Below are 57,671 nucleotides of genomic sequence, written 5' to 3' on the forward strand. Positions count from 1 at the left end.
TCTTCACGCCCTCACCTCCTCCGTTGCCGCCTCCTGGAGTGCGTACAGTGACGCGTACAAGCCACCCTGTTGAACCAGTTCGTCGTGCGTGCCGCGCTCGACAATGCGCCCTTTGTCCAGCACAAGAAGGACATCTGCATGGCGGACAGCGGACAGCCGATGGGCGACGATGAGCGTTGTCTTCCCACGCCGGATGCGGCGAACGTTTTCTAGAATCTGCTTTTCCGTATTCATGTCCACGGCGGACAGGCTGTCGTCGAGAATGAGAATCGGTGCGTCTTTCAGGAACGCCCGGGCAATCGCCGCGCGCTGCTTCTGGCCGCCGGACAAAGCCACCCCGCGCTCTCCGATGAGCGTATCCAGCCCGTCTGGAAATGACTCGATTTCGTTCCGGAAACAAGCGTTGTCGGCCGCTTCCAGAAGCTCCTCTCTGGAGGCGTCCTCACGAGAGAAACCGATGTTTTCGCCAATCGTCGTAGAGAACAAAAACCCGTCCTGGGGCACGTAGGCAATGCTTTCGCGCAACGTTTTCAACCGCAGGCTGTGAACGTCGTAGCCGTCGACGCGGACCGTGCCTTTCGGCGGATCGAAAATTCGCGGCAACAGGTTGACCAGCGTCGTTTTCCCAGCCCCGGTACGACCGACAATCCCAATGGTCTGACCACTGCGTACGCGGAAATGGATGTCCAGAAGAGCCGGTTGCACTCCGTCCGGGTAGCGAAACTCTGGCAAATCCACTTCGATGTCTCCGGTGATCTGGTCCACATCTACCGGATGTTCCGGGTCTTTGATGTCCGGTTCCTCTCCGAGGAGCACCTCCAGCCGTTTGAGCGAGGCCGATGCGCGCTGGAAGTAGTTAAACACGAACCCCATTTGCTGCAGTGGCGTTATCAACATCGCCAGGTACAAAGTAAAGGCGACAAACGCCCCAAGTGGGATTTGCCCGTCTATCGTCAGGTAACCGCCGTACGACAAGGCAATCGCGAAACTGACCGACCCTGTGAACGGAATCAGCGTCTGAAACAAGCCGCTTTGCCGAAACACGGCCATTTGACGGCGAACAATCAGATCTACCTTGTCCGCGAATCGATTTGCCTCCACATCCTCGTTCGCGGTCGCCTTGATGAGGCGGATGGCCGAGAGGCTTTCTTCCGTGACAGCCGCCATCTCGGAGAGCGCTTCCTGCGCTTCTCGCAAGGCATTGCGAATGCGCGGCCCCCACCAAATGATGAAGATTGGCAGCGCCAGCAGCGGGATCATACTAACCAGTGTGAGTTTGATACTGACGGTTCGGAACGTCATGAACAGCGTGGTGATGAGCAGGAACACCGCGTTTGTCAGCAGGTTCATGCCGCCCGTCAGCGCATCACGGACAGCGCGCACGTCGTTCATCGCGTGATTGAGGAGATCCCCGATGCTGCGCTGCCGAAAGTACGCGGTCGACAAGGACTCCCAGTGTCGGAACAAACGTCGTCGCAACCGGTACTCGAACTCTCTGCCAAGTTGACCATTTCGCAACTGGCCAATGCCGTACAACACGACGTACCCGGTGCCTACAGCCAAGAGCCACCACACGTAATGCAGCAGTTGGCCTCCCGTCAAACGGCCCGCTTTCAACGTATCTGTGAAGCGTCCGAGAATGTTCGGAAACTGCACCATCACGATTTCGGAGGCAACGATGGACAAGATGGAAACGAGATAAGACCATTTTTTTGAGAGCATAAATTGTTTGAGCAAATGCGTTGGGCTCTCCACCGGATGATGCATGAATTCGGTCACCTCCATCATTGCCTGAACCGTTCGGTCGTCGGACAACGGAGCGGCGGGGCGCATTGCGCACACCGCCGCCGACATGTCATTCGCATTCTATTGTACAGGATATCTACACGGGTTCCTATTGCATGTTCTTCAGGCGTGCCTGAATGTCGCGTTGTTGTGCCTCAAATCCTGGCTTCCCAAGCAGTGCAAACATGTTGACCTTGTACGCCTCGACACCCGGTTGGTTGAACGGATTCACACCGAGCAGCAGGCCGCTCATTGCACAGGCCAGCTCAAAGAAGTAGAACAGTTGTCCGAGCGCTCTTTCTGTTTGCTCTGGCACGGTGACCAACAAGTTCGGGACTTGCCCGTCCGCATGTGCAAGTTGCGTAGCAATTCGGGCGGTGTCGTTCACCCACGACAGTGGCTTTCCGGCCAAGTACTCCAACCCGTCGTCGACCTGCGCGTCGGACGGCAACGTGAGTTCAACCGACGGCTGCTGGATCTGAACGACCGTTTCAAACAGGTTGCGGTACCCTTCCTGCACGTATTGCCCCAGCGAATGCAAATCCGTGGTATACGCCACCGAAGACGGATAAATGCCCTTGAGGTCCTTGCCTTCGCTTTCGCCGAACAACTGCTTCCACCACTCCGCAAACATCTTCAGAGATGGTTCGTAGTAAGCCAGCACTTCCGTGGTTTTTCCTTTGCGATACAGGGCATTGCGAACCGCAGCGTAGCGGTACGCCGGGTTATCTGTGAGGGACGACGTGTTGAGCCTTTGCTCTTCCTCTGCGGCCCCCTGAAGCAGTTGTTTAATGTCCACGCCGACGGCTGCAAGCGGCAACAACCCCACAGGCGTCAGCACGGAGTACCGACCACCGACGTCATCCGGAATGACAAACGTCTTGTAACCTTCTTCATCCGCCAACTTTTTCAGCGCGCCCTTGGCCTGGTCTGTCGTGACGTAAATCCGCTTGCGCACTTCCTCGGGGCCGACGCGCTCCTGCAACCATGCGCGCAAAATCCGAAATGCCACCGCTGGTTCCGTCGTCGTTCCAGACTTGGAGATGACGTTCAGGCAAATCCGCTTGCCCTTGAGGATGGTGAGCAACTGGTGCAATGCCACCGGACTGAGGTGATTGCCAGCGAAGTACAGCTCCGGTCCGCCGCGCAATTCTTGCGGCAGCTGGTTGTAGTATTCAGGCTTCGCCCACTCGAACGCTGCGCGAGCCCCTAGGTACGATCCGCCAATGCCAATGACCACGAGGGCGTCCGCTTGTTGGCGAATTTCAGCTGCCGCTTCGAGAATATCGTCGAGGCCCTTTTGCAGCGTTTGGCTCGGCAGGTGAAGCCAACCGAGGAAATCCCCGCCGGGGACGCTTCCTTCATGCAAGCGCCGATGCGCATCATCGACAAACGGCTGCAACTGGAGCCATTCGTCGTCTTTGACGTAGTCCTTGGCAAACTGAACATTGAGATCAATCACAATGACGTCGCTCCTTTCTTTGTCAACAAACATCCCATGTCGGAAGTGCCGGCCATGTCACTGCACCACCGAAAGGTGGCTAGTATCAGTCGTAGCACAAGTTGGCAAACGATACAAATGCCAGCGCCAGTCACGCCAACCTCGGCAAAAACCACCCAGCCAATGCGTACAGTACCGTCGACGCGCCCGCGACGTACAAGGCGGGTTTTAACTTGTACCGGGCGTAGTTCATCACCGGCAGTTTCATAACCGTGGCCATGGCGACGGTACCATCGCTCAGTGGCGACGCAAAGCCGCCGAACGTTCCGCTCGCAAACACAGCTCCCGCAATCAGCGGCACGGACGCACCCGTCCCAGCAGCGAGTGAAAAACCGAGTGGCAGCAGCATGCCCCACGTCCCGAATGAACTGCCGATGACGTACGACAGCACGCACCCGAACGCAAAGAGAACCGGCGCAATCAACGCGGGTGGAACCAAGTGCCCAATCGTTCGTTCGGTGAACTCGGTAAAGCCGAGATCATTCGACACCGCCGAGACGGCCCAGACCAGGCCCAACAGGACAATGACGTTCATCATTTCGTTTCCGCCAGCAATGACGCCAAACAGCGTTCTTTGTATGGGCTGACGCTGCACTGCGTACCAGATGAGACTGGCGAGGAGTGTAACGAGCAGGGCCTGCAACATGGCCCTGGCTGAATCCGCCACCGCCATCGCCTGCCAAAAACCCGTCGCGTGTTGGTGCCCGCTCCACCAGGTGAAAAATAATGTCAGGGTGAGGAGCAGCACAATCGGCACGGCGAGGTTGGACAGCTTCGGAGGCACATGTTCTGACAGGACCTCCACCGGATCGACGTATTCGTCCTCTTTTGGCGCTTTCTTCGACGCCTGGGTCGGCGTTGGACTCAGTTCCGTCGAAGCCTCCATTTGCGCCAACTGGGACGTCAGGCGCAATCTCGTCTCCGTCGACATGGCGGAGGCGTGTCGGTTCGAGACGGCGCGGGTCGATACCTCCTGTTTTCGCGATGGCGCAAATGTGGTGTACAACCCGTACGCCAACATCAGCAGCGCAAAGAAGTTCAGCGGGAGGCTGAGAAGAAACACGTGGAACGCCGACCCCGCCAGTTCATGGTGTCGCGCAGAAGTACTGATGAGCCCGACCATATAGCCGACAAATGCCGTGCCTATGGGCACCAAAGCGCAGAGCGGCGTGGACGTCACATCAATGATGAACGCGACCCGTTCTGGAGAGATGCGCAGTCGAGAAAACACTTCCTTCATGACGGGCGCCACAGTGATAATCCGGAAGTCTGGCGCCATGAACGTGGCCGCAGACGACAGCCAGGTGACCGCAAACGCGCCCTTGGCGGATTGGACACGCTCCGACATCCAGTGTGCAAATCCGCTCACCCCGCCGGTCACGCGCACAAGTCCCACAAACGCGCCAAAACCGTACAGAAATACGACCAACCGCAGGTTGTCGGGGACTGCCAGTTCCTTCAGTATGTAGTTCAGCGTGGCATCCACACCGCCCAGAAGAGACGGATGGAGCATGTACGCACCCACCAACAGCCCTGCCAGTAACCCGGGCAGGACTTGGCGCGTCCAGATGGCAACGGGAATGACAATGAGAAATGGAACAAGCGACCAGACGCTTCCGTACACGGAAAGACTCCTTTCCTGGTGATGCTGCCAAGGACAGTCTTTCCATAACGTGCGTCTGCATCGCGGGATTCATACGGGACAACGCGGAAATCCTCAAGACAGTCTAGGGCCGGGCGAAGAATCCCACAGGGGACGCTCCACTCGACCCGCGCACCGCGCAAACATCGGTTGCCCACCCAATTACCCGTATCTATCAATCAGTCCATCTTTTTGGAAAACATGTTGACACCAAACGCTTGCGGCAGCAAGTAGACACCTGCAATGCCTACCAGCACGTAGACAATCCGGCTCACCAACGCGTCAGATCCGCCACATAACGCTGCCACGACGTCGAACTGAAAGAAGCCGACCAACAACCAGTTGAGAGCCCCTATCAAGACGAGCCACCAGGCCGCTTTCTCGAGCACCGCCAATCCCCTCCTCACCGTCCGGCTTGAGGTGTCAGTGCCACCCCGGCGCCCACATGGTCCTCGGTAGACGCCCCTGATGAGCGGACGCCCCTACTCGTACATATGTGCGAGGGATTTGCAAAATGCCACGGAGTGCGTTGCGATGTTACGAATCGCTGACCCCGGCTTAGACCCGCCGTGCTTGTTCCATTTTGGAAATCGCCGACAGGACGTCTTCGGCCCTGCGGACAGCGACGTGCCCCTGATGGCGGCCTGGAATGGCCGGATCTGGAACGTACCAGAGCGCGTCCATGCCGAACACTCTGGCGCCTTCATAGTCCGCGCGATAATTGTCCCCCACCATCAGCGCCTCTCTGGCGCTGACCTGCAGCGCCTCGCACGCCGCTTGGTACACCATTGGATGGGGTTTGGCCTTTCCGACGTGCTCCGAGATAATGAGCGCAGACTCCGGGATAAACCGGTCAATGCCGGCAATCGTCATCTTTCGCCACTGCAAATCGGGCGATCCGTTCGTGACCACCCCGAGTCTGTACTTCGCCGCCAACGCCTCCAACATCTCCGTCGTCCCGGGGTAGGCAATCACGGTCTCTTCGAGGGTGGACATGTACACGTCGTTAAACCGGTCTGCTTCGCTGTCCGTCTTCTCCACATTGTAGTCCTGCCAGGTGCGCAGAAAGCGAAGCCTGCGCAACTCAGTCATGGTGATTTCCCGTCTGTCGTACAAAGTCCACAAGGCTTCGTGGTGTGTGAGAAACCGAGGGATGAAATCCTCGGGAACCGCCCCGTTGTACATCTGTTTCACAGTCCTCTCGAGGCTGAGCTTGTGTTGAAGGTTGGTATCCACCAGCGTGTGATCCAAGTCGAAAAAGATAACCCTGTACTCTCCCATGTCATCCCCTCCTGTGCTTCCCTCATGGTACAACAGTCTCGAACACTATCGAACCTGTGCACGAAAAGAAAAGAAAGGCCAGAAGATCCCATTCGCAGAGACACCCTAGTGTACAATAGGTAGGTGATATGATATCGGCACTGTCCATGACAAGAGGAGTGACATGCACGCATGTCCCGTCATGCATTTGTGAACGTCGTCGCAGGCATCCAGTGGCTCGGGTTCATGTTTGCCAACACCGTCGTGATTCCGTTGTCTGTCGGTACGGCGTTCCACCAAACGCCCGAAGCCATCGCTGGTGCCATGGCGAGGTCGTTTTTGATCACGGGCCTCGCCTGTTTAATTCAGGTTTTCTTTGGACATCGGTTCCCCCTGATGGAAGGACAATCCGGCATGTGGTGGGGCGTCATTCTCGGACTCGTACAGTTGGGGACGGCGTCCGGTATCCCGATGGTCATGCTCGGCGGAAGTGTCAGTGTCGGAATCTTTCTCGGCGGCCTCGTTGTGATGGTCTGTGGCGCGTTGGGGATGCACCGGGTGTTGAATCGGCTGTTCACACCGGTCGTGATGGCGGTACTGCTGTTCCTGTTAGCAGCCCAATTGATAGACATCTTCTTCAAAGGCATGATGGGGGTGTCGCAGTACGGGCACATCCAAAGCCCAGTTGCCCTCTTGTCCATTGGCTTGGTGGTGCTGGTCAGCGCGTTGACCATTTGGGGAAGAGGTCTGCTCAGCAACTTCTCGATTCTCATCGGCCTGGCCACGGGGTGGATTGCCTACGTTCTGCAATTTGGGGCAGGCACAGCGATGGTGCAGCCCAAGTGGCAAGACATCGCTCAGGCATTCTCCTGGGGAGCCCCTCACTTTCAACGAGGTATCCTCGTCACGTGCATGGTCACAGCCCTTTTGAACACCACCAACACGGTCGCAACGCTGCGCGCGGCCGAGCCGTTGTTCCATCAACCGCTGTCAGCCAGTGATTATCAACGGTCACTCGTCCTATCAGGACTATTTACAGCAGTCTCAGGTCCGCTTACGCTTGTGCCGTACGCGCCGTACACGTCATCCATCGGATTCTTGCGGACAACGCGGCTCTTCTCTCGCACACCGTTTATCATTGGCGCGGCGATGTTCACCCTGTTCGGCTTCATCCCCCCGCTGTCCGGCTTTTTCTCCACGCTGCCCATCAGCGTCGGCGACGCCGTGTTGTTTGTCGCTTACCTTCAGCTGTTTGGATCCGCATTGAACAATCTGGACGGACTGACGTTCGACTTTCGCAGTATCTTTCGGATTGCGTTGCCCATTCTCGTCGGCCTCGCCATTCAGAGCATGCCGTCGGATGATTTTTCCACGTTGCCCGGATACGTGCAACCGCTCCTCGGCAACGGCATGTTAATGGGTATTCTCCTCTCCATCGTCCTCGAGACCTTTCCCTGGGAAAAGATGAAACAGGCCTCCGCGTAACGTAGCGATAGGCCTGCTGTATCCTGTTTCAGAATGGAGTTATCCTGCCATGACGAGCTCAGCTTGCATCCGAGTCCTTGGAGTTCCAGTCCACGTGCCGTTCCACCACGTGCTTGCCCGACGCCGTATTCACAGTCAGGCGCACAGTGTTTGTCTCTTCGTTCAGTACCGCGTCACCGAGTATGGTGTTTTTGCCCGTTCCGGGAATATCGTATTCGGCTGTGAGAATGGTACCTCCATCGAGCTGGTGGTAATGGTTCAACAAGTCGAGCAACTCATTGGCGATTTGGCTGTCCGGAGGCGCCTTGTTCAGGTGGACAACGCAAAAATCTTGCTGCATTCCGGACTCATCGTCCGCAATTTCTGCGTGCCCAATCCTGTGATCCACCACATACTGCGGAAACTCACTGCTGGTGGTCGCCCGAACATTCAGGGCCTGCAACGTGAGATGAGCAAATGTCCCCCCCAGAGCCAATACCACTGCCAATCCTGCGAGGAAGTACAAGCGGTTGCGGCGAACCCGGCGCGCGTCGTCCGTCGCGTGATTGATGGCTTTCTCCATGTCCCACCCCGATATGAAATGCCGTACGTGCTTATCAGCGATTTGCAAAACGCAACCCTCATCTATGTGTGCTCAACCACTCGAGTGGAATTTTGCAAATCGCCCTTATTTCATACATTACCGAATATTCAAAGCTCAATCAATCGTTCGTGACACAAACCTCCAAGCTCACGCATACCGAGATGAGCAAATGTTGCATCTGGTGTGTCACCGTGACACACTGGTATCACGGAGATCACTCTGGGGGGATGAACATGGTCACCATACAATCCGAGGCGCAGTTGGACGAGGTGCTTGGAAGTCACGCGGGAGAAGACCTCGTCATCTTCAAACACAGCACGCAATGTCCCATCAGCGCGGCTGCCTACGACGAGGTTGTCAAGTTTGAAAAGGGGAGTAACGCGCCCGTCTATATGATTCGCGTCATTGAGGAGCGTCCTGTGTCGAACTACTTTGCGTCGACTTACGGCGTCAAACACGAGTCACCACAGGCCATTGTCCTCCGCGACGGCAAGGTGCGCTGGCACGCATCACATTGGAACATCACGGAGCAGGCGTTACAAGGCGCGTTGGCATAACGCGCCTTTGCCACATAACGATTCACCGTCGGTCAACGCGGCTACAAGTCAACCCCCCAGATGCACCTGATGCATCGCGTTCGACGACTTCTGCAGGCGACCAAACACAAAGAAACAGAGAATGGGTAAGATGGTGAGTGCGCAGATCACCATGAGCAATACTGTTATCGAGGTGCGGTCGTATAAGACGCCGCCAAAAACCGGTCCTATCATGCGGCCGAGCGTTGCACAGCTCGCGACCAAACCTTGCAACGTGCCAAGCCGGTGCTCCGGTGCCAGGACGGCCACTGCAGAGGGAATCGCTGGCCACACAAACAGCTCTCCCGCCGTCATTACCACCATGGCGGCCACAAACACCGGATATGCATGCCCGACCAACAGCAACAAGTACGCCAGAGCGTACAACGCGGTCCCTAAGATCATTTGCGTACTCAGGGCTTGTAGCCGCCGAACCACCTTAGATATGAGCGGTTGCGCCACGAAGATGAGCAGTCCGTTCAAGGTCCAGAGCACGCTGTACGAAGCCAGTGGATAACCTAATGATTTCATATAGACCGAGATGGTACTTTGCCACTGTACGTAAATCCCCCAGGCCAAGATGTACCCGACAAACAATACGCCAATCGGAACCCAAGGCACCTTCGGCAACATGCTTGCCGGCACGTCTCCATGGGAGTCGGCCTCAGCCTGCTGATTGCGCCGCGAAGCCACAGCGGCAAACGGCTGTTGCAATACCGTCAGGATAAGTAGGATGAGTATCAAGTACGCCACACTAATTCCGATGAACACCGACAGGAACGATATTTGAGCCAGCACGCCGCCAATCGCAGTCCCGACGGCGACGCCGAGGTTGTTGGCGACGTACAGAAAGTTAAACGTCCTCCGTCCGCCCTCCGGCCAAGCGTGTCCCGCCAGTGCGTTCATGACGGGAAACGGAATCGCGCACGTGGTGCCGAACACAGCCATGACGGCAATGTACAGGTACCAGTCGGGCGAAAAGACGGGAACCAGAATCACCACCGCCGATAACATCAATCCGAGGAGCAGTACTGGTGTCGCACCAAAGCGGTCGTACATGCGCCCACCGATATAACTTCCGATGAACCCAGCCGCGGAATACACCATGAGCACCAAGCTCGCCACCGTCAGTGGCTGATGTAGCACGGAGTGAATATAGATGGCGTTCACCGGCCAGAGCAGAGACAGGCCTCCCACGTTCAGAAAACACCCGAGTCCGAGCATCCAGACGATGAACGGGTAATCCTGTTTTACGTTTCGAACCGCATTCAGAGCCGATTTCACACACCATCACCGCTTCTGCATCAGTCGCAAACATGAGAAAGATACGCACGGTAAAATTGCTGCAAATCTCTGAGGGCAATGTGCGTGGCCTCGCTGGCCGAAGCGCCCTGAAACAGCCCAGGCAGGCATTCACGAAGCGTGGTGGACGTCGAAGCGTCCACGCGGTACGGATTGCCCGCCTCCTCGTAAAAGCGATTGATGAGCCCCGTCGCCCACTCCATGTCCACATCAACGACAATACAGGCGTGGGCCAAGATGTACCCTGGGCGCGCGGACTTCATGCCGGCCAGTCCGCCCCTCCACGCCTGGGCCGTACCAACCAACTTCTGCTCATTGACCAGGACGTTGTACTTGCCGTCACAATAACTGCCAGGCAACTCTCCGGTCGTGGCACGACAGCCGTGCGTGCCCAGCCACTCGATGATAGGGCCGCATAACATCCGATAATAATCATCGGTCGTGACGGTGTACGGCAGCCTCGGGAAGAGATACGATACATGCAAGACCCCTTCTCCCTGGGGAACAGCCGTCCCTCCCGTTTGCCGCACAACCACACTGTATCCGTCCTGTATGAGGGATTGCATCGCACGCTGGCCAGCCTCTGTGGCAACATCCTTGCGACTCACACCGATGCCACGGTGTTTGGCCGCCCGCCACAGTCGAATCAATGGTGGGCGTCGGCCGGAGGCGACGTCTGTGCCGAGCTGCGGATCTAAGTCCATGTTTGCTTGTGGATGTTCCACGTCGTCTATCCACTCGATCTCGAGCCTTGCGGGCCACGGTAGTACCAGCGTCACAGGCGTTCCCTCCTCATCCCCTAAGTCCATAGGACTCATCCGCGTTGTCCATACCCTTGAAACTTCTCCATCACTTCTGCAATCTGCGAAGGCGTGAGCACCTGCGGGCCTCCGAGTCCTTTTGCCAGGTACTGCAACTGTGCGAGATACTCTACCGCCTCTGCGTGATAGTACGCTTCCTCGAGGTCCTTTCCGAGCGCCAGCACACCGTGGTTGGCCAACAGCGCCACCTTCACGGTTTGTAGTGCCTCTGCGGCGGCTTGTGCGAGCGCTTCGGTACCGTAGGTGAAGTAGGGCACCACAGGAATGTGATCTCCCATGGTGGCAATCACGTAATGCACCGCTTCAATCGACTGACCGGCGACAGCAAACGCGGTCGCGTACAGCGAATGTGTATGTACAATGCCGTGGATGTCAGATCTCCTCGCATACACTTCCGTATGCATCGGCGTCTCTGAAGACGGCTTCAAGTGCCCAGAGACGACGCGCCGCGTGTGAATGTCGACCACGACAATATCGTCTTCACACAGACGGTCGTACGGGACGCCGGTTGGCGTGATGGCGATGGTCTTGTCATCCAATCGCGCACTGACGTTTCCCGCAGTTCCAAGCGCTAGCGCTGCATTTGCCATGCGCTGTGCCACTTGGCAAACCAGCTTCCTCACATCAGCCATGACGGATTCCACCTCATTCTACATGTTACAAAAAGTGAGCATAAAAAAGGAACCTCATTCAGAACAAGTCTCTGACTGAGGTTCCAAACTGTGGATGACCAGTAATACACCAACTTACGCCAGTGGGTTAACCGCACCCGTGTACCGCGGCCCCCAGTAGTACGGGTTGTTCAGGTTTTGGATTACCACACCGTGTGACGAAGTAGCTGACAGGAACTGGCCATTGCCCACGTAAATGCCGACGTGAGAATCCGGGCTACCAGTGGTGTTGAAAAACACAAGGTCTCCAGGTTGGAGATTGGATTTGCTCACCGAAGGGCCAGCCTGGGCCTGAGCATAGGAAGTCCGAGGCAGCGACACATTGAAATGGCCGTAAACCTTTTGAACCAAACCCGAGCAGTCAAAGCCCGCCGCGGACGTTCCGCCCCATTGGTACGGCGTACCGATAAACTTTTCTGCGTACGCTACGACTTCAGAGCCGGTAACGGAAGATTGCGCAGGTGCAGCATACGAGCGTACTGCGGGCGCCATCTCAGCCGCAGCATAGACTTTCCGCGCAGAAGATGTAGAGCTCGAGACGACAGGTTTCACAGGTGCGACGTGCGAACGCACTGTATCCTCGACATGAGCCGTACGGGACACGTTCCGCGTGGTAGATGTCTCACTAGGGACGGCATGTTTTACGCCTGTGACGTGCGAACGCACTGCATGCGCGACATGAACCGCGCGAGACACGTTCCGCGTGGTGGATGTCTCACTTGTCACGGTATGTTTCGTGCCTGTGACGTGAGAATGCACTTGAGGCACGACGTGAGCCGCACGAGACACGCTCCGCGCAGTGTACGTTTCGCTTGTACTACTCTCGCTCTCACCGAGCCACAACGTCGTTCCAGCGTAAATCAGATTTGGGTTTGTCAAGTGGTTCCAACGGATGATATCGGCCTCTGATACGTCGTACGTACGGGAAATCTTCCAAACGGAATCTCCTGGCTTTACCCAATATGGTGTTGCCAACTGGAGGATTTGTCCGGGGTACAATAGACTAGACTTCGCGTTGTTGATGGCCTCGAGGACGGCCAGTGGTTGATGCTGTGCACGCGCAATCTTGGAATACGTGTCCCCCGACTTCACCTTGTAGGTGGTGTTGGCAAAGGCAGTTGAGGACATGGCGGCCATAGCAAAGACACTGCTAGCTGTGGCAGCAAGCCACTGTTTTTTGAACATGCACTACAACAATCCCTTCTACGTCCTACGGGGTTAGTTGACGGGTTCGGGTAGAAGGTGCCCTACGCGAAAACATTCGCGATTCACCCCATGATAAATAAGTCCCCCGCTCTTTCGATTCGGACTTCTTTGATTTTCATCTATCACCGCGCTTGGCCAAGCGGTACCTGTTTATCCACGAGTTTATGAAGCAATTTGCACATCCGCAATGCAAAATTGTTTACATGGTGGTAAATCCATTCCATATTCGTCCACATTTTATGAAAAGATCATTCTATTGTAAGATTTTGTCTGCCTTTGATTTGAATCCACCGCCCCCATAACACAGAGCAGCCCACGCCGAACAACACCGCCAGACACGGCATCATGGGGTATCGAAACCTGTCCCAAGCCGGGAAAAAGAAGAACAGCGCTGTATTGTACGCAACGTACAGCAGCGGAAACCACCACACGGGTCGTACCTGTACCTTGCCCCGCGCAACCACCCACAATCCGAAGACAGCGAGCGCCATCCAGACGTAGTACGCCACCGTGTTGCACACTTCCGCGGCGAGAAGCTGCCCAGCAGACCACGCGGGTCGTAATTGACCGAACGTGACACCGACGACGTTGGTGTCCTGCCAATACAAGAAAAACCACTTGGCGAAGCCGTGCACGATGGTAGACATCGGGTGATGCAGGATGTACGACAGCGCGACGTGCATCCCCACCTTGTTCTCCAGGAAATCATCTTGCTGGTACGGAAGCAGCGGATTCACCCTCGGATCCCAAGACCAAAAATACACGCCATCCGCCTTGGTCCCTTGCCAGAGGTCCACGCCGCCATTGGTGGAGACGAGGATGAAGTGATGCATCGTCATCCAGTTGCGCACGGTGGCGGGCAGGATCCCGAGAACCAGTGCAACCGTGAATATTGCCGTCACCAACACGGTTTGCCGCCACGACTGGCGCGCTATCCAGCGTTCGTACACCAGTACGCCAATCGGAAACAACATCGCAATGGGTCGGACCATGCACGCAATGCCGAGGACCGCCCCAGACAACGCCACCAACAGCAACCGCTTGCGCATCGCGTGAAGCGAGAACACCCAAAGGCTCAACATGAGTAGAAAGGTGTATAACTCCTCAGAACCAAGCACTGCATTCCACTCGATATGACTCGGCAACAGGGTGTACCCCAGTGCCGCGACAAACGCCGTGCGGGGCGATTGAACCACGGTATAAGTCAAAGCGTACACAAGCACAGCAACGCCTGTACTGAGCAGCGCGTTTGCGATGAGGCCAATCTCCACGGAAGGGCCGAACAGGCGGAACAAAGCGGCCAGGAAAAACGGATACCCCATCGGCCAGTACGCCGTGTAGTGCCCGTACCAGACGTATCCTTGGCCGTGAAGAATCTGCACCGCGTGCGTGTAATACCACTGAAAATCGTAGAGCTGTGGCGGATGCACAAAGCAGAGCCAAAGCCCTCGAATCACAAGATTTACCGCAATCAACACGGTTAGCCATCGCCCATGCGGCCACTGTTGCGGACTGTTGAACGACGATGAGATGGTAGACGCTTTCGTCACTACTTCGGCCTCCTGTCTTTCGACGCAAACCATTGCCGCAAATACGTGCAAAACTGCGCAGCGCACGCCGGAATAATGCTGTCTTTGCGCATGGCGAGCGTAATCGTTCGCGCTCCGAGTTGAGCATCCTCCAGCTGAATGACGCGTAAGCGCCCCTGCCCCACGTCATCCATTGCGGAGGAGCGAGGTAGACAGGAAATCCCCACACCGTGCTGCACCAGGCGGCTGATGCTCTCCAAGCTGTCCGTTTCCATGGCAATCGTGAGTGGCAAGTCTCGTTCCGCCGTAATGTCCGCCAACATTTTGCGGAGACCAGACCCTTGTTTCATCAAGACAAACGGGTATTGCACAGCTTCCTCCAAGGTGACGCTACCTCGCTCTGCCAGTGGATGTGTCGGAGCCGCCACCAGCAACAGGTCATCTTCGAGAAGCGGCGTGCCTAGCAGTTCTCCTTCTTGGTCTTGGAATGTGGTGACAATGCCGACATCCACCTCCCGTTGCATCAAAGCATCTAATGTTTCTTTGGAGGATCCGGTCCGCACATAAAATGTCACGCCCGGATGCTGTTCTCTGAATAGCGCAAGCAGCGGTGGCAGAAGGTAGATGGAGGGAGTCAGGCCCGCACCCAAATACACGTTGCCCACTTCCGGATCTGTGAAGCTGTTCAATTCGTCTCGCATTTTCTCAGCAAGTGCCAAGTGCCGCTTTGCGTAGCGATACACCAATTCGCCCGCGCGGTTCAGTACCAGTTTCTTGCCAATGCGGTCGAACAGAGGCATACCGCACTGTTGTTCAAGTTGTTGCACGTGGCGGCTGACCGTCGGTTGCGTCAAGTGCATGGTCGCCGCGGCCTTGACCAGCGTCTCTTGCTCAACAATGTGAACGAACGTCTCAAGCAATTGAAACATCCCTACACCCCCAAGGCGAAGATATATACGAAATCCGTATACATCGTATGCGACAAATCAATTTTACACATAGATACGGTCGTCATACACTAATGAATGTGATCAACTTTTCCAGCTCGGTGCTGTTGGGAAATGTGAACGAAATATTGAGATGAGTTTGAATTGAGGAGGGTGCGCATATGGTGCATGCAGTGGTTGGCGCACAGTTCGGCGACGAGGGCAAAGGAAAGATGGTGGATTACTTCGCCGTCGAGGCGGATATGGTCATCCGTTACCAAGGCGGTGGGAACGCTGGACATACCATCGTCAACGACTTCGGCAAGTTTGCCCTACATCTTGTCCCATCCGGGATCTTCAACCCATCGACGGTATGTGTACTCGGCGCTGGTGTTGTCATTCACCCGGCAAATTTGGTGAAAGAGCTCAAGACGCTGCAGGACGCTGGTATCGCCATCGACAATCTGGTGATCTCCGAACGCGCCCATATGGTGCTGCCCTATCATATCTGGCAAGACCAGTACGAAGAGCAAACCCGGTCCAAGAAAGTCGGGACCACCTTACAAGGCATCGGTCCTGCCTACCAAGACAAGACCGGTCGCTTCGGACTGCAGATTGGTGAAATGAAAGATCTGGAACGGTTCCGCGAGCGTCTGAAGGGCGCGTTTGACCTCAAGTTGCGGCGGATGCCCGGGATGGAAGAGGTCAGCGGATCGTTTGAGGAGATGTGGAACGAATTGATGGCAGCGCGCGAAGTACTGCTGCCATACATCAAGGATACGATTCCGTTGGTACGCGACGCGGTACAGGCAGGCAAACACGTACTCCTTGAGGGCCAACTCGGCGTCATGCGCGATCTCGACTGGGGCGTCTACCCGTTTGTCACCTCCTCCAACCCGATTTCCGGAGCAACGTCCGTGGGTGCCGGCATTCCGCCAACGGCCATCAAGCGCGTGACGGGCATCACGAAAGCGTACACCACCGCCGTGGGCGAGGGGCCGTTCCCGACGATGCTCGACAACGAAATCGGCGACTATCTGCGGGAGAAAGGCCATGAATACGGTGCAACCACGGGCCGCAAGCGTACATGCGGTTGGCTGGACCTGCCGACACTCAGATACGGAACGTGGCTCAACGGATACACAGAGCTGGCGCTCATGAAATTGGACGTCTTGAGCGGGCTCAAGGAAGTGGCCGTTTGCACGGGATATGAACTGCACGGCACTGTGCACGACATGCCACTGCTCGCGCACGAAATGGAGCAGGTGAAGCCCGTGTACCAGACCTTGCCTGGTTGGGACGAGGACCTGTCGGATATCACGTCGTACGATGCGCTGCCGGCAAACGCGCAGGCATTCATCGCCTACGTGGAAAAAGCGGTCGGCGTGCCCATCAAGTACGTGTCGGTGGGGCCAGATAGGAAGCAAACGATTGTGCGGTAAATGGAGTCTGCGGCCTAGACCGTAATGCTGTAATCCCACTGTCTAAGAGGCGCAAGATGACAAAGAAGCACCGGGCAAAAGTCCCATTTTGCCGGTGCTTCCCGTCAGCCTCTCCGATTCAAACGGAGTTCGGTGACAAACAGTGTCATGGTTTCCTCGACACTTATGCCGGGTTTTCAATTGCTTCAATCACTTTTTCCGCGGTGCTCTTGCTGGACATCGGATTTTGCCCCGTCACCAAGTTTCCATCGCGAACCGAGAAGTCAGCCCATTTTTCGCCGCAAACAAATTCCGCGCCTTGTTCACGCAACTTGGTTTCCAGCAAAAACGGCATGTGCTCTTCCAAACCGGTTTCCTTTTCTTCGGCGTTCGTAAAGCAATTGACCTTTTTGCCCTTCACGAGCGGTGTACCGTCCTGGTATGTCACATTGACCAGACCGGCCGGGCCATGGCAAACCGCTCCAATGACTTTTCCATCCTCGGCAAATTGCTGCAATACGTATTGCAAGGTCTCGTTGTCCGGAAAATCAAACATGGTGCCATGCCCACCGGGGAGGAAAATTGCGTCAAACCCTTTTGCATCATCCTTGCTCAGTGGCACCGTGTGTTTTAACTCCTCTTCCGCAGCTTGCCATTCCGATTTCTTCTCTTCCGGCACACTGTTGGGATCCAGCGCAACCTCCCCACCTTGGATGCTGGTCACTTTCACGTCATACCCTTTGTCTTTAAACACCTGATAAGGTACGGCAAACTCTTCCAACCAAAGTCCGGTTTTGTGATCCTCCGTAATCTTCGTGTGGTTGGTCACGACCATCAGAATGCGCTTTGTCTTGGACATTGCCGATACCTCCTTGTTTTTCGATTGAATCCGTGATGCGGTTGGATTCAATCGGTGATGGTTCATCCGCGTTCCTCGATTATATTTTATACAAGTCGCTTTAGAATTTGAAGCAACCTATATGTTGTTCCATGTTGGTCACAACACTGTCGGTTTATTGTACAGCTGCTCGAGCTCGGATTTCTTGCAGTTCGCCTGTTGTATTGAGTTTGGCTTTCATCGCGAAGTAGTAGATCACAGCTGGCAATATCAAGGCCACCATCCATGCGATGTCCACGTGACCTAACGCTTTGGAGATTGGCCCTTCGTATACACCGTCTACGTGCATGAACGGAATCTGTGCAACGATGGTGACGAGGTACGTACCAATACAGGTCCAATTGAACTTTCCATACTGGCCGTTCACATCGAAAATGTCCTTGACACTGTAGTTTCCGTGGCGGAGCAGGTAGTAGTCAACCAAGTTAATCGCGCTCCACGGCACCATGATGTACTGGAGCAACAACATGAAGTCGTTCATGATGGTAATGAGACTTCCTTGTCCGACAATCCCAATCCATGTTCCAATGGCATCGACGATGGCCAAGATGACAAACCGCATCGTCGGCGTGACCTTGATCTTTGTGAACGGTTCGATGGTCGTGACTGTCGCCATGAACGCGCAGTACAGGTTCAGCACGTTGACGCCGAGGATCCCCAGGACGATGACCATGTAAACCACGGGTTCTAAACCGTGACCCACCATCTGTGCAAGGAATCCAGTCGGATCTTGACCGAATTTAGATGAAGCCGCGACCAAGATTACGCCTAACCCCATCGCCCATCCAGTGCCGAGAACGCCACCAGCGTACGTCCATCCAAACGTCGCCCACGGCGATGTGTTGCGAGGCAAGTATCGCGAGTAGTCTGCGACGTACGGTGCGTACGTGAGCAACCACGTCGCACAAATACTCAGAGCCATCAAGAACGGTCCGAACTTAAACCCGGACGCAGACCAGCTATTTGCCGGCAATGGCAGGCGAAATGCGTCAACAGTGATGAGAACGAACACGATGCCGAACAGGATGGCGAAGTATTTTTCGACGGCGTGAATGAGGTCGTAACCGTACGTTGTGACAATGAGGGTAACGCCGTTGAGAACAATCATCGCCAACCATACTGGAATGTGGGGCATGGCGCTATGAATCGCTTGAGCGCCGAGTAGGCCACTGTAGTAGACGGATCCAATGTACATGACCATGACGAGCATCAGTGGCAAGATGGCGCCAATGACACCGAATTGCGCGCGACTTTGAATCATCTGCGGGATGCCGAGCTTCGGCCCTTGGGCGGAGTGTGTCGCCATGAACACCCCGCCGATTAGATTGCCGAGCACGACGGCGACGAGTGCCCAGAATACGTTGAGGCCGAGTGAGATGGCCACCGCGCCTGTCATGACCGGCGTGAGTTGCATGTTGCTGCTGAACCAGATGTTAAACAGGTCTCGTGCTTTACCGTGACGCTCTGAATCCGGAATATAGTCGATGCTACGCTGTTCAACCTTCATTTACAGTACCCCCTTGTTGCATTCGGTCTATGATTTCAGTGCTCCACGTACGAAGTTGTGGATGTGGCGTAGGCCGTGTTCAATCAGGGAGGCATAAAAGTACACGTAAAAACGACTTTGGCGTACGTCGTTTATCAAGCACTGATTTTTATTGTATTTTCTACCTCTTTATCCCAGTGGACTATGAAACGATTCCACTTGGATATTCCGACGATGAAAGCACAAGGTAAATTCAGGGATATATGACGGAAGCAGATGGAGCTTCGTCGTCAACGACGGACGTGACTCGGCACGAAAACAGTAGACGTTATACCCACGACGTCAAACATATGTTCTCCTGACTGCTGGAGCTGAGCGAATGGAACAGCCGCAATTTGTAGAAGTTGTCTAAGTCCACTCGCGATGACGGGATTGTTGCTTGCAGAACTTATGAGGATTGCTGCAGAGGGGTTTAAACATGTAAAACATCTCCTTCCAATACGCTTACGAGGTTAGCTGTCGGGTTAGGGTAGAAAGGGTACCCCACGATAACGTTTCACCCCAAAATTGGTTCCCCCGCTTCCCGCACGGTCATTCACTTCCGCCCGGGAATTCAGCGCTATTTGATGAAGTTAGTTCCTTTCTTTACCTTACATCAAATATGGCCACAGCGCAAATGTATGACATTTTCAGGTTGTGGACATCGCGAGATTCGGGCTCGTGAAAACTGCCCGTCCAGATTGAGGGCTGTCCACACAAATTGAGCAGAAACTGACTATGATATAGCGGCTCTGTTGAGGGCAATGCGACCTTTCCGCTACATTCCCTTCAACCCGAACGAATCCTGGACAACCTGTCACGGTTGACTTCTATGAGAGCCCAATACATGATGCCTATCAGGAGGATAGAAAATGAAACATTCAAAATCTCACTGCGAAATCGAACCTTAGTCTCCAAAGGAACGCCTGGAAAAAGCCTTTCGTATTCGTGCACAGGCCGCTGAATTTCAAAAGGGGCTACCTCTCCCGGACCATCCTTGTAACGGGGACGAACACTTATTTTCCAATAAAATCGCTAACTATTCTAAGGCTCTCCCACACAATCAACTCGGGGAAGTTCATCTCGACGCCTACAATGCCTTCATTCATGCGTTAACGACAGGCAAACCAGGGGATTTTGAGTCCATCCCTCTTGGCGGAGTCGTCAAGCTCACTGATCCGCAAGCCACCTATGCGTTCGAATTGGCAGGGCCCGATAGTCATCATTTGGGTATCGCTGTACCACCAGCATTCAGTAGTGCCCGAGAAGCAAGCGAGATGGGCAAGCTCTACTGGCGTGCACTCACGCGCGACGTACCTTTCGCAGAATTTGACACCAACCCCCTCTCTCAGGCTGCCGCTTCTGATCTATCCAAATTTTCTGATTTTCGTGGTCCAAAAGTGAATGGTAATGTCACTACGGGTACCTTGTTCCGCGAGAAAATCCCCGGTGACCTCGTGGGTCCTTTCATTTCCCAATTCCTATGGAAGGACATTCCTTTCGGAGCCACTACGATTGTTCAGCGATATCGTACGACAGTGGTCTGGGTGCTTGTTTGATTCTGCTCAGTTTTGGGCCGTCAGCTCTAGATCCAGGAAACCCATATTTCGATTCGATGACTCAAGTCGGTTTTGCCACCTTCGGTGGGCCGCACATTCTGGATATGGTCGCGCGGGCGGCTCGGGTGGCCCTAGAGTCTGCTTGGTTCCAAAAATTTCTGGTCCATCGCCGACTCCGTCCGGAGGAGTTCGGAGGGCGCGTCCACAATCGCTTAATCGGCGCCGCCAACTACCCAATTAACCCAGAATTGCTCAATTCAGAAGCTGTTTCACGAGTCTATAGTAAATATGGCACTTATCTGCTGCCTATGGGCTATCCGGAAGGATGTCCCACCCATCCTGCGTTTCCTGGTGGTCACGCTAGCTTTGTTGGGGCCATGGTGACTATGCTAAAGGCGTTTTTTAATGAATCGTTTGTGATCCCCAATCCGGTAACGGCTAGCTCAGACGGACAACTGTTACTCCCCTATTCTGGCACGTCTTTAACAATCGGCGGTGAACTCAACAAACTTGCCTCCAATATTACGCATGGACGTGACACTGCCGGTCTACACTGGCGCTCTGATGGCGAAGGCTTAAAGCTAGGAGAAGCTGTTGCCATCGGAATTCTTCGGGATTACAGGGCTACTTTCAACGAACGGTTTGGCGGTTTCTCCCTTACCCAATTTGACGGTACAACGATAACAATCTAATAGAATGCTCAGCATTCCTCACAAGCAAAAACCGAGGAGAAAATCTCCTCGGTCCTGCTCTTATTCTCTCATATCCTGGTTCCACGCACCTGTCATCGTGACTACCTCGGCCTCGCCACAATGCCGTTGTGCGCCTTAATGATGCCGTGGCGTAGAATCTCAAAGCCGTTTTCGTACAAGTAGAGCCCCATCTGCTGCACGGTCATCAGTTCACGATACGTATAGTTCATCGCTTCCGCCATGACGTGGTAGAACAACCGAGACTTCCATTGTAAGCGGGGTGTCGTGAGGATGGCGTAGCCGCCAGGCTTGAGGAATCGGCGGTGAAAATCTATCGCTTCTGGTTTGTATTCGTCCGGAAAATGCTCGATGAGTCCGACGCTGAGCACAATGTCAAACTCCTGGCCGAACGGGAGGTTGCGAATATCGTCGACCATAAAGTCGGTGTTCATCTGGTCCTTGTACCAGACACGGTGTCCACCGGTCTCCGGATTCACGCCAAGGAACGGGTAGTACTCGGGAAACTTGCCAAAACGGTCTGTCTTGCAAAACTCGTCGTAGTCCACCAGTACGGCTTCCCCACCGGGATACATGGCGTACAACTGCATCGCTTCATAGCCATCAGCAGCGCCGAGAAACAAGATCTTGGGCCTATGCACCTGCAATCCCTGAAATAGTGCGCGTTTTCCACGCGGATCCCAAATGGCGTCTTGTACCCGGTGTGTCAAATTCCACAGTGCGAGCTGCTGCATTTCTGTGAACAGATCCGGAACCTCGCCCCATTTGAACGTGGATAGCGCTTGTATCATTTGCCGACGTACCCGACTGCGCTCTGTGGGCACATCTTTGATAAACCACTCATGAAACGACCTGTTGAATTTTTGCCAGGATACGGGGACAGGCATGGTGTCACCGTTTTGCTCTTCCCAAACCCGTTTGCCACTCGCGTAGTTCTCCACCCGAAACGGCCGTCCTACGTCTTTCCAAGACACCGTGGCCCAGTCTCGCACAATATGGTCGCGGATAAACTTCTGCGTTTCTGGCGGAGACGGCGTCCTCAGATCAATGCGCAGATTGGACAACGTTTTGGTCATACCGATGTGCTGTTCTTGAAACGGCCTTGAACAGTCGGTCTCTCGTAAGACCTGTTCACGTGCCATGACCATCACGGCATCTCCTCCTCAAGTGGCAAACCCTTTTTGATGCCCAATCCACTCAGATCCGTCGTCCCAGTTCTCCTTTTTCCATATGGGGACAATCTCCTTCAATCTATCAATGGCGTATGCGCTTGCAGCAAATCCGACATCTCGGTGCGGAGCGGCCACTACGGAGACGACGGCAATGTCCCCGATATCGAGCCTGCCAATTCGGTGCGTCATGGCAAGCTGCGTGTGCGGCCAGCGTTCTTTGATTTCCTTCGCAATGTCAGCCATGGTTTGTACAGCCATGGGTTCGTATGCTTCGTATTCCAAGTAGATGGTTCTCTTCCCCTTCGTGAATTCGCGCACCGTTCCAATAAAAGGAACAATCGCACCGATGTCCGGCCCACCAACCTTGGCAATCACCTCCGCAGGATTGATGGGATCTCGAACAATTTCGAAATACTTCATCGCTTACCCTCCACTGACTGGCGGTATAATGGCTATCTCGTCCCCTGGTTCCAATTTTTCTTCTCGCATCACGTACTGGAGATTGCGCGCGACCATGGAACTGTGCAAAATCTCCTTTGCGTCCGGGTATCTCTGCGTGAGCACATGGATGAGATCCGCAACACTGGCTGCCTCTCTTTCTGGAATGCGGACTTCACTCTGGCCTACGACCTCAGCCAACTTCGCAAAAACCTTTACAGTAAGCATATTCTCCTCCGCCCCCAACAGAATCTCCATGAGAACAGATGTCAGGCGCTACCCGCCCATTTGAAACATCTCGAGTTTGGTTCTGTGCAATCCGGACGTGTTGCTCAGGCGGATTTCAGAATAACGGTCTTTCCTTCTATTCCACACGTTGACAATAGCTTCTTTGATTTCCATATCACTTGCACCTTGACGAAGCATCGTCCGCAAATCAGTCCCGTTCGCGGAAAACAAACAGGTATAGAGTGAACCTTCCGCAGAGAGTCGTGCACGCGTGCAGGTTGAACAGAACGCCTGTGTCACCGACGAAATGAAACCGATTTCATCGTTAGATCCCTTGTATCGGTATCGGGCGGCCACTTCCCCAAAATAGTTGGGACTGAGCGGTTCTAGAGGCATTTCTGCGTGAATCAGCTCCACGATGGTTTTACTAGGTACCACGTGATCCAGCCTCCACCCGTTGCTGTTCCCAACATCCAGGTATTCAATAAATCGAAGAATGTGGCCCTTATCACGAAAATAACGCGCCATCGGTAAAATATCCTGGTCGTTGACCCCCTTTTGGACCACCATGTTGACTTTTACTTGTAAACCAACATGAGCAGCTTCCTCAATTCCCTCCAATACATGCTTCACCTGAAATCCTCGCCCGTTGATTTTCCCGAAGCTCTCGTCATCCAGACTGTCAAGACTGACATTGATCCTTTGCAAACCTGCATCTCGTAACGCTTCAGCATGTTTGGCAAGCAGTGACCCATTGGTAGTAAGAGAGAGGTCTCGGACGCCCTCAATTTGGGCAATACTCCGAATGAGCTCAGGGAGGTTTCTCCGCAACAGCGGCTCTCCGCCGGTAATTCGAATTTTTTCAACGCCTAAATCCACAAAAATTTGGGCCAATCGAGTGATTTCCTCAAAACTCAGTAGTTGATCCCTATCAAGAAACTGAAAATTGGGTCCAAAAAGTTCTTCAGGCATACAGTAGCGGCAGCGAAAGTTACATCTATCTGTAACGGAAATCCGCAAGTCACGTAACGGACGGCTTAAACCATCAAGCAATTTTGTACGTTCGTTCCCTGCCATGATGCATCACCCTACCTATTCGGCTTCAAACTGCTGTTCCACTTTTCTGAAGTCTTCAGGCGTGTCGATATCAACGCCCCAAAGCGCTTCTTCAAATGCGATGAATTTGGCGCAGTTCTTGTGACGCTGGATAATGGACCTTCCTCCTTCGTCACCCTCTATTTCCTGGAACTCATGATAGTATTCCGCATCAAATAGGATAGGATGGCCGGGAGCACCTGCGTATACAGGTCGTACGATGCGAATTCCGTTTGAACGATGAGAATGATAGGTGTCCACTATCGTGTCTACCACAAAGTTTGGTACACATGGCTGATCCCCCAAGAATATCAGGACCGCTTCGGTTCGCCCAGTGACAGCCTGAATTCCCATCTTTATAGAGGAAGCCATACCGGTTCTATAATCTGCGTTTCTTCGAATTTCAACATCGGGGATGCCTTGGAGATGAGTTTCCAGCTGATGGATATGTTCTCCCCCGACGACAACGATGGGTTTCAAATGAGTAGACACGGCCGCATCAACCGAGTAGCGAAAGATAGGTTTGTTTTTTAAATTCAATAAAAGCTTCGGTTTCCCCATCCGTTTCGACATACCGGCTGCCAGGATGATTGCTCCGATATCCGACATGGACTTTGATCCTTTCTTTCCTCATAAGGGTACCTTCGTCCTCACTGCGCACACAAGAAGATGGCTTTTTGTACCTTCGGCTGTCGTGCGTCATCGGCAGCTGTACCACAGTCTTCAGTTGAACTTTGCTTCTCGAACTTCCCTTTCTGACTCGGTAAGCTGCGCGTTTTTCTTGTCCCCAACGAACCCCACACGAACTGCACTCCACCACGCACCGATAACCCCACCGGTCATGCCGCCCATGCCACCGCCCATCATCACGTTGACAATGGACATAAAGTCCATCATGCTGGGCGCATGACCTGTAGAAATTATCCATGCAAGGGCAGCCAACAGAGCCCCTACCGTCGATCCGACCACGCCCCCAACCATGGCACCCATCAGAGCCCACATGGCTCCATGTTGCTTGTGGATGCTTGCAACATCCAGAGGCAAATTCGTTCGAGGCACGAAGTGTTCAACCCGTTTCCATCCCATTCTGAATCCAAGCGCACTGCCAAACAGTGAGCCAGCGCCGGCAAGTACAAGGGCAACCAGTCCCGATGTACCTACGAGGAAATCGACAATTCCTCCCAAGAGAGCTCCACACATGCTGCCCCAGGCACAGCCCCAACCAGTTGTCCGACAAAGGATATCCATGGATAATGACCACCTTTCCGGTTATGATGCGTCCAGCGCAAGATTTTGCTAGGAAAATCGATGAAGTGTATTGCGTCTCGGTATCCGTACCACGTCACGGAACGGTCAGGTATGAATGAACACCCATTTGGGTCTATAACATGACTGTATTTTCATTATACATTATATATATAAACATTTATCAAGATTTATATAAAACGGAATATAATCCAACTTGAGCGGTTGAACCCACATCCAGTCAAACCAAGGAGATGACAAACCGTGTCTAGGATTAGTGAAGCACGTGAAGTGTTTACCCGGATTGAACAGGCCTGGTCAGATGGTGAACGCACGGCTCTGCTCACAATTACCCAAGTAGAGGGCTCCGCGTACCGCCTTCCCGGAGCCAAAATGATGATGACAGAAACAGGAAAAATGCTCGGTACACTGAGCGGCGGTTGCCTGGAATCCGACCTGTACGGATGGGCGGAAAAGGCAATGCAAGAAGGCGAACCCCGTATCGTGAATTACGATCTCAGTGAAAACGAGTTGTGGTCCCTCGGAATTGGCTGCAAAGGAATCCTGGAAGTTGCCATTTTCCCCATTCGTCCCGAAGACCGATTTTGGCAATCTGTACGGGAGGCCGTCGCCCAAGACCGTGCCGTCTCGTTGGTTATCGAATTGCCTACCGGTGCTCGTGCCGTCTTCGACGGGACAAGCCCGATTTCCGGTGAGATTGACAATCTGCCAGATGCCGTCGTACAGCGTTTGACCAGCCGTGTCCGGAGTCGTACGAGGGCGGAAGTCGCCGTGGTTGATGGACGCCGCTTTTACATCGACACCATGCGCCCAAGTGAACGGCTGATCCTCTGCGGTGCAGGCCACGACGCCGTACCCGTGGCGGCACTCGCCGCCAAGTGCGGATTTCGGGTCACTGTCCTGGATCCCCGCAAGGAGTTCAACGGACCCAACCGCTTTCCTACCACAGAACACCTGGTCGTCGAACCAGATCAAGCGGATCCTGCACAACTCAAGGAAAGCTGGTGGCTCATCATGAACCACCTGCAAGTGCGCGACGAAGCCGCATTACATCTCGCACTGCAAGCCCAGCCCAAGTTTATTGGTGTGCTCGGTCCTTTGTCGCGAACGCGCGAGATGCTGAACAACATTGGCGCGGACATGGACAGCGGTCCAATTCATGCCCCAGTTGGGCTGGATCTGGGTGCGGAAACCATCGACGAAGTCGCGGTTTCCATCGTGTCTGAATTACTCGCAATACGGTCCGCGCGAACGGGTGCGCCGCTCCATCGGCGAGAAAAAATTCACAGCTGACGGGTCAGGGCGCCGCAGCTCGCAGCGCCCCGCCCAGCACCGCCTTTTTCCATGTTTCTACATCATGAACATCGACAAACGCGTCAATGTAAGGCAACGCCATCGACATGCCCACCGCAGTTGGCTCATATCCGGGTTCGCCGAGCAACGGGTTGAGCCAAACCACTCGGCCTACACGAGCAGCCAAGTCGCGCATGGACGTATGCATACGCTCCGGATGCCCAGCGTCAAACCCATCCGACACAATGATGACGGACGTATGCCGGTGCAATAGACTCGGATACCGGTGCAACAGCTGGTCCAACGCACTGCCAATGCGTGTGCCACCCTTCAATCCCGGCAAATCTGCATACGTCAAACCCGTAACCCCTTTGCGGCCAATCAGAGACGTGACGCGCAACAGGCGCGTTGAAAAGAGGAAGATTTCCGTGCGTGCGCGGGCCCGCGTGAATGACCAGGCGAGTGCTGTGATAAACGGTGCATATGGCTTCATGGATCCTGAAATATCGATGACCAGGACAACGCGCGGCTTGCCAGGACGGTGTCGACGCATTTTCAGTACAAACGGCTCCCCTGCGCGGCGCATGGCGTACCGCATGGTTTGGCGGAGGTCGATTTTCCCCCTGCCTCGTGACCGCCATTTGCGGCCTCGCGGTGCATCCATCGTGCGCACCGCCAAGCGAGTCAGATGAACCACGTCCTTCAAGACCTGTTCGTCTGCCCGCAAAGCGTAACGCTCGCCGTCGTTCGGATGATATCCGGCGAGGAAGCCCTGTACAGACTCCACCGTCTGTCGATCCGCCTGTTCTCCGGCACCGCTGTCACTCCCACCAACCAAATCATCCGGCTGGAAGCGGCGCTTTTCCTCCAATTGCACGCCCCGACCACAAAAGTATCGCTCAAACAAACTCGGAAAGATGCCCCACTCCGCCGGTGTGCGCGAATAGATGGACCGAAAGGCACTGCAGACCTCGTCTATGTGGGTCAAGTCCAGTTCAACCAAGGCGGCAATGGCAGTCAACGTTTCTGGAATCCCGACCTTAAATCCATGTTCTCTCAGCCAAGGCGCAAAGCCGGCCACCTGCCGCACGATGTTCGCCGTCCAGCGGCCAACCTCCTCACCCGTCAGGCGTTCCATAACACGTCGAGTCCCCTCTCCCGAACGAAGTTCAGGTCTTCCTCTGTCTTCAACAAACATCCAAGGGTCAGCCGAATGACCGCTTCGTCTAATTCCTGCGTCCCCAACTCGTGCAGCGCCTTTGCAAAATCGATGGACTCTGCCATTCCGGGAGGCTTGAGCAGCGACAACTTCCGCAGTCGTCGCATGCCACGTGCGATTTGTTTCGCCAGTTCATGCGCAATGTGCGGCACATGCAGGGAGATGATGGCCGCCTCTTGTTCTGGCGACGGGTAATCGACCCAGGCGTACAGACAGCGGCGCCGCAAGGCGTCCGACAAGTCGCGCGTGCGATTGGACGTCAACATCACAATCGGTGGCTCAACAGCGCGAAAGGTTCCTAACTCGGGAATCGTCATTTGGTATTCCGAAAGGAATTCGAGCAGCAACGCCTCGAACTCCTCGTCGGCGCGATCCACTTCATCAATCAACAGCACAGGCGCTGGCGTTTCTCGTAGCGCACGTAGAAGCGGTCGTTCGATGAGAAACGGCTCACTGTACAGCGACGCCTGATTCACGTCCCCATCGGCGAACGCCGTACGTGCCGTCAGCAACTGTTTTGGGTAATCCCAATCGTATAACGCCTGACTTGCATCCAAGCCCTCGTAGCACTGCAAGCGAACGAGGTTCACCGAACGAACGGTGGCAAGCGCTTTCGCCAGTGCCGTTTTTCCCACACCTGCAGGGCCTTCCAACAGCAGCGGACGGGCCAGCCGCTGTGCCAGATGCAGTACAGTAGCCAACCCTTCCTCAACCACGTAGTGAGCACGATGCAGTTCCTTCTGCAATTGGCGCACCTGCTCGTTCATCTGAACATCCTCCACTTCCGTTCGTTCAACCTTCATCCGCAGCTGTTCCGTCCGTGGCGCCGACCGCCGCTTCGTCCGGCAAGTTATCCAAGGCATTCTTCAGGTTGGCAAAGACCTTCTGTGTGATTTTTTGCGCCTCTCTATCTATCAAACGCCCGCCGAGACTTGCGATGGGCCCACTGATCACCGCGTCGCACTTCCATTTCAAAAGGGTTCCATCCGCAGTGTCGGTGAGTTCCATTGCCGCCTTCATATCAACACCGCTCCCCATTCCACCGCCGCGAATCGACAGGGAGGCCGTCGAGCCCGGTTGAGTGACGGTTAATTCACTTGTGAGATCGAACTTGCCGCGAATCGGGCCCACGCCGACCTTCACGAGCGTGCGAAAGCGGGTTTCACTCTCCACGTTCAATTGAATCAAGTCGGGAATACAGGGCCCCATTTTATTTGGATCAATCACGAAATTCCAAATCTTCTCTCGTGGCTGTTCAATGGTGAATTCTCCTTGATACGTTCGCATGATTTTGCCTCCTCTGTTGTTCATGCCAAGTCTGACTAGACGCGCGAAGCAGACGACCATCAACGGGCTGGATACCGCCCCTTATGTCCTCGTGCCAGTACACTTCCACGCACCTACGCCCCCGTGGGGCGCGCCGTCAGGCGTGACTATGCAGATACCTTTCCGGTTCTCGTGCGAAGCGGTCCCGGCAGCCACCACAGCAAAACCCGTAGGTGGTTCCGTCCAGTTCCAGCCGGTGTGGCGTCTTCGCCAAGTCTACAGTCATGCCACACACCGGATCGACCACCTCTTGATGCACTGAGACATTGCTGCAGTGGGTTACTGAAGCCTCAGACACCGAAGTCCAGGCAGCGGACTGTCCCTCCCACAGTGCTTTCGCACCGCGGCGTCTGCGTTCCACAATTTGCGCCAGCACGCTGAGTGCGATTTCTTGCGGCCCGACGGCGCCGATATCGAATCCTGCAGGCGCCGTGACAAAGTCGATAAAGTCGCTGGACGCACCCGCTTCCGCCAAATCGGCGCGCACTCTCGTCCAGCGCTTTGGACTGGTGACGAGGCCAAGATAGCGAAGCGGCAAAGAGGCGACGGCCAGCAGTCCATCGACATCGTACAAACCCATCGTGGCGACGACGCCATACGCCGGCGTATTCGCATGAAAATGAAGTTCACTGCGCAGTGTCGCGACCGGGCCTTCCGCACGAGGGGTTGCCGCCTCTTCAAGCGAGATCCGGCGCGGGTTCAGTGAGAATCTGGGCGCGAGTTCTGCCAACGCAAGCGCGATGGGGGAGTTCCCGACCACCACCAACAGTGGGTCCACATGTTTCGGTTCCAAGAACAGTTCGACCGTCCCTTCCGATGCGCATGTCATCGGCAGGACCGTCACGCCTTCCGCCACGTCGGTCGGCGGCTGCGGCGTCACGAGCACGAGCTTGCTCTCGCCCGTGCGGAGGCACTTCTTCGCCTGGTCGATGACCAGATCCCGCGTGCAATGCCCCCCGACAAACCCTTTCATTTCGCCATCCGCCGTGACAATCGCTTTGTCGCCAACCGTGGCAGAACTTGGGCGCACACGGCGGACGACAGTCACCATGACGTACGGTTCCGCCCGTTCATCCAAGTCCCTTGCAGTGTCCAAGAGATTGTCCATCCGTTGGACCCGACGCCCCGAAGGCCGCCGGGTCATCCCTCCTCCATCCAGGTTGGCTATCGGATTATTCTGAGATACCGTGCTCCCTCAAGATGCTCCACACTTTCCAAGGGAAAATCGGCATATCGATGTGCTCCACACCAAACGGCGACAGTGCATCCACAACCGCGTTGACAAACGCCGCGGGAGAACCGACATTCGGCGACTCTCCAACGCCTTTCGCACCGATTGGGTGGTGCGGCGACGGGGTCACTGTCCGGTCCGTTTCCCAGTGCGGGGTGTCTGCCGACGTGGGAACCAGATAATCCATCCAGTTCGGAGCCAAACAGTTGCCGTCCGCGTCGTATGGAATGTCTTGCATGAACGCAATCGCAAACCCTTCGGTGAGCCCTCCGTGAACCTGTCCGTCGACAATCATGGGATTGATCACGTTGCCGCAATCATCGACTGCCAGGAAACGCCTCACCTTGACGGCGCCCGTTCCCTTGTCGATATCCACCACTGCGATGTACGCCCCATGGGGGAAGGTGAGATTCGGTGGATTATAGTAGTACGTCGCTTCCAAGCCCGGTTCCAGGCCCTCAGGGATGTTTGTGTACGCAGCAAACGCCACGTCCTTCATCGACACAGAGCGACCCGGCAAGCCCTTTACGGAGAAAGCGATGCCATCCCACGTGACGTCGTCTTCACTGACCTCCAAAAGATGGGCGGCGATTTTGCGCGCCTTCTCACGAATCCTGCGCGCGCAAAGTGCTGCTGCACCCCCCGCCGTCGGCGTGGAGCGACTGGCGTACGTGCCCAACCCGTAGGGTGCCGTGTCGGTATCGCCTTCTTCAATCAGTACGTCGTCCGCACTCAGTCCCAGTTCCTCCGCAATGATTTGGGCAAATGTCGTTTCGTGTCCCTGGCCCTGGTGCCGCACACCAAGCCGCGCAATCACCTTTCCAGTTGGATGGAAGCGAATCTGCGCACTGTCGAACATCTTAATGCCGACAATGTCGAACAGGTGCGCAGGACCTGCGCCGACCACCTCTGTGAAGGTCGAGATGCCAATGCCCATCAATTCCCCGCGTGCCCGCTTTTCTGCCTGTTCTTTGCGCAGCTCTTCATATCCAATGCGGTCTAGCGCGAGTTTTAGCGTCTTTTCATAGTCCCCGCTGTCGTAGACCCATCCGGTGGGAGATTTATATGGGAACTGGTCCTTGCGAATGAAGTTGCGAAGACGCAGCTCGGCGGGATCCATTCCCAGTCGCTGGGCCAATACGTCCATCACTCGTTCAATCAGGTACGATGCCTCTGTGACACGGAATGAACAGCGATAGGCCACGCCGCCGGGCGCCTTGTTCGTGTAGACTCCGTCCACCTCGACAAACGCGGCTTTGAAATCGTACGAGCCGGAGACAATGCTGAACAATCCGGCCGGGAACTTGGACGGATCTGCCGCCGCGTCGAAGGCACCGTGGTCGGCTATCGTCTTGACGCGCAGTGCCAACACTTTTCCGTCCTCACGCGCCGCAATCTCAGCGGTCATATGGTAGTCGCGAGCAAAGTGGCTGCTGGCAACGTTTTCGGTACGCGTTTCAATCCACTTCACAGGGGTTCCTAATTTCAAGGAGGCGGCAACGGCAATGACGTAACCTGGATATACGGGAACTTTGTTGCCAAAGCCACCGCCAACATCCGGTGAAATGACTTGAATTTGGTGTTCGGGAAGACCGGACACCATCGCCAGCACCGTCCGGTGGACGTGGGGCGCCTGCGAAGTGACATACAATGTCAACTTGCTCTTGGCTGGATCGTAATCTGCGACGCATCCACAGGGTTCGAGCGGCGAAGGATGGACGCGTGGGAACCGCACCTTCTGACTGACGATGACCGGCGCGTCACGGAACAGCGTCTCGGTTTCCTCTCTGTCCCCCGCCTCCCAGTGGAAGATATGGTTGGACTTTTCCTCTTTATCCTCGCGAAGAACCGGAGCGTCCGGCGCAAGTGCCTTGAAAGGATCCACCACAACCGGTAGAGGTTCGTAATCGACTTCAATCAGTTGCGCCGCGTCTTCTGCTTGCGCACGCGTCTCCGCGACCACCGCAGCCACTTCCTGGTACTGGAACAAGACCTTGCCCGTGGCCATTACCATCTGTTGGTCCCCTGCCAGCGTTGGCATCCAGGCGAGGTTCATGCTGGCCAGGTCCTCTCCCGTGAGTACCAACTTGACCCCTGGTGCGGCGAGTGCCGCAGACGTGTCGATACTGCGAATGCGGGCGTGCGCGTACGGACTGCGCACGATGCAGAGATAGAGCATATTCGGCAACATGACGTCATCTACGTAACGGCCCTTCCCACGAATCAGTCGCGGATCCTCTTTACGACCAATCGGTTTGCCCATCGGCCGCATCTCAGTCTGTCGAAGTGCCATGGGTTGCCGCCACCTCCAATGTTTCTTGAGTTTCACCCGACATCTTGCGAGCAGCCAGTTGAACCGCTTTCACGATGTTCACATACCCCGTGCAGCGACAGATATTCCCTGAAAGCGCCTCGCGAATTTCTTCTTCAGTCGGCGCCGGATTCTCTTGTAACAGCGCATAGGATGCCATCAGCATGCCAGGCGTGCAGTAGCCGCACTGCAGCGCGTGCTCCTCCCAGAATGCGCTTTGCAATGGGTGCAGTTGCCCGTTCTTCTCCAGCCCTTCAACGGTCAGCACCTCGCGACCGTCCGCCTGCACGGCGAGTACGGTGCACGACTTGACGAGTTTCCCGTCCAACAGCACGGTGCAAGCACCGCAACTGGTGGTATCACAGCCGATGTGCGTTCCCGTCAGCTTCAGTTGTTCGCGCAGAAAATAGGCCAACAACGTACGCGGTTCAACGTCCGCTTCGTACGGGCGTCCGTTGACAGTCACCCGGATGTTCATTCCGCCCCCACCCTTTCTTGCAACTCTTCCGCGATTTCCAGGAGTGCGCGTTTTGCAAAAACACGTAGAAGATCCCGCTTGTAATCCGCACTACCGCGCAGGTCATCTGCAGGGTCCGCGTCTTCCGGCACCAGCTTGGATACGGTCGAAATCGTCTCCTCCGTCAGAGGTTGTCCGACGAGCGCCGCCTCCGCCTTCGCAGCTCGCAGTGGAATCGGGCCACACGCGCCAATGCCGATGCCAGCCTCGGAAACGCGCCCATCCTTGCCCATCACCACGTGCACAGCCAGCGCGGCAATGGCGAAATCACCGGCCTTGCGTTCGAGTTTCATGTAACGAGCGGCCACAGGTCCGTTTGGTGTCGGAACATGCACCGCCACGGCAAGTTCATTTTCCTCTAGAGATGTCGCGAACGTATCCACAAAGAACTCATCAATGGGAATGAGTCGGCTTCCCTCCAGCCCCTGTACTTCTACGTCGGCACGAAGAGCAATCATCGCCGCTCCCCAATCCGAGCCCGGATCTGCGTGGACGAGCGAGCCGCAAATGGTTCCGCGGTTGCGAATCGGCGGATCCGCAATCCAACGAGCGGTGCGGGACAGGAGCGGATATCTGTCGCGCAGTTCCGTCGCATGTTCCGCGTCGGCATGTCGTGTCAGCGCACCAATCCGTAATTTTCCATTCTCCTCGCGCCAGCCTTTGAGATCATCGATGCCGTTGACATCAATGAGTACGGCTGGGGCTGCAATGCGAAATTTCATCATCGGCAACAAGCTTTGGCCTCCTGCCAAGATCTTGCTGTCGTAGCCGTACTCAGTCAGAAGGCGGATTGCCTCATCGACTGATGTCGGCGCTTCGTACTGAAAGGCATTGGGAAACAACGTAAAGCCTCCTTTGTCTAGCAGAGTATGGTTTCCATTCGGCTGTCGCTGCACTGTCATCCCAGCGCATGCCCGCCGTGAAGGCGGTTTCAAGATAAAACAAGGGGTAATTCAGTTTCATTTCATTATTAGATGAATTCCGTTTTCTTGAATTATTATAGAATGTAAAATAGACGTGGAATACACCCAATCGGGTGTTTATCAATACCTACTCCTCCCGCAATACCTCTCGAAAGGACGGGAGACGACGTATGCGTGAACCTACGCCATTCACTGAACTCTTTCAAGTTTTGTCTGACGCACTGGAGCGTCTACAACCTTGCATGGACGAGGGGCTTGAACCGCTGTTGCAGGCTGTGATTGACTACGCCCGTGAATTGGTACGCGCATCCTTCGCAGGCATCATCATTTTGGAACCACAGGATCCGTCTACCGTCCGGTACTTTAAAGTGTCCGGATGGCACTCGGAGTTCTCTGAATTTCCGAAAGGGCAAGGGATGTACTTCTTACCCGCGCAAACCGGCCATTCGCTGCGCGTGGATTCGGTTGCCGGACATCCACTGTCTGTCGGTATACCCGCAGGCCATCCACCCATCGAAGCGTTTTTGACCATTCCACTGCAACGCCACGGTCAGACGATGGGTTGCATGTTCTTCGGCAAACCGCCCAAGGCAGGCGCATTCACCAAAAACGACGAAGACATGATGACAGGGTTTGCTTCACTGTGCGCGATGGCCATTTCATGGTGTGAGCAGCGAGAGAAACACCGCTTCCACATCTTGACGGAAGAACGTCGGCGCATTGCGGAGGAATTACACGATTCGCTGTCCCAAACCTTGTTTGCGGTGGCCCGCGAGATTGACCGCTTGGAACGAATGGTGACGACAGCCAAGGAAAAAGGTGAGCTACAGGCACGTATTGCGCGGTTACGTGAATTGACGAACCAGTGCCAGTCGGAGTTGCGTGCCATATTGTTCCGTCTCATAGACGGTGAAACAAAACCCAACCTGTCCGCTTTGACGGACCTCGTACAAGAATTTGAGCGTGTGAGTGGAATTTCCACACAACTCATCACACACGGGAACTTGCATCAACTGAGCGAGCCGGTCCAACAGGCCGTCCTCAAGATGGTCGCGGAGTCGTTGACCAATATATACCGCCATGCAAACAGCCCCGTCGCCGTCGTCCACGTGCTTGTAGACGCGGACAAAGCCACGGTTGTTGTGCAGGATGCCGGCGTTGGCATTTCGGATGAAGCGCTCCGCCTCATGAACCATCCAACGGGCCATTTTGGGTTGTACTCGATGGCGCGGTCGGTCGCCATGCTCAATGGTACGCTGGATATTTTTCGGAATGATGACGGAGGGACGACAGTGCGGTGTACGTTTCCGATTCACTCACATGCTGAACCAAACGGGAGTCCCCTGAAGCCAGGTTCCGTTCCATTCGGCCCGAGTTTAGGCCACACTTCAGAAGATGAGACGCAAGGAGGGAACAATCTTTGACGAAGCGCATCGTTGTCGTTGACGACCATGAGCTGGTTCGAATCGGTTTGCGCGCACTGCTGAGCGACGGCGGGTTGGAGCTGGTGGGCGAGGCAAGCAGTGGATCCGAAGGACACGGACTCATTCAATCCCTGCAACCGGATCTCGCACTCATTGACGTGCGTCTACCAGACATGAGCGGTATCCAGTTGTGCAAGTCGGTGCGAGAAACCAACACGTCAACCCGCCTCGCCATCCTCACCTCGGCGATGGACAAACATGTCATTTACGCTTGTCTCCAGACTGGGGTTCAGGGCTATCTACTGAAGGATATGCCCGGTGAAGAGTTGTTGCGGTCCATATGCCATATTTTAGACGGAAAATCCGTCCTCGACCCGAAAGTGACCGAATACGCCCTACACTGGATTGAATCCCGTAAGGAAGGTGAACCACACAAGGATGTTCTCGACTTACGGGACTTAGAGATCCTCCGCCTCATGGCACAAGGGCGGACCAATCAAGAAATCGGCAAGCACATGTACCTGTCCGAAAATACGGTGAAATCGATTGTCAATGAAATCTATCGTCGCCTTGGCGTCAGAAGCCGCGTGGAAGCCGTGATGGAGGCACACCAACGGGGGCTTCTATGAACCTTATATATAGTGTTGTTTGTCTGACTTAAACGGTGGGCTTGACGGTGCAACCTCGCGCGCTTTGCGATGTGTGTGTTATATAACGATTGTACGTATTCTATAGGTGTTTGTATACAGAAAGTTGTATACTAGATTCGTTCAATTTCAATAAGTTCGTCGAAATTACGGGGGTATATGTCGCATGACGTCTAAACGAACGAGCAGGTACATTGTATGGGGATTCGCGTGCATGACGGCTCTGATGAGCGTGGGGTGTGGTCAGGGCCCCGCTCCATCTTCTGCCACGCCCACCGGGCACGCCCCGCTGTCCGTCCTGTACGCGGGTTCCATGACAAAAGTGATGGAAGGCACCATCGGACCCGCCTACCGGAGGAGCGCAGGCGTGGAACTGGCCGGGGAAAGCGGCGGATCGTCAGCACTTGCACAAATGATAGCATCCGGTATCAAACAGCCGGACGTGTTCATCAGTGCAGATCCGTTGGTGAATGACAACGTCCTACTCGGCCCAAGCCATCACAACATGGAAGACTGGTACGCGACGCTGGCGAGCGATGAAATGGTTATCGTATACAGCCCGAAGAGTCGATTCGGCGCTATGTTGAAGGAAGCTGCAGACACCGGGGACTGGCTTAATGTACTGGAGAAACCCGGATTCTTGTTGGGACGAACGGATCCCAAGCTGGATCCGAAAGGCACCCGCGCCCTCCTCGTGATGGAGCTGGCCGCTCGGTACTACCATCAACCAGACCTGGTGTACCGAATTCTGGGTTCTACCGAAAATCCGAAGCAGGTCTTTCCCGAGGAAACCCTGTTGTCTCGGCTGACCACGGGACAATTGGACGCCGCTTTCGCATACCGGCACGAAGCGGTGGAATGGGGGCTTCCGTACATTGCGTTACCCAAACAGATCAACTTGGGAGATCCCAGCTACGCCAAAACCTATGCAACGGTGTCCGCTCCAGGCGCCGGGGGTAAACAACAGCACGGAGCCCCCATTGTGTTCACCATTTCCGTGCCAAACACGGTCAAGCATCAAGCGGAAGCGACGGCCTTCGTGGAGTATATGCTGAGTGGCGCAGGCCACCGACAACTCTTGAAGGACGGCTTCGGTGCTGTGGACATCACCCTGCTCGGTGACTTGTCCAAGGTGCCAAAGCCGATTCAAACCGTGGCGGCTGCGCATGCATCCTCTGGAGGTGGACAGCACTGAAGCGAGTCGTCCCGTCAGTGCTGATGGTCGCTGCACTTGTCCCTTTTCTCTTCATTTTGGCGCCCATCATTCACCTGGTTTCCACCGCCAATCTGTCTGACGTCTGGACAGTGCTGCACGACGACACGTTTCTCTTGTCGCTAGAGACTTCCATGGTGGCCGCTCTGTTGACAACGGCCTGCGCCATCGTCTTCGGGCTCCCCGCTGCGTTTTTGCTGTCCATCTGGCAATTTCGGGGGCGGCGTTGGGTAGAAGCGGTACTGCTCTTGCCGCTCGTGATGCCGCCCCTCGTGGGCGGCACGGCCGAAATCAGTGTGTACGGGCCGAACGCATGGCTTGGCGCATGGTTTGCCGGTCACGGTGCACCGCTCACCGATAGCCTGATTGGGGTCGTTCTGGCCCAAGCGTTTGTCACCAGCCCGTTCCTCATTCTTGCAGCGCGCGCAGGCTTCGATGAAGTGCCGCGAGACCTGTTGGAGGCGACTCGACTGGCTGGCGGTGGTCTGTGGGCACAGTTTTGGTTCGTCTACCTTCCGTTATCGCGGCAGGCCATTGGTGCAGGCGTGTTGCTCACATTCGCGAGAAGCATCGGTGAGTTTGGCGCCACGCTCATCATGGCCTACCATCCGTACACGGTACCGGTAGACATTTGGACGGCGTTTACGAGCGGTGGTCTGAATGCCATCATTCCCATGGCGGTCGTGCTGTTGTTCGTTTCCATCCTGATTGTGGCCCTCACATCGTGGATCCCGAGATCTTACTCGAGATAGGGGCGTTCTTTCCATCGTCGGTGTCCTGTCGAAAGAAGACAACGCGGCCTAGACCGCGTTGCACAGGATCCGCCGGTGGACGGAAACCTCGAACAGTTCCTCCCATTTCCCCTGCAGAATGCGTTGGAGAGACGTCACGAATCCTTCAAATTCCCCTTCGATAAACGGATTTGGAACGAGGTACGCCTTGTCAGCGCTTACATAAATCAGCTCGCTGTCCCCCGAAAACTCGGTGTCCACCAGCTGAGTCCACAACACGAGAAATTCCCCGTCCAACTGCAATGTCTTCAGAGCCCATTCTGTGAGCGCATGGCAAACCTGATTGACCTCCTCTGGACTGTACCCGCCTTCCCACATGGTGGTGGAATAGTTGCGCTCCTGTAAGAATCTCGCAAACGCGGTGAGTACGGAAAGCGTCATTCGAATCCTCCTCGGCGTGGGTTTCAGTGATTATACTGTGCTTTCCCAGTCTAGTTGCTCACCACTTTGTTCCCCAGACCCAGGTTCGTCTGGTCAGAAGGCAACAACGGGAGTGAGATTCGAAAGCACGCTCCGCCAGACGACGGATTCGACACCGCAATGGAACCTCCGTGTTCGTGAATGATTTGCTGGCAAATGTAGAGGCCTAAGCCTGTTCCAGTTTCTTTCGTGGTGTAGAATGGATGAAATACCTTTTGCAAGCTGTCCGCAGGTATTCCAGGCCCGGTATCCCGAATTTCAATAATACCCTCGTCCCCCTCTGCATACGTTCGAATGGATACAACACCAGGCGTGGTCATCGCCTCAAACGAATTTTTTAGTAGGTTCAAAAGAACTTGTGCCAGTTTCTCCACGTCCACTCGAACAACCAAGTCCGTGTCGTCTTGTTCGATGGTGAAGTGATGCCGAAGGAATATCATTTCTGGTTCCACCAGGGCACATACCTTGGCGACGCACTCCTGCAACCGTTTGATTTCAAATCGAGCGACATGCGGTTTCGAAAACGTGAGAAATTCCTCTGTGAGCGCAGTCACTCTGTCTATTTCGCCCATCATCAAGTCAAACCAGGGTTTGACGTTGTACGCATTTCGTTGAGACACTTGGAGGAACCCTTTCACAGTGGTTAATGGGTTTCGGATTTCATGGGCCATGCTTGCCGCAATTTCGCCTAACACCTTCAGCTTCTCATTTCTGAATAGTTGTGCTTCCTGTGCCCGCCACGCTAATCTCTTTTCCTCAAACAACCTCTCTTCCAAGACGGACACGATGTCATGCTTGCTTTGACGCTCGTACGGAAAAATGGCATAGCTGTATGGACACCGCATCTCCAAGATCTCCGTCAAAGGCCCTTCGACAAATTCGGAAAACCGGGAGATAGCCTGTTCCGCGTCACTCCCATGTAAGGCAATCGCAAATTTATCGCCGCTGTATCGAGAAATCACCAGTGCATCTGGAAAACTAAGCGTCAGGCAGCGCGAAATCTCTTTAAGGATCTCGTTGCCTTTTTGAAACCCGTGCTCGTGATTCATTGCCTTCAGATTCGTGCAATCCACGAGAAACGCAACAAAAGGTCGCCCTTCCGACGCCATCTGATCTAAACGTCGATGAAAGGATTCGTAGTTGACCAGGCCCGTCAAGGCATCCACGACGGAGAGACCACGGTTTTCCGCCCCAAGTGGTTGCTGCTTTGGTAACTGGAGTGCATAGCAGAGTGTCACCACGAGTAGGATGGAGCCTCCAAGATCCGCCCCAGTTCCAAGCAGAGCGTACAGGTTGGCATCGGAGTAAGTGAACCGTACACATTCATACACACCCATCAGGAACACCGTAAGTCCGAGCGACGGAACGAGTCGCCGTGTCTCAAAGAGGTACCGAACAGACAATATCAAATAGAGCGCCTCGCACCAGTTCAGCTGGCTCAGACGATGAAATACAGCCAACAACACGACTTGAAAGATACGAAGCCACGACAGTCTCTTTTCGAAGTAGCAGCTGCAAATGAAAAGCAATGCGCACACAATGAGGAGCGCGTGATGGACCGATTTACCCAACAACAGGGATGACACTACGATGAATACACCGTAAATGACTGAAAACAGGTCAAAGACCATCAGACCACTCCGCCTACGTTTGCTGTTAGGAACATATATTCGGTATTTTCCAAAAACTAAACAATCTATCATAGACAATAGTATACACAATGTCTATCCAAATACCACCATCATGATACTTTTTCCCCGGTTCTTCTCCCCTACGCGTGCTACGAATACGGGTATCGCTCCAACGGGACCTTTGAATCTCAAAAAAGAAAGGGAACCCACCATGGCACGTGTTTGCCGGGTTCCCGTCCGTGCGATTTATTCTACATGTACAAAATCCTATCAGCCTCCTTGTAGAACCAGTTCCTTCTCAGGCGGACCTCCAAGCACGTGATCCAGGATGTATGACTCAATGGCGTGAAACCGTGCGTCCCGACGGCGCGGCCGCTCCAGGTCCACGGGAACGTCCAACGTGATGCTCCCTTGTTCCAGTACCACCACTCTGTCGGCCAGTGTGACCGCCTCACCGATGTCGTGAGTCACCAAAACAGCGGTGAATCCCTGCGCCAGCCAGAGCTGTTCAATCAGGCGTTGCATCTCGAGACGAGTCAGGGCATCCAGTGCCCCAAGCGGTTCATCCAACAGCAGCAAATTGGGGTTCCATACCAGTGCGCGTGCCAGGGCCACGCGTTGCTTTTGTCCACCAGACAGTACGGACGGCCACTCATTCGCCTTTTGCTCCAGACCCACCCATTGCAATGCGTCGTGCGCCACAGGTCGTTTGCTTCTCGGCAGACCCAACTGAACGTTCTGTATCACGCTCTGCCAAGGAAGAAGGCGCGGCTCCTGGAACACAACTCGAGTGTCCGGGCGAATCCCCGTCACCACGCGGTTGTCCACGAGGACACTACCGTGGGACGGAGAATCCAATCCAGCGATGAGGCGGAGCAGCGTGCTCTTTCCTCCTCCACTTTGACCAACCACTGCAATAAACTTCCCTGGTCGAACATCGACACTAACCTTCTGTAACACATGGTGCTTGCCAAACCGTTTCTCAACGGCCTCCAGTTTCAAACGCACCCCGTTTGACATTGTGCCATCCTCCCCTCACGCCGGTTCCGCAGCAGAAACCTGAAACTGCGGGTGCCACCGTAACCATTTCTTTTCCAACGTCCGTGCCATGACATCCGACAACGTTCCAAGCAACGCATAGAGAAGGATGGAGAGCACGACGACATCCATTTGCATGAACTCCCTCGCGTTCATGGCTAGGTAGCCAATGCCTGTGTTGGAAGCGATGGTCTCTGCGACGATGAGCGTAGTCCACATGACGCCAAGACCATACCGAACCCCAACGAGAACGGACGATAACGCACCGGGGAGGATGACCTTCAAGTAGAGAGATAGGGTGTTCAGTCCATACACCTTCCCCATCTCTATCAACCCTGGGTCCACCGACTTGATACCGTGGAACGTGTTCAAGTACACCGGAAACAGCACACCCAACGCCACGAGGATGACTTTTGCCTCCTCCCCGATACCGAACCACAGGATGACGAGTGGGATCAATGCTAAGTGCGGGATGGTCCGCACCATTTGCAGCGTTGCATCGAATACCGTTTCAGCCCATCGAAAGACGCCGTTCAGAAGGCCGAGCACAAAACCAACGCCTCCTCCAATGGCAAATCCAAGAAATGCCCGGCCTGCACTCACCGACAAGGCACTCCACAACGTCCCGGTCACGGCAAGATGAACGCCCGCCTGGACTACCTGAAGCGGGGTGGGCAACACGGAGCTCGCAATGAGACCGAATGCGCCAAGCACCTGCCAGAGTACGATGACGAGCACCGGTATCGCAGCCGACACCAACTTCCGCCCATTACCGGCCTGCCGGCGCAACTTCATCTTCACCTGCTGCCACCTCCCGAACCTGTGATTGAGGTTTGACCTCGGGCGACTTTTCGTTCGCAATCAGCTCTCCGAACGGCCCCACGAAAGCCGTCTCCGGCATATCCTTTCTCTGAGCGACAAGCAAGTGAGGGAACAGCAACTCCGCAACTCGGTAGGCCTCTTCCAAGTGCGGGTACCCAGACAGGATAAACGTGTCAATCCCAATGTCCGCATATTCTTGAATGCGTTCTGCAACCGTGGCGGGATCGCCCACCAGAGCCGTGCCTGCTCCTCCCCGAACCAAGCCAATCCCGGCCCACAGGTTCGGACTGATTTCCAGATTCGATGTATCCCCGCCGTGCAACTCGACCATTCGCTGTTGCCCGACCGAGTCGTACCTGGCAAAGATTTTTTGGGCGGCAGCGATGGTCTCATCGTCCACGTACTGGATGAGATCCTCAGCCGCCTTCCAGGCTTCTTGTTCTGTTTCCCGGACAATCACATGGAGTCGAATCCCGAAACGGAGCATCCGCCCTCGTTCGGCAGCCAACTGACGCATCTGTTGTACCTTCTCTGCCACTTGTTGCACAGGTTCACCCCAAGTCAGGTACAAGTCCACGTGTTCGGCGGCGACAACTTGCCCTGCGGGTGAGGAACCGCCGAAATACAGGGGTGGATAGGGGCGCTGTACCGGCGGATAGAGCAGCTTGGCACCCTCCACGTCCAGGTAGTTCCCGTGGTAGGTCACCGTTTCACCACGCATCAACTGCCTCCAAATTCGAAGAAACTCATCGGTCAATTCATAGCGCGCATCGTGTTCCAAAAAGAGTCCGTCCCCCGCCAACTCCTCGGGATCGCCACCCGTCACCACGTTGATCAGCAGGCGTCCGCCCGACAGCCGGTCGAACGTGGACGCCATTCTCGCGCCGAGGGTGGGGGACATCAATCCCGGTCGGATGGCAACCAGGAACTTCAACCGCTCAGTGACGGAGATCAGGGACGCTGCCGCAATCCACGCGTCTTCGCACGATTTCCCCGTCGGCAACAGCACACCGGAAAAACCCAGGTGATCCACCGCTTGAGCAATCTGCGTCGCGTAGTCCAAATTCACCTGTCTAGCGCCGTACTGGGTCCCTAGATACCTTCCATCTCCATGTGTCGGAATGAACCAGAACAGTTCCATCACTTTGCCCCCTCCGTCAAACGGCTGTCTACGTCGTCAGCGACGCGAATTGGATTCGGAATCAACCCCATGCTTTGGAACGTGTCTGCAATCTGTTGTTGTTCGTTGATGGTCTTGGCATCCATCGGCTGAAATCCGTAGTCCCTTCGATTGGCCGCTATCTCCAACACGCTCGAGTCAATCCCCAGCTGTGGCGCCAACAATTGGGCGACCTCTTTGCGATGATTCTTCGACCAAGCATCTGTCTCTCCGATGGCCTTGATGAGTGCTTGCACGACGTCCTTGTGTGTCTCTTCGAAACGCTTGGATGCAAAGTAGAATTCTTGGTTGGCGACGTGCGCTTGCCCATCCACCAGTACCCGTGCTTTCAAATCCGTTTGTGCCACCGCGTAGTACGGGTCCCAAATCACCCACGCGTCTACGCTTCCTTTTTGAAATGCGGCACGGGCGTCCGCAGGAGCCAAATACACGGGTTGGATATCTTGATACTGGAGTCCAGCGGACTGCAGCAGCTTTACCAGCAAGTAGTGCACGTTGGACCCCTTGTTCAGCGCAATCTTTTTGCCTTTCAAATCCTGCACACTGTGAATGGTGGAATTTTGGGGCACTAACATCGCCTCACTGTGTGGACTTGACGGCTCGTGTCCGAGATAGACAAAGGGGGTGTTTCCCGCCTGTGCGAAGATGGGTGGAGCTTCTCCAGCGTGCCCAATATCGATACTCCCGGCGCGCAGTGCCTCCAGCAATTGCGGTCCGCCGGGGAACTCCGTCCACTCGACCTTGTACCCCAGCTTTTGCATGGTCTTGTCGAACTGGCCCTGTGCCTTGACGATGTTCAGGGTTCCATACTTCTGGTAGCCAATATGAACAATCTTGTCACCAGTCGGCTGCAGCTCAGACGTTTGCGCAGCAGCTCCGCATGCAGCCAATGCAACCATCATCACACCGGCGACGAGCCAAGTGGCGGCCCGCCTGACGATTTGGAATAACCTCCCCATCCACTTCACGACGTTGTTCCCCCTCCCGCGTACACCGTCCGCGACATGTTGTAGACGTCTGCGACCAACTCCACCAGCGCAGCGGACAGTCTCTCTGCAATCTCATTGTCTAGCTCGACCGAGCCATCTGGTTTTTTCACCACATGCCTTTCCAGCGCGAACACGCCGCGCAGGATATGCGTCGCGCCCAGCACAGCCAACAGCGGCTTCAGCGCGTAGTCGAGTGCTAAGAGGTGTGACTGCGTGCCGCCAATCGCAAGCGGGAGAACCACCTTCCCTTCAAAGCTGTGCATCGGTAACAGGTCCAGGTACGTTTTCAACAATCCCGTGTACGAGGCTTTGTACACCGGGGTTCCCACAATCACGGCGTCCGCGTTTCGCACTCGTTCGGTCGCCTGTTGAATCGCAGCGCTGTTTGCGTTACCGCAGACCAGGTCCACAGCCGGCAGTTCCCGTACATTGATCCAGTCCACGGAGAGTCCAGACGCCGCAAGGGACTCGTGAACGAACGCCAGAAGAGCAGCTAACCGAGACGAAGACGATGGACTCCCTGAGATGGTCACGATGTTCAACGCGATATCCCTCCTGGTTTGCAATGGATGTGATACTCTGGCCGAATCGTCCCCACACGTCATGCACCTTGCGTGACGAGCCCCTATCCAAACGCCACGTGCGTGTGAACAGACAAGCGCTCGGATGCAAAAAGGCCCTTCTCACCGGACATGAGTCTCCTGCTCATGTTCCGATGTGAAGGGCCTTCGGTGGTCCGATCAGCCTTCCCTATGAAATGATTACTAATTTTATCGGAATTGTTCGTTTATATCAAGCGCAAATGATGAATTAGAGTTCAGCGATTTGCAAAATAACGACGAACAGCTGGTTCAGCACAATATGTGGTGTTTCTGGCATTAGAGAAACGCTACATCTAGTCGTGCTGAACCGCTCAAGAGGAATTTTGCAAATCGCTCAAAGTTGACCATTCGACCTCTGCACCTTGTCTCGTTTCCGCGTCTGTTCCAGGGAAAACCTGCGCCGCTCAACACGTTCGATTTGAGTGACCTGCGAGTCGTGAACGACAATCTGTATCGTACCGTACTCCAGCCCTTCCAGGGATTGAAGCATATGTTTGAGCCACTGCGGGCCCTCATCCATCATGCGATGATTCAATGATTTTCCCCCCACTTCGCGTAACCACTGCACCGGTGATTAAGTCGTCGAGCGTCGTTTCATCCAAAACCCGCGCCACCGTCTCTCGAACCAAGATCCACAGCGGCTGCAACATACAGGCAGCTTCGAGCGGACATGGTTCATATGCAGTGACACTGGCACAACTCATGGGAGACAGTGGGCCCTCCAGGTTGCGTATCACGTCTCCAATGCAAATGCCCTTGGGAGAGGTTCGCAACATGTAGCCTCCATTCATTCCCCGCTTGCTCCTGACGTAACCCAGGTTCTTCAACTGCAACATGATTTGTTCGAGATAATTGCACGACACAAGTGTCATATCCGCAATTTCTCCAATCGTCAGAACCTCACCGCACGATTGGCCGAGCACAAGCAGCGCACGCAGAGCATACTCGCCGCGGCTAGACACTTTCACGGCCACCACCACCTATTCAACCATCTTGAGCATATTGGTCGTGATTCATGGTTGGTGCGTCGAAGGGCAAATGCCTAGAGCACGGTATGCGCCGTGGAGAGGAATGGTGAAAAGACGAATGTGGGGAAACGTGTTCCTGTTTTGATGTGAAATAAAACACCCGGCCCACTGGAACTTGTCCAGTGCACCGGGTGCTTACACGCGTTGTAACAAAATCATCATCGGCATGAGCGATGCGTAAGAATTTGCGAGCGTAGTTCGTCACTGTTCTTGCAATGCGCTAACAGGTTAGATCTTCCGTAACCGCACACTTTGAACTGCATGCGACGGTCCCTTTTCCAGAATCAAATCCGCGCGGTGCTTTGTCGGCAGGATGTTATCGCGTAAGTTGACACCGTTGACTTCCTTCCAAATGCGGCGCGCAAATGCGTCGGCTTCCTCGGCAGACATATGCGCGTACCGATGGAAATAAGAATTGGGGTTCCGGAAAGCGGTTTCCCTCAATGTGTGGAATCTCTCCAAATACCATCGTTGGATGAGTTCTTCCTCTGCGTCCACGTAGATAGAGAAGTCAAAGAAGTCAGATACAAACAATTGAGGACCGCGCTTTCGACCTGTGCGATTTGTCTGCAGGACGTTTAACCCTTCCAGAATCATAATGTCCGGTTGACGAACCACCTGATATTGGTCCGGAAGTATGTCATACTCAAGATGCGAATAGACCGGGGCCTTGACTTCAGGGGCTCCCGATTTGACAGCGGCTACGAATTCAATCAGCCTGCGCACATCATAGCTTTCCGGAAATCCCTTGCGGTTCATCAGCCCGCGTTGCTCCAGGACGCGGTTTGGGTACAAAAAGCCGTCCGTGGTGATTAAGTCCACCTTGGGATGATTCGGCCAACGCGCGAGCAGCGCCTGGATAATACGAGCCGTGGTGCTCTTTCCGACGGCCACACTGCCCGCAATCCCGATGATGTAGGGGACTTTCTGCGCCGGGTTCCCGAGAAACGTATTGGTCGCGGTAAACAATTTCTGCGTTGCACCCACATAGAGGTTGAGTAACCTGGATAACGGCAGATAGATGTCCGAAACTTCATCGAGCGATATCCGTTCGTTGAGACCACGTAGGCGTTCCAACTCTTCCTCTGTGAGCGACAGCGGCGTGGCCGCTCTCAGGCGGGCCCAATCGTCGCGGGTAAAGTATAAGTAGGGTGAAAAGACTTGATTCTTTTGCGACTTTTTGGTCATAATGGCAAGGCTCCTTCACGAACCATCATAAGGGCATGCACTTGGTACAGCGTACATCAACCCACTCCATCCACGCAACTACACACGCAGCCCGTATTGAGACTCTTGAATCTCACTTCCGCGGGTGGTGGACGGTGCAGCTACCATCCTCACACGCCGATGTACGCCCAAACACCCGCGACAATGCAAACCGATGCCTGGCAACAAAGCCGTACGCTGCGTCTGCCATCCAACGTACCGGTGGCACCGCGTACAGCCACACTATCTTTCGCCACACCGGGTGTAATCGACCAATCCTCACCAACGCGCCAGCCCCTCGATACACGCGGTTCTCATCCACCACGTGCAGAGATGCCTCAAGCGCCTGCTCCGTCAGTTCCGGATGGATCTCCTTGAGGTCCACGGTGCGAAAGTCCACGCCAATGACATTCGCACCGTACCGCTTGCGAATGTTCCCCATGGCCGCTCTGCACAGTCCACAATGACCATCGTACAGCACAGTGATTGGCTTCACAGGCCATTCCCCACGTTTCTCAGCGTCCGAGTAGAAAATTCTAAAACCGACACCGTTGCATATCGTTGTGTTGGAATACTGATCAGATCACTAGTGTACTCCGCAAGGACGCTCGACAAAAGGTCTGTGCGCTGAATCCTTCTCAATCTGTATGACTTGTCATTGCCCAGGAAACGCAGGAAAAGCGTGCTCGTCCGTCAGTCACAATGGTATTCTTTTCATATCCATGAAACGAAAGGAACGATGACCTCATGGTTTTCATCATCATCCTCGTCCTCTTACTGTTGCTACTGTTCATAGGCGGTTTATATCATCTAGCCCTGGCAGTTTGGGAACTCCGGCGTGGAGAAAACCGCACAGAATATGTCAGGCGCGCCATCGTGGGCGGCCTGCTGTTGGTTTTCGCCTTCATCGCTCCCTGGTTGATGTTCATAGTGGCGGGTATGGCGACGGGGATTCAGGCGCCCGTCATTCATTCCGTCGGATAGCCTGAAGCACACAGTCTACTGAGCCTACTTTCAATGTGACTCTATCTTCTCATCGTGCACCAGCTTGCCTGGGTTGAGGATGCCTTTGGGATCCAGCGTGGCCTTGATGGAGCGCATCAAGGCCAGGGCAGGGCCATGTTCGCGTTCCTGGTACTTGCGCTTCCCGAGGCCCACACCGTGTTCCCCAGTGCACGTTCCACCCAGCGACAGCGCATGATTCACCACCTCTTCGTTGAACGCGTTTGCCTTTGCCATGGAATCCGGGCTGTCCGGTTGCACCGCCATGCTCACATGGAAGTTTCCATCGCCCACGTGTCCAATGATGGCGCCGTCAATGCCCATCTTCTCCAACATCGCCTGTGCGTGCTGAATTGCATCGGGCAGTTTGGACAACGGCACGCAGACGTCTGTTGACATGTGCCCAAAACCGGGGTATTGGTGCATGAACGCGTAGACGGCGTTGTGGCGGATCTCCCAAAGCTCACGTCGCTGTGCTTCTTCCACTACAAAGTCAAACGCCGTGCAGCCTTCCTCTGACGCAATCTCCTGTGCGAATTGTACGTCGTACTCAATGCTTTCCGAGTTTCCATGGAACTCCACCAACAGGGTGGGCGCTACAGGGAAGTCCGTTCCTTTGTATTTGTTGAACGCTTGCACGTACGCCGGACTTACGTACTCCAACCGAGCCACCGGTACACCGCTGCCCACCATCGCGGTTGATGCCTGCACACACGCTTCAATGCTCGGGAAAATCACCTTCGCCGCGACAACTTTTTCGGGAAGCCCGTAGACGCGAAGCCAAAGTTCGGTGATCACGCCTAGCGTTCCTTCCGAACCGACGAATATCGGCGTGAGATTGTAGCCGGAGGATGACTTCGCCGCCAAGGTCCCCGTTTCAATCACGGTCCCGTCCGCCAGCACCACTTGCAGCGACCGCACGTTGTCTTTCATGGCGCCGAAGCGCACAGTGGTCGTGCCGCTCGCATTGGTCGCCGCCATGCCGCCAAGAGAGGCGTCGGAGCCTGGATCGACCGGGAAAAACAGGCCGTATGGGCGCAGCGCGTCGTTCAACTGGTTTTTGGTGACGCCCGGTTGCACCTTCACGAGAAAGTCGTTCGGGCGCACCTCGAGTATTTGGTTCATGCGCATCATGTCGAGGCTGATACCCCCGCGGATGGGGATGGCGTGCCCTTCCAGGCTGGTTCCAGTGCCAAATGGAACGACGGGGACTTCATGCTCCGCAGCGTAGCGAACCACCTTCACCACATCGTCCGTCGACTCGGCAAACACAACCACATCCGGCAGTGCTGGGGTGTGATACGACTCATCCCGACTGTGTTGGGCAAGAATGGACGCTCCAGTGGAAACCTGGTCTTTCGACAAGATGGAAACAAGATCTTCGTAGAGGGACATGAATGTGACGCGCCTCCCTGATTCACAACCTCCATGCGAACCCGCAAAATCGTGGTAAGGTTGTGATGATTTAGCGATTTGAAATGCCTCTCGAGTGGTTCGTCTCTATTTTGCAAATCGCTGGATAATGAGAATGACTCGCATGACGAGTTTGCTAGTTTTATTGTACACGATTTCGCGGCACATCTTGGGAGGACGGCAATTCCGCGATTACTCGGCCGCAACAAAGCGGAGCGATGCATCGAGGTGCTGAACGGGCAGTCCAGCGGGGTACGCCTTCGGCGCCTCGACAAACGGATACCAACGCACTTCCCCATGGCAGAGGCCAGCCAGGTGCGCCGTCCATTGTTCCACATGCGCCCTTTCGCCTTGAATGACCCAACACTCGACGCCCAGCGAAGTGGGCCCCACGTAATCCACGGACGCCAGGGCGGTGTTTTCAAACGGCACCGTGTACGGTCCCACCCGGTGCGATGTGTATCTGCGATGCACCACCAAGTAGGCAGGATAACGCACGGGATGCACCGGCTTCACTCGTGTGTGAACACAGCGCGGCTGGTTCGCAGTCGTTGCCAGACGAACCAAATCCTCTACGATGGCACTCGCCGTCGCGAAGGAGCCAGCGCCAGGCCCCGCGTACACGACTTGCCCCACGATGTCAGCATCCACGCACAGCGCGTTGTTCACGCCATCCACCGCGTACAGAGGATGGTGCGCGGGAACGAGAACGGGTCTCACGGACGCGTGAAGTACTTCGCCGTCATCCTCCGCCGTGGCAACCAAACGAATGCGACATCCAAGGCTTTCAGCCACTTCCATGTCCTGCGTGTCCACATCGGGAATGCCGACACACTCGATGTCGTCGGTCGCGACCTCTGTGGCGAAGGCGGACCTGCACAGGATTTGCAGTTTAAACCGGGCGTCCTGCCCCAGTACGTCAAACGATGGATCTGCCTCCGCGTAGCCGGCTTGTTGTGCTTCGGCAAGCGCCTCGGCAAATGTGACCCTGTCTTCGCGCATCCGCGTGAGGATGTAATTGGACGTGCCGTTCGCGATGGCGGTGACCTTCTGAATGCGGTTCGCCGCGAAGTAGTGATCCAGCGCGTGAAGTACGGGCACGCCGCCGAGGGCACTGGCTTCGCAGAGCACGGTCACACCGTTCGCCTGGGCGATGGCGTACAGTTCCCGACCGTAGGTGGCAAGCAATTCCTTATTGGCGGTGATGACGTGTTTACCTCGTTCCAGTGCGGTCTTCACGGCCTCAAACGCGGGGTCCACTCCGCCCATCGCTTCAATGACAATATCAATCTCCGGATGCTCGCACACGTCCCGCCAGTTGTCGCACAGCCACTCTCGTTGAACCGAGTCAACGCGCGAACGCTCCAGGTCCCGCACGGCGATTTTCACGATGTCGAACGACACGCCACAGTGTTGCAACAGATGATCTCGATTCTGCGACAAAGCGCTCACCACTCCGCCGCCAACAACTCCACACCCCAACAATCCGATGTTCCGCACGTTATGCACAGCGAGGCCCCCTTCTGAACATTGCAACTTTTCCATCCCGAGGCCTACTGCACCAAAACAAAACCGCCCCGGCGAGGAGCGGTTGTCTGCAATCGAACATTGCGACAAGGTCACTCCTCTCATCTCTCAGGCCAACCGTCGTTCGCCTGCAGGAATTGGCACCTCTCTGAAGGACATCCTTCAGTGGTTGCCGGGCTTCATCGGGCCAGTCCCTCCGCCGCTCTGGATAAGAGTTGTACCATATTATGTACATTGTAGTTTGGAGATACTATATCACCGCTCGCAAATCACGTCAAACGCCCAGCGATATGTAAAATTAGGACGAACACCTGGTTCAGCACAATTCGAAGTGTTTCAGGCAGTGATGAAACACATCATCGATGTGTGCTGAACCACTCTAGAGAAATTTTGCAAATCGCTCGAGTCATTCCCGTAACAAAGCGTCTTCCCGCTACCGCAAGATCCCTTCACTGTATTCATCTTTTCCTTGACAGCGCGCGGCATGTCCGCGAAACTTTATGAAAATGATTGATTTGCAAAATTTCAGTAGAGTCGTTCAGCAGTGCGCGACGTTGTGCTGAACCGCAATGTATCGTGATTTTGCAAATCGCTGAGGTGAAGGAGGTTTCGGTGGCATGAAACAGGAAGGGCGTCGGCACGGTGCGTGGCCGGGTCTGTTGCAAGCGTACGGAGAGTGGTTGCCACTGACGGACCGCACGCCGCGGCTTTCGCTGAACGAAGGCAATACACCGCTCGTGCTCTCGCACCGACTGAGTGAACGGACCGGTGCGAAGGTATATCTGAAACTGGAAGGGGCAAACCCGACCGGATCTTTTAAAGACCGAGGCATGGTCGTTGCCGTCGCAAAGGCATTGGAATCCGGGAGCAAAACGGTCATTTGCGCATCCACAGGCAATACTTCCGCGTCCGCGGCTGCGTATGCGGCACGGGCAGGAATGAACGCCATCATTCTCATTCCAGACGGCTACGTGGCCCTCGGCAAACTGTCACAGGCCATGGTGTACGGAGCCAAGATTATCGCCGTACGGGGCAACTTCGACGAGGCCTTGGCGATTGTGCACGAATTGGCGAAGACGCTACCGGTGACGGTGGTGAATTCGACCAACCCGTATCGGCTGGAAGGACAACAGACGGCCGCCTTCGAGATCTGCGACGCGCTTGGGGATGCTCCGGACAGGCTTTGTATCCCGGTGGGTAACGCAGGCAATATCAGCGCGTACTGGAAGGGCTTTTGCGCATACAGCGAGGCACAGTTGGTGAGCCACCGACCGAAGATGAACGGCTTTGAGGCCGAAGGCGCTGCCGCCCTGGTGAAGGGGCATCCCATTGAAACGCCCGAGACGTTTGCCACCGCCATTCGGATTGGCAAACCTGCGTCCGGGCATCTCGCGCTGCGCGCAGCTGAGGAGTCCGGCGGCCGCATTGACTTCGTCACCGATGACGAAATCCGCGCGGCATATCGACTGCTGGCCTCCGAAGGCATCTTTGCCGAACCCGCGTCGGCCGCTTCCGTGGCCGGGCTGCTGAAACTGCATCGACAAGGTGAGATCGCCGCTGGCGAGACCATCGTGTGCGTATTGACTGGAAACGGGTTAAAAGACCCGGACAGTGCCATCGCCACCGCAGTACAGCAACCGGAAGTCGTGAACTGCCATCGCCTAGATGTGGAAGCGGCCATTGGCGGCCTATTGAAATGAGCGATGTTACAAATCGCTCAAATCCACGTTGAACGAAACGCTGACAAGTCCAGTGGAAGGAGACGAACGCATCGTGGGCTCTGACCTTCGCACACCTCCTCGCATCCGCTTTCAAGTGCAGGTGCCCGCGACATCGGCAAACCTCGGCCCCGGATTCGATTGCATGGGCATTGCACTGTCCCTGTACAACGACATCGCAGTTGAAGTGGGGGTTCCGTTCGCGGTCGAAGTCTTCGGGGAATCGAGCAATCTGTTGCCCACCGACAGAAGCAACGCGGTGGTATGGGCCATGGACACGTTGTTGAACCGCGTCCAGAGCGACCTCGTGCCTAGAGAGTGGAAAGTGGTGTGCCACAACCGTATCCCTGTCGGGGCTGGACTCGGATCAAGCGCATCGGCGATTGTTGGAGGCTTACTGTTGGCGAATGCCTTGGTTTCCTATTTCGATCCGCCCCGCGCCCTTTCTCGAGCGGACCTTCTGAAAATCGCAACAGAGATGGAAGGACATCCCGACAACGTGACGCCGGCGTTCGAAGGAGGCGGTTGCCTGAGTATTCCAGACGACCAAGGCCACCGTACCATCCCACTGCCGATTCCGATGAACTTGCACTTTGTGGTGGCCGTACCGTATTTCACGCTGTTGACGGAAGAGTCGCGCCGCGTCTTGCCGGAGAACATCTCCCGGCATGACGCCGTGTACAACGTCGCTCAGGCATCGCGCCTGACCCTGGCCCTGGCGACCGGCGATTTGTCGCTGCTCAAAGGCGGCTTTGGCGACCGGCTGCACGAGCCGTACCGAAAAGCGCTCATTCCAGGGTATGCGGACGTGCGCCGATCCGCCTTGCAAGCAGGGGCCATTACCACCACGCTCAGCGGCGCAGGCCCATCGATGTTGGCGTGGTGTGACGACGAAAAGGTGGCATGGCGCGTCGCAGATCAGATGACACTCGCCTGGCGCGAACACAACGTGCCCTGCCGCAGTGAAGTATTCTCCATATCGCGGGAGCCTACTTCTGTGCGACAGTGTGATGGCTGACTTCCCCCTGCACCATTCCATTCGACCAATTGACAAAGGACGCATGCGGGTCTCCCCCACATGCGTCGTTTTTCGAATCGGCAATCTGTGATGCTTTACATCAAGGCTACGCTTGTACGCCAACTGTGCTGTCGTTGTAGTCGACCGGGCGCGTGGAATCCGTTCCTTTCGACACACCCAGTGCGTTGAACACAGCGGACAGAACTACTGTGACCACGAGGTTGACCACGAGCGCCCACACCGCAGCGTATCCTGAGAGGTTCCCCAACCAGGTGATGGTGTAGGTGGAACCTTGGAAGTGCAGTGACGCTTCCATCCAGGTTCCGGTCAGCATCCCTATGGCCCAACCGATGAGCAGTGCCCAGCGATGCAGCCAACGCGTGTACAAGCCGATGATGATGGTCGGCAGTGTTTGCATAATCCAAATACCGCCCAGCAGCTGAAGGTTGATGGCAAATTCGCCTGGCATGGCGACCACAAACAGCAATGCACCAACCTTTACCACGAGCGACACGAACTTTGCCACACTGGATTCGTGCTGCGGCGTGCAGTCTTTCTTGATGTACTCCCGGTAGATGTTGCGCGTAAACAGGTTTGCAGCCGCAATGGACATGATGGCTGCCGGAACCAGTGCGCCAATCCCAATGGCTGCGAAGGCCACGCCCGCGAACCAGTTTGGGAATTCCTTCAGGAACAGGAGCGGCACTGCGCCGTTGTTCGTCTTCGGATGCACGCCCGCTGCAATCGCCATGTAACCGAGCAGCGCGATGATGCCCAGCACAAATGAGTACGCCGGCAGGAGTGCGGCATTCCGCCGAATGACCTTGCCGCTGCTGGCGCTAAAGACACCGGTCAGAGAGTGCGGGTACAGGAACAAGGCGAGGGCGGAGCCCAAGGCCAACGTCGCGTACGCTGTATACGCTTTCGGACCAATCACAAACGCACCAGGCTTGGGACGTGCTGCCAAACCCTGTTGCGCCAGGTGGAAGATATTTGCGAATCCACCCAGTTTGATAGGAATGATGATGACGGCCGCAATGACTGTGATGTAAATCAAGAGATCTTTTACAATGGCAATCATCGCGGGCGCGCGAAGACCGCTCGTGTAGGTGTACACCGCCAAGATGATAAAGGCGACGATAATCGGCCATTCGCCCCCCAGTCCCATCGCCTCGAGGACCGTCTTCATGCCGACCAACTGCAGCGCGATGTAGGGCATCGTAGCCAAAATCCCCGTCACGGCAACGGCCAACGCCAGGCCGTGGCTGCCGTAGCGGCCACGGACGAAGTCGGCAACGGTGACATAGCCGTACTTTTTCGCCACCGCCCATAGGCGAGGCATGACCATGAACACCAACGGATACACGATGATGGTGTACGGCACCGCGAAGAAGCCAGTGGCGCCGGAACCAAACATTGTCGCTGGAACTGCGATGAACGTGTACGCTGTGTACAAGTCGCCCCCCAACAGGAACCACGTCACAATGGTTCCGAAACGGCGGCCGGCCAAGCCCCACTCATCGAGTAATGTGAGATCTCCCCGTCGCCACCGGGCTGCGACAAACCCGAGTACGGTCACCAACAGGAACAAAATGACAAATACGATGAAAGCAGGCCACTGCATGGTGAGCATCCCTTTCCCCAATATGGATTTGTCCAGATTCGTGCAACGCAAGGAAAACTAGTTCGTGGCTTTGTAGACAACGACGGTCAGCGCCGCACTGATCAGAACCCACAAAAATTGATACCAGTAGAAGTAGGGGATGCCCCACAGTTCCGGTTTCACCGACGCGTAAAACGGCGGATATAAGGTGGCGATAAATGGGATGATTAAGAGCACATACCACCCGTACTTCTTACCGTTGCGTCGTGGACTGTCCTCCATTCCGTCAACTCCTTTCTCCGCGGAATCTATCCCTGTGCGTTTAAACTTTTGCACTTATTAAAATATTGCGTGTTGATAGATTCCATGTCAAGGTCGCTGAGGCATCCACCTGTTCCAACGGCAGACCGAGCTGGCTCTTTGCAGACAGGATGTTCTGTTCTACGTGTGTCCGCCCACCCCGCTATTCTTGCCAAATCAACGCGTACACCGTGGCCGGACCGTGAACGCCGATGCTCAAGTCGTTTTCAATGTCGGACGAGCGACTCGGTCCAGAGATAAAGTGAATGGAAGATGGCAGATGACCACCGTGCTGTTGTAGAACCTCCGCCCAGACCTCACCCATCCTCGTCCGAATTTGACTCGATTTGATCAAGACGACGTGAACACTCGGCAACAGACTTACGGATCGCCCTTTGTGAATATCGCTCATCAACACCACGGTTCCTGTGTCGGCAATCGCGAAGTCACAACCTGTGATGCCCACGTCCACCTGCGCCATACGAGCGACCGAATTCGCACCGTCTGTACCCCAATACACGACTTCGCGTCCAGCGAGAACACGGTCTACATCGAACTCCGCCGTAAAGGCGCCGCTCCACATACCAACCGTCCGCGGCTGAAGTGTCTCCAGGAAACCAGATAATCCCTGTAACAGCGACGCCTTGGAATCATATACCACTGCAGAACCACCGAGTTTCTCCAACTCCACACAGAACTTTTCAAGCCGTTCCTCTTCCGGTAACGCATACGATTGCCAAAAGTCCGGTGCGCCCACCACGTCCCGCGCGGGTGCGGTGGTCAATGCGGACGAACGCCCGAGCCGTTTGGCGATTCCGGCGAAGAATTCATCCTCTCTCATACCTGGTCACCCCCATCCTCTCCACGTCTCCACGCCTGTTGCATGGACTGGAACCGCTCACGGAACGATGACTTGGCAAGTGCGGGTGCATGTCTGCTCTCTGTCCAACCCATGAGCGGACCCATGGTGGACTCGACGTATCCCTGGCGCAACAGGGGCTTCTGAGCCTTGCGGGCCAAGCGCATGACGCGTTTGTACCTGCCCGCCTTGGCAAACACCATCCGATAGCCCTGAAAGGCCATACGCTCTGCCCACTTCGTCCGCCCTTGCTCGACGTTTCTGCGGCGCAAAGCGACCAACATGTCGTGCAGCGGGATTTTCACGGGACAAGCCTCGTAGCAGGCGCCGCACAGGCTGGACGCGTACGGTAGATCTTGATAGGCCTCTCCCTGATTCAACAGCGGTGTCAACACCGCGCCAATCGGCCCCGGATAGACACTCCCGTACGCGTGGCCGCCAATGTGGCGGTAGACCGGGCAGACGTTTAAACACGCCCCACAGCGAATGCAATGCAAGACCTCCTGGAACTCGTCGTCACCGAGCTGCGACGAGCGCCCGTTGTCCAAAATGACAATGTGCAACTCGTCCGGACCATCCGCCTCCTCCGCCCTGCGCGGTCCCGTAATGACGCTCATGTACGTGGTGAGCTTTTGTCCCGTCGCACTCCTCGGCAGGAGGTTCGCCATCACTTCGAGATCTGCGAATGTGGGCAGTATACGCTCCATGCCCATGGTCACGATGTGGGTTTTGGGCAGTGTCGAAACCATGCGACCGTTCCCTTCGTTCGTGAACAAAACCACAGAGCCGGACTCCGCAATGGCGAAATTGCAGCCCGTCATC

General features: G+C 55.3%; 57 protein-coding genes and 3 riboswitches (2 of these 60 running past the window's edge). Of the genes, 12 read left to right on the plus strand and 45 right to left on the minus strand.

Annotation, left to right across the window (positions count from 1 at the left end; all coding sequences use genetic code 11):
- The 6 genes from YWK_RS0107745 to YWK_RS0107770 all read right to left on the minus strand — a co-directional run.
- Positions 1-7, minus strand: the beginning of a protein-coding gene (locus tag YWK_RS0107745; protein WP_026964350.1) for an ABC transporter ATP-binding protein. 1,799 nt of this gene lie to the left of the window's left edge; 7 of the gene's 1,806 nt are visible here — the first part of the coding sequence; the start codon lies at positions 5-7; its stop codon lies off the left edge, out of view.
- Positions 4-1,854: an ABC transporter ATP-binding protein gene (locus tag YWK_RS0107750; protein ID WP_245578551.1), complete on the minus strand. Its 1,851-nt coding sequence runs from the start codon at positions 1,852-1,854 to the stop codon at positions 4-6. The genes YWK_RS0107745 and YWK_RS0107750 overlap by 4 nt, the downstream gene beginning before the upstream one ends.
- A gap of 40 nt (positions 1,855-1,894) precedes the next feature.
- Positions 1,895-3,280, minus strand: a complete 1,386-nt coding sequence (locus YWK_RS0107755; protein WP_051375347.1) for a glucose-6-phosphate isomerase — start codon at positions 3,278-3,280, stop codon at positions 1,895-1,897.
- Between the two features lie 97 nt (positions 3,281-3,377).
- Complete coding sequence (locus YWK_RS0107760; RefSeq protein ID WP_026964353.1) at positions 3,378-4,910, minus strand: Na+/H+ antiporter NhaC family protein; 1,533 nt, start codon at positions 4,908-4,910, stop codon at positions 3,378-3,380.
- Positions 4,911-5,107: 197 nt separating this feature from the next.
- Positions 5,108-5,317 (minus strand): DUF378 domain-containing protein, encoded by a 210-nt coding sequence (locus tag YWK_RS0107765; RefSeq protein ID WP_342664235.1) that lies wholly within the window; start codon positions 5,315-5,317, stop codon positions 5,108-5,110.
- Between the two features lie 169 nt (positions 5,318-5,486).
- A complete protein-coding gene (locus YWK_RS0107770) occupies positions 5,487-6,209 on the minus strand; it encodes an HAD family hydrolase (RefSeq protein ID WP_026964355.1) in 723 nt (240 codons plus the stop codon).
- A 171-nt stretch (positions 6,210-6,380) separates the two neighbouring features.
- Between YWK_RS0107770 and YWK_RS0107775 the strand changes: the two genes are divergently transcribed.
- On the plus strand, positions 6,381-7,673 hold the full coding sequence (locus tag YWK_RS0107775) for a uracil/xanthine transporter (protein WP_026964356.1): 1,293 nt from the start codon (positions 6,381-6,383) through the stop codon (positions 7,671-7,673).
- Positions 7,674-7,731: 58 nt separating this feature from the next.
- On the opposite strand, the gene YWK_RS0107780 is transcribed toward YWK_RS0107775, so the two are convergent.
- A complete protein-coding gene (locus YWK_RS0107780; RefSeq protein ID WP_026964357.1) occupies positions 7,732-8,283 on the minus strand; it encodes a hypothetical protein in 552 nt (183 codons plus the stop codon).
- A 206-nt stretch (positions 8,284-8,489) separates the two neighbouring features.
- Between YWK_RS0107780 and ytxJ the strand changes: the two genes are divergently transcribed.
- Positions 8,490-8,813 (plus strand): bacillithiol system redox-active protein YtxJ, encoded by a 324-nt coding sequence (gene ytxJ / locus YWK_RS0107785; RefSeq protein WP_245578553.1) that lies wholly within the window; start codon positions 8,490-8,492, stop codon positions 8,811-8,813.
- 48 nt (positions 8,814-8,861) lie between these two features.
- Here the strand turns inward: ytxJ and YWK_RS0107790 are convergent, their stop codons facing one another.
- From YWK_RS0107790 to YWK_RS18860, 6 genes are all read right to left on the minus strand, one after another.
- Positions 8,862-10,115, minus strand: a complete 1,254-nt coding sequence (locus YWK_RS0107790; protein WP_051375348.1) for an MDR family MFS transporter — start codon at positions 10,113-10,115, stop codon at positions 8,862-8,864.
- Positions 10,116-10,135: 20 nt separating this feature from the next.
- A complete protein-coding gene (locus tag YWK_RS18845) occupies positions 10,136-10,912 on the minus strand; it encodes a lipoate--protein ligase family protein (protein ID WP_051375349.1) in 777 nt (258 codons plus the stop codon).
- A 35-nt stretch (positions 10,913-10,947) separates the two neighbouring features.
- Positions 10,948-11,586 carry a class II aldolase/adducin family protein gene (locus YWK_RS0107800; protein ID WP_035466431.1) on the minus strand — a complete coding sequence of 213 codons (639 nt, stop codon included), beginning with the start codon at positions 11,584-11,586 and terminating at the stop codon, positions 10,948-10,950.
- Positions 11,587-11,700: 114 nt separating this feature from the next.
- A complete protein-coding gene (locus YWK_RS20905; protein WP_026964361.1) occupies positions 11,701-12,810 on the minus strand; it encodes a C40 family peptidase in 1,110 nt (369 codons plus the stop codon).
- Between the two features lie 7 nt (positions 12,811-12,817).
- Positions 12,818-12,945: riboswitch (cyclic di-AMP (ydaO/yuaA leader) on the minus strand.
- Positions 12,946-13,079: 134 nt separating this feature from the next.
- The gene (locus YWK_RS18855; protein WP_051375350.1) at positions 13,080-14,381 is read right to left on the minus strand and encodes an ArnT family glycosyltransferase; all 1,302 of its coding nucleotides are present in this window, start codon (positions 14,379-14,381) and stop codon (positions 13,080-13,082) included.
- Complete coding sequence (locus YWK_RS18860; protein WP_051375351.1) at positions 14,381-15,289, minus strand: LysR family transcriptional regulator; 909 nt, start codon at positions 15,287-15,289, stop codon at positions 14,381-14,383. Before YWK_RS18860 ends, YWK_RS18855 begins: the two co-directional genes overlap by 1 nt.
- A 179-nt stretch (positions 15,290-15,468) precedes the next feature.
- Here YWK_RS18860 and YWK_RS0107820 point away from each other — a divergent pair, with 179 nt between their 5' ends.
- Positions 15,469-16,728, plus strand: a complete 1,260-nt coding sequence (locus YWK_RS0107820; RefSeq protein WP_026964362.1) for an adenylosuccinate synthase — start codon at positions 15,469-15,471, stop codon at positions 16,726-16,728.
- Between the two features lie 163 nt (positions 16,729-16,891).
- On the opposite strand, the gene YWK_RS0107825 is transcribed toward YWK_RS0107820, so the two are convergent.
- Both YWK_RS0107825 and YWK_RS0107830 read right to left on the minus strand, forming a co-directional pair.
- On the minus strand, positions 16,892-17,566 hold the full coding sequence (locus tag YWK_RS0107825; RefSeq protein WP_026964363.1) for a type 1 glutamine amidotransferase domain-containing protein: 675 nt from the start codon (positions 17,564-17,566) through the stop codon (positions 16,892-16,894).
- A gap of 154 nt (positions 17,567-17,720) precedes the next feature.
- Complete coding sequence (locus YWK_RS0107830) at positions 17,721-19,112, minus strand: purine-cytosine permease family protein (RefSeq protein ID WP_026964364.1); 1,392 nt, start codon at positions 19,110-19,112, stop codon at positions 17,721-17,723.
- 466 nt (positions 19,113-19,578) lie between these two features.
- Positions 19,579-19,720: riboswitch (cyclic di-AMP (ydaO/yuaA leader) on the minus strand.
- A gap of 965 nt (positions 19,721-20,685) precedes the next feature.
- Between YWK_RS0107830 and YWK_RS22420 the strand changes: the two genes are divergently transcribed.
- Positions 20,686-21,381: a vanadium-dependent haloperoxidase gene (locus YWK_RS22420; RefSeq protein ID WP_245578554.1), complete on the plus strand. Its 696-nt coding sequence runs from the start codon at positions 20,686-20,688 to the stop codon at positions 21,379-21,381.
- Positions 21,382-21,482: 101 nt separating this feature from the next.
- Here YWK_RS22420 and YWK_RS0107840 read toward each other — a convergent pair whose 3' ends face one another.
- From YWK_RS0107840 to YWK_RS0107865, 6 genes are all read right to left on the minus strand, one after another.
- The gene (locus tag YWK_RS0107840) at positions 21,483-22,547 is read right to left on the minus strand and encodes a class I SAM-dependent methyltransferase (RefSeq protein WP_026964365.1); all 1,065 of its coding nucleotides are present in this window, start codon (positions 22,545-22,547) and stop codon (positions 21,483-21,485) included.
- A 15-nt stretch (positions 22,548-22,562) separates the two neighbouring features.
- Positions 22,563-22,991, minus strand: coding sequence for a molybdenum cofactor biosynthesis protein MoaE (locus YWK_RS22425; protein WP_026964366.1), 429 nt, complete (start codon positions 22,989-22,991; stop codon positions 22,563-22,565).
- A 3-nt stretch (positions 22,992-22,994) separates the two neighbouring features.
- The gene (locus YWK_RS22430; RefSeq protein WP_035466432.1) at positions 22,995-23,237 is read right to left on the minus strand and encodes a MoaD/ThiS family protein; all 243 of its coding nucleotides are present in this window, start codon (positions 23,235-23,237) and stop codon (positions 22,995-22,997) included.
- 48 nt (positions 23,238-23,285) lie between these two features.
- Complete coding sequence (gene moaA, locus YWK_RS0107855) at positions 23,286-24,314, minus strand: GTP 3',8-cyclase MoaA (RefSeq protein ID WP_035466434.1); 1,029 nt, start codon at positions 24,312-24,314, stop codon at positions 23,286-23,288.
- A gap of 15 nt (positions 24,315-24,329) precedes the next feature.
- On the minus strand, positions 24,330-24,941 hold the full coding sequence (locus tag YWK_RS0107860; RefSeq protein ID WP_026964369.1) for a nucleotidyltransferase family protein: 612 nt from the start codon (positions 24,939-24,941) through the stop codon (positions 24,330-24,332).
- Between the two features lie 114 nt (positions 24,942-25,055).
- A complete protein-coding gene (locus YWK_RS0107865; RefSeq protein ID WP_026964370.1) occupies positions 25,056-25,580 on the minus strand; it encodes a hypothetical protein in 525 nt (174 codons plus the stop codon).
- A gap of 261 nt (positions 25,581-25,841) precedes the next feature.
- Between YWK_RS0107865 and YWK_RS0107870 the strand changes: the two genes are divergently transcribed.
- Positions 25,842-26,891 carry an XdhC family protein gene (locus YWK_RS0107870; protein WP_026964371.1) on the plus strand — a complete coding sequence of 350 codons (1,050 nt, stop codon included), beginning with the start codon at positions 25,842-25,844 and terminating at the stop codon, positions 26,889-26,891.
- 4 nt (positions 26,892-26,895) lie between these two features.
- Here YWK_RS0107870 and YWK_RS0107875 read toward each other — a convergent pair whose 3' ends face one another.
- The 7 genes from YWK_RS0107875 to YWK_RS0107905 form a co-directional block, all read right to left on the minus strand.
- Entirely contained in the window at positions 26,896-28,029 is a 1,134-nt protein-coding gene (locus YWK_RS0107875) for a vWA domain-containing protein (protein ID WP_026964372.1), read from the minus strand.
- Positions 28,017-28,877 (minus strand): AAA family ATPase, encoded by an 861-nt coding sequence (locus YWK_RS0107880; RefSeq protein ID WP_026964373.1) that lies wholly within the window; start codon positions 28,875-28,877, stop codon positions 28,017-28,019. The genes YWK_RS0107875 and YWK_RS0107880 overlap by 13 nt, the downstream gene beginning before the upstream one ends.
- A 25-nt stretch (positions 28,878-28,902) precedes the next feature.
- Positions 28,903-29,397 (minus strand): SRPBCC family protein, encoded by a 495-nt coding sequence (locus YWK_RS18870; RefSeq protein WP_051375352.1) that lies wholly within the window; start codon positions 29,395-29,397, stop codon positions 28,903-28,905.
- 136 nt (positions 29,398-29,533) lie between these two features.
- Positions 29,534-30,580: an XdhC family protein gene (locus YWK_RS0107890; RefSeq protein ID WP_245578555.1), complete on the minus strand. Its 1,047-nt coding sequence runs from the start codon at positions 30,578-30,580 to the stop codon at positions 29,534-29,536.
- Between the two features lie 28 nt (positions 30,581-30,608).
- Positions 30,609-32,960 carry an aerobic carbon-monoxide dehydrogenase large subunit gene (locus tag YWK_RS0107895; protein WP_026964375.1) on the minus strand — a complete coding sequence of 784 codons (2,352 nt, stop codon included), beginning with the start codon at positions 32,958-32,960 and terminating at the stop codon, positions 30,609-30,611.
- Entirely contained in the window at positions 32,941-33,456 is a 516-nt protein-coding gene (locus tag YWK_RS0107900) for a (2Fe-2S)-binding protein (RefSeq protein ID WP_026964376.1), read from the minus strand. Before YWK_RS0107900 ends, YWK_RS0107895 begins: the two co-directional genes overlap by 20 nt.
- Positions 33,453-34,337 carry an FAD binding domain-containing protein gene (locus YWK_RS0107905; protein ID WP_026964377.1) on the minus strand — a complete coding sequence of 295 codons (885 nt, stop codon included), beginning with the start codon at positions 34,335-34,337 and terminating at the stop codon, positions 33,453-33,455. Before YWK_RS0107905 ends, YWK_RS0107900 begins: the two co-directional genes overlap by 4 nt.
- Before the next feature lie 251 nt (positions 34,338-34,588).
- On the opposite strand from YWK_RS0107905, the gene YWK_RS0107910 reads away from it, so the two are divergent.
- From YWK_RS0107910 to YWK_RS18880, 4 genes are all read left to right on the plus strand, one after another.
- Positions 34,589-35,842, plus strand: a complete 1,254-nt coding sequence (locus tag YWK_RS0107910; RefSeq protein ID WP_026964378.1) for a GAF domain-containing sensor histidine kinase — start codon at positions 34,589-34,591, stop codon at positions 35,840-35,842.
- Complete coding sequence (locus YWK_RS0107915; RefSeq protein WP_026964379.1) at positions 35,839-36,471, plus strand: response regulator; 633 nt, start codon at positions 35,839-35,841, stop codon at positions 36,469-36,471. Before YWK_RS0107910 ends, YWK_RS0107915 begins: the two co-directional genes overlap by 4 nt.
- 184 nt (positions 36,472-36,655) lie before the next feature.
- A complete protein-coding gene (locus tag YWK_RS18875; protein WP_156909075.1) occupies positions 36,656-37,684 on the plus strand; it encodes an extracellular solute-binding protein in 1,029 nt (342 codons plus the stop codon).
- Positions 37,685-37,707: 23 nt separating this feature from the next.
- Complete coding sequence (locus YWK_RS18880; RefSeq protein WP_245578563.1) at positions 37,708-38,454, plus strand: ABC transporter permease; 747 nt, start codon at positions 37,708-37,710, stop codon at positions 38,452-38,454.
- Between the two features lie 48 nt (positions 38,455-38,502).
- On the opposite strand, the gene YWK_RS0107930 is transcribed toward YWK_RS18880, so the two are convergent.
- The 11 genes from YWK_RS0107930 to YWK_RS20910 all read right to left on the minus strand — a co-directional run bounded on the left by YWK_RS0107930 (position 38,503) and on the right by YWK_RS20910 (position 47,905).
- Positions 38,503-38,874, minus strand: a complete 372-nt coding sequence (locus tag YWK_RS0107930) for a hypothetical protein (protein ID WP_026964380.1) — start codon at positions 38,872-38,874, stop codon at positions 38,503-38,505.
- A 50-nt stretch (positions 38,875-38,924) separates the two neighbouring features.
- Positions 38,925-40,544 carry an ATP-binding protein gene (locus YWK_RS0107935; RefSeq protein WP_026964381.1) on the minus strand — a complete coding sequence of 540 codons (1,620 nt, stop codon included), beginning with the start codon at positions 40,542-40,544 and terminating at the stop codon, positions 38,925-38,927.
- 270 nt (positions 40,545-40,814) lie between these two features.
- Positions 40,815-41,564, minus strand: a complete 750-nt coding sequence (locus YWK_RS0107940) for an ABC transporter ATP-binding protein (protein ID WP_026964382.1) — start codon at positions 41,562-41,564, stop codon at positions 40,815-40,817.
- A gap of 15 nt (positions 41,565-41,579) precedes the next feature.
- Entirely contained in the window at positions 41,580-42,377 is a 798-nt protein-coding gene (locus YWK_RS0107945) for an ABC transporter permease subunit (RefSeq protein ID WP_026964383.1), read from the minus strand.
- Positions 42,352-43,545 carry an FMNH2-dependent alkanesulfonate monooxygenase gene (ssuD, locus tag YWK_RS0107950; protein ID WP_026964384.1) on the minus strand — a complete coding sequence of 398 codons (1,194 nt, stop codon included), beginning with the start codon at positions 43,543-43,545 and terminating at the stop codon, positions 42,352-42,354. The genes YWK_RS0107945 and ssuD overlap by 26 nt, the downstream gene beginning before the upstream one ends.
- A complete protein-coding gene (locus YWK_RS0107955; RefSeq protein WP_026964385.1) occupies positions 43,545-44,543 on the minus strand; it encodes a sulfonate ABC transporter substrate-binding protein in 999 nt (332 codons plus the stop codon). The genes ssuD and YWK_RS0107955 overlap by 1 nt, the downstream gene beginning before the upstream one ends.
- 5 nt (positions 44,544-44,548) lie before the next feature.
- The gene (gene ssuE / locus YWK_RS0107960; protein WP_342664240.1) at positions 44,549-45,106 is read right to left on the minus strand and encodes an NADPH-dependent FMN reductase; all 558 of its coding nucleotides are present in this window, start codon (positions 45,104-45,106) and stop codon (positions 44,549-44,551) included.
- A 403-nt stretch (positions 45,107-45,509) separates the two neighbouring features.
- Positions 45,510-45,710, minus strand: a complete 201-nt coding sequence (locus tag YWK_RS0107965) for a YezD family protein (protein WP_342664236.1) — start codon at positions 45,708-45,710, stop codon at positions 45,510-45,512.
- Complete coding sequence (locus tag YWK_RS0107970; protein WP_026964388.1) at positions 45,688-46,143, minus strand: RrF2 family transcriptional regulator; 456 nt, start codon at positions 46,141-46,143, stop codon at positions 45,688-45,690. The genes YWK_RS0107965 and YWK_RS0107970 overlap by 23 nt, the downstream gene beginning before the upstream one ends.
- 288 nt (positions 46,144-46,431) lie before the next feature.
- Positions 46,432-47,391 (minus strand): type I pantothenate kinase, encoded by a 960-nt coding sequence (gene coaA / locus YWK_RS0107975; RefSeq protein ID WP_026964389.1) that lies wholly within the window; start codon positions 47,389-47,391, stop codon positions 46,432-46,434.
- 112 nt (positions 47,392-47,503) lie between these two features.
- Entirely contained in the window at positions 47,504-47,905 is a 402-nt protein-coding gene (locus YWK_RS20910; protein WP_051375354.1) for a thiol-disulfide oxidoreductase DCC family protein, read from the minus strand.
- Positions 47,906-48,156: 251 nt separating this feature from the next.
- Between YWK_RS20910 and YWK_RS0107985 the strand changes: the two genes are divergently transcribed.
- The gene (locus YWK_RS0107985; protein ID WP_026964390.1) at positions 48,157-48,393 is read left to right on the plus strand and encodes a hypothetical protein; all 237 of its coding nucleotides are present in this window, start codon (positions 48,157-48,159) and stop codon (positions 48,391-48,393) included.
- A gap of 30 nt (positions 48,394-48,423) precedes the next feature.
- Here YWK_RS0107985 and YWK_RS0107990 read toward each other — a convergent pair whose 3' ends face one another.
- Together YWK_RS0107990 and YWK_RS18890 are read right to left on the minus strand one after the other, a co-directional pair.
- Positions 48,424-49,806: an FAD-binding oxidoreductase gene (locus YWK_RS0107990; protein WP_026964391.1), complete on the minus strand. Its 1,383-nt coding sequence runs from the start codon at positions 49,804-49,806 to the stop codon at positions 48,424-48,426.
- 210 nt (positions 49,807-50,016) lie between these two features.
- Positions 50,017-51,333: a homoserine dehydrogenase gene (locus tag YWK_RS18890; protein WP_051375355.1), complete on the minus strand. Its 1,317-nt coding sequence runs from the start codon at positions 51,331-51,333 to the stop codon at positions 50,017-50,019.
- A gap of 116 nt (positions 51,334-51,449) precedes the next feature.
- Positions 51,450-51,566, minus strand: a riboswitch (SAM riboswitch).
- A gap of 402 nt (positions 51,567-51,968) precedes the next feature.
- Between YWK_RS18890 and thrC the strand changes: the two genes are divergently transcribed.
- Complete coding sequence (gene thrC / locus YWK_RS0108000) at positions 51,969-53,051, plus strand: threonine synthase (protein ID WP_026964392.1); 1,083 nt, start codon at positions 51,969-51,971, stop codon at positions 53,049-53,051.
- Positions 53,052-53,124: 73 nt separating this feature from the next.
- On the plus strand, positions 53,125-54,087 hold the full coding sequence (gene thrB, locus YWK_RS18895; RefSeq protein ID WP_051375356.1) for a homoserine kinase: 963 nt from the start codon (positions 53,125-53,127) through the stop codon (positions 54,085-54,087).
- 106 nt (positions 54,088-54,193) lie between these two features.
- On the opposite strand, the gene mctP is transcribed toward thrB, so the two are convergent.
- The 4 genes from mctP to YWK_RS0108025 all read right to left on the minus strand — a co-directional run.
- Positions 54,194-55,711 (minus strand): monocarboxylate uptake permease MctP, encoded by a 1,518-nt coding sequence (gene mctP, locus YWK_RS0108010; RefSeq protein WP_026964393.1) that lies wholly within the window; start codon positions 55,709-55,711, stop codon positions 54,194-54,196.
- A gap of 57 nt (positions 55,712-55,768) precedes the next feature.
- Positions 55,769-55,972 (minus strand): DUF3311 domain-containing protein, encoded by a 204-nt coding sequence (locus YWK_RS0108015; RefSeq protein ID WP_026964394.1) that lies wholly within the window; start codon positions 55,970-55,972, stop codon positions 55,769-55,771.
- 181 nt (positions 55,973-56,153) lie between these two features.
- The gene (locus YWK_RS22650; protein ID WP_026964395.1) at positions 56,154-56,831 is read right to left on the minus strand and encodes a LutC/YkgG family protein; all 678 of its coding nucleotides are present in this window, start codon (positions 56,829-56,831) and stop codon (positions 56,154-56,156) included.
- Positions 56,828-57,671, minus strand: partial view of a LutB/LldF family L-lactate oxidation iron-sulfur protein gene (locus YWK_RS0108025; protein WP_026964396.1) — the 3' portion only. It continues 614 nt past the right edge of the window; only the last 844 of its 1,458 coding nucleotides appear in the window; its start codon lies beyond the right edge, outside the window; it ends in the stop codon at positions 56,828-56,830. The genes YWK_RS22650 and YWK_RS0108025 overlap by 4 nt, the downstream gene beginning before the upstream one ends.

The organism is Alicyclobacillus pomorum DSM 14955, from assembly GCF_000472905.1.
Taxonomy (GTDB): domain Bacteria; phylum Bacillota; class Bacilli; order Alicyclobacillales; family Alicyclobacillaceae; genus Alicyclobacillus_A; species Alicyclobacillus_A pomorum.

Bases quoted from the DNA above. Each gene is read 5' to 3' on its own strand.
- YWK_RS0107900 (WP_026964376.1), bottom strand. From the start codon at position 33,456: ATGAACATCCGGGTGACTGTCAACGGACGCCCGTACGAAGCGGACGTT.
- YWK_RS0107825 (WP_026964363.1), bottom strand. From the start codon at position 17,566: ATGTCCAAGACAAAGCGCATTCTGATGGTCGTGACCAACCACACGAAG.
- YWK_RS0107750 (WP_245578551.1), bottom strand. From the start codon at position 1,854: ATGTCGGCGGCGGTGTGCGCAATGCGCCCCGCCGCTCCGTTGTCCGAC.
- YWK_RS0107865 (WP_026964370.1), bottom strand. From the start codon at position 25,580: ATGGATATCCTTTGTCGGACAACTGGTTGGGGCTGTGCCTGGGGCAGC.
- coaA (WP_026964389.1), bottom strand. From the start codon at position 47,391: ATGACCAAAAAGTCGCAAAAGAATCAAGTCTTTTCACCCTACTTATAC.
- YWK_RS0107990 (WP_026964391.1), bottom strand. From the start codon at position 49,806: ATGTCCCTCTACGAAGATCTTGTTTCCATCTTGTCGAAAGACCAGGTT.
- moaA (WP_035466434.1), bottom strand. From the start codon at position 24,314: ATGGCAGGGAACGAACGTACAAAATTGCTTGATGGTTTAAGCCGTCCG.
- YWK_RS18870 (WP_051375352.1), bottom strand. From the start codon at position 29,397: ATGCGAACGTATCAAGGAGAATTCACCATTGAACAGCCACGAGAGAAG.
- YWK_RS0107890 (WP_245578555.1), bottom strand. From the start codon at position 30,580: ATGACCCGGCGGCCTTCGGGGCGTCGGGTCCAACGGATGGACAATCTC.
- thrC (WP_026964392.1), top strand. From the start codon at position 51,969: ATGAAACAGGAAGGGCGTCGGCACGGTGCGTGGCCGGGTCTGTTGCAA.
- YWK_RS22430 (WP_035466432.1), bottom strand. From the start codon at position 23,237: ATGCTTACTGTAAAGGTTTTTGCGAAGTTGGCTGAGGTCGTAGGCCAG.
- YWK_RS0107910 (WP_026964378.1), top strand. From the start codon at position 34,589: ATGCGTGAACCTACGCCATTCACTGAACTCTTTCAAGTTTTGTCTGAC.
- YWK_RS0107935 (WP_026964381.1), bottom strand. From the start codon at position 40,544: ATGGTCTTTGACCTGTTTTCAGTCATTTACGGTGTATTCATCGTAGTG.
- YWK_RS0107955 (WP_026964385.1), bottom strand. From the start codon at position 44,543: ATGGGGAGGTTATTCCAAATCGTCAGGCGGGCCGCCACTTGGCTCGTC.
- YWK_RS0107775 (WP_026964356.1), top strand. From the start codon at position 6,381: ATGTCCCGTCATGCATTTGTGAACGTCGTCGCAGGCATCCAGTGGCTC.
- YWK_RS0107875 (WP_026964372.1), bottom strand. From the start codon at position 28,029: ATGGAACGCCTGACGGGTGAGGAGGTTGGCCGCTGGACGGCGAACATC.
- mctP (WP_026964393.1), bottom strand. From the start codon at position 55,711: ATGCAGTGGCCTGCTTTCATCGTATTTGTCATTTTGTTCCTGTTGGTG.
- YWK_RS0107945 (WP_026964383.1), bottom strand. From the start codon at position 42,377: ATGAAGTTGCGCCGGCAGGCCGGTAATGGGCGGAAGTTGGTGTCGGCT.
- YWK_RS18860 (WP_051375351.1), bottom strand. From the start codon at position 15,289: ATGTTTCAATTGCTTGAGACGTTCGTTCACATTGTTGAGCAAGAGACG.
- YWK_RS0108015 (WP_026964394.1), bottom strand. From the start codon at position 55,972: ATGGAGGACAGTCCACGACGCAACGGTAAGAAGTACGGGTGGTATGTG.
- ssuD (WP_026964384.1), bottom strand. From the start codon at position 43,545: ATGGAACTGTTCTGGTTCATTCCGACACATGGAGATGGAAGGTATCTA.
- ytxJ (WP_245578553.1), top strand. From the start codon at position 8,490: ATGGTCACCATACAATCCGAGGCGCAGTTGGACGAGGTGCTTGGAAGT.
- YWK_RS0107755 (WP_051375347.1), bottom strand. From the start codon at position 3,280: ATGTTTGTTGACAAAGAAAGGAGCGACGTCATTGTGATTGATCTCAAT.
- YWK_RS22425 (WP_026964366.1), bottom strand. From the start codon at position 22,991: ATGAAGTATTTCGAAATTGTTCGAGATCCCATCAATCCTGCGGAGGTG.
- YWK_RS0107830 (WP_026964364.1), bottom strand. From the start codon at position 19,112: ATGAAGGTTGAACAGCGTAGCATCGACTATATTCCGGATTCAGAGCGT.
- YWK_RS0107770 (WP_026964355.1), bottom strand. From the start codon at position 6,209: ATGGGAGAGTACAGGGTTATCTTTTTCGACTTGGATCACACGCTGGTG.
- YWK_RS0107820 (WP_026964362.1), top strand. From the start codon at position 15,469: ATGGTGCATGCAGTGGTTGGCGCACAGTTCGGCGACGAGGGCAAAGGA.
- YWK_RS18880 (WP_245578563.1), top strand. From the start codon at position 37,708: ATGGTCGCTGCACTTGTCCCTTTTCTCTTCATTTTGGCGCCCATCATT.
- YWK_RS20905 (WP_026964361.1), bottom strand. From the start codon at position 12,810: ATGTTCAAAAAACAGTGGCTTGCTGCCACAGCTAGCAGTGTCTTTGCT.
- YWK_RS0107985 (WP_026964390.1), top strand. From the start codon at position 48,157: ATGGTTTTCATCATCATCCTCGTCCTCTTACTGTTGCTACTGTTCATA.
- YWK_RS0107930 (WP_026964380.1), bottom strand. From the start codon at position 38,874: ATGACGCTTTCCGTACTCACCGCGTTTGCGAGATTCTTACAGGAGCGC.
- YWK_RS0107860 (WP_026964369.1), bottom strand. From the start codon at position 24,941: ATGTCGGATATCGGAGCAATCATCCTGGCAGCCGGTATGTCGAAACGG.
- YWK_RS18875 (WP_156909075.1), top strand. From the start codon at position 36,656: ATGACGTCTAAACGAACGAGCAGGTACATTGTATGGGGATTCGCGTGC.
- YWK_RS0107895 (WP_026964375.1), bottom strand. From the start codon at position 32,960: ATGGCACTTCGACAGACTGAGATGCGGCCGATGGGCAAACCGATTGGT.
- YWK_RS0107800 (WP_035466431.1), bottom strand. From the start codon at position 11,586: ATGGCTGATGTGAGGAAGCTGGTTTGCCAAGTGGCACAGCGCATGGCA.
- YWK_RS22650 (WP_026964395.1), bottom strand. From the start codon at position 56,831: ATGAGAGAGGATGAATTCTTCGCCGGAATCGCCAAACGGCTCGGGCGT.
- YWK_RS0107880 (WP_026964373.1), bottom strand. From the start codon at position 28,877: ATGAACGAGCAGGTGCGCCAATTGCAGAAGGAACTGCATCGTGCTCAC.
- YWK_RS0107940 (WP_026964382.1), bottom strand. From the start codon at position 41,564: ATGTCAAACGGGGTGCGTTTGAAACTGGAGGCCGTTGAGAAACGGTTT.
- YWK_RS0107840 (WP_026964365.1), bottom strand. From the start codon at position 22,547: ATGGTCATGGCACGTGAACAGGTCTTACGAGAGACCGACTGTTCAAGG.